Here is a 57,671-nt window from a genome sequence, read left to right as displayed (position 1 = left end):
GTATATGAATGAGCTTACCACTCCTAAGCCACGGCAAAACTAGAAATCCAGGCATGTGTCCAAATCCAACTCCAGCGAGAATAGCTTGAAATTCAGCTTCTAGATCATCTGTAATAAAACGGGGCTTTGATGGCGTAAAGCTTCGACTTTCGGTGAATGTCCATGGCCAGTAACGCCCTGTTTTATGATCGAATAGTGCTGTTAGAGGGTATTTATCAAGGTCAATAATTTTTTTGGGCATTCCAACCTTATCAATTAACTCTGGCGTACCCACAGAATAAAATTTCACTTTAGCCAATTCCCTTGCCACATATCGATTGTCCGGCAAAAATCCAAATCTGATCCCGATATCTATCCGCTCATCGATCACATCCGAGTGTGAATCTGTTAGCACACAATCCACGACAATATCTGGATAACGTATGGCAAATTCTGCTAGTGCAGGTACTACCACTTTACGCCCTAACACAGACGACACAGTAAGACGGACAGTCCCACGCATTTCATCTCGTTTTTCCTTGGTGTCTTTTACAAGCAAAGCATCGATCGATTCCACCGCAAGACGTGCTTGCTTTGCCAGACGCTCACCATCAGCAGTAATTTTAATTTGTCGAGTACTCCTGTAGAACAGAATCTCTCCGCGCTGCTCTTCTAGCTCTTTTATTGCCCGTGTCACTACCTGTGGGGAAATACCCAGCTGAGTTGCTGCCTCTTTAAAATTTCGAGACTCTGCTGCGACACAAAAGATACGCATCATTTCCAATTTGTTCTGCATGTCCAATCCTGTGTTATAGTAATTATTCCGTAAATAGGAATTCTGAAAGATAATATTATTCATTTATTATACCTAACAAGGCTGTAATACTTAACCCTCAAATATGATTGACAAATAGGTTGAAGGTTACTTGTATGAATAATATAGAAAATAAAGTTATTGTTATCACTGGTGCAAGTAGTGGTTTAGGTGAAGCTACTGCTCGCTTACTTGCTAAAAAAGGTGCAAAGGTTGTAATTGGTGCTAGACGTACTGAAAAATTAGAGGCTATTGTTCACGACATTCGTGCTGAAGGTGGTCAAGCTGAATTTATTGGTGTGGATGTAACCAAACCACATGAAGTGCAAGCACTTATTGAAAAGGCATTAAGCGCATTTGGTCAAATCGATGTATTGGTAAACAATGCTGGATTAATGTCTATTGCACCATTAAGTGAGCTAAAAGTTGATGAATGGGATCGTATGATCGACATTAATATTAAAGGTGTTCTTTATGGAATAGCAGCTACCCTACCTGTTTTCCAAAAACAAAACTTTGGACACTTTATTAATCTCTCATCTGTTGCAGGGGTAAAAGTATTTAGTCCAGGAGGTACGGTTTATAGCGGTACTAAGTTTGCTGTAAGAGCCATCTCTGAAGGCCTTCGTCATGAAGTTGGGGAAACAATTAGAACGACTACTATTGAGCCTGGTGCAATTGAGTCAGAACTAAAATTCGGTTCTTCTCATAAAGAGAGTTCAGAGTTTGTTACTGATTTCTACAAACAAGCCATACCAGCTGACTCAGTCGCTCGAGCAATTGCTTATGCAATTGAACAGCCTGCGGATGTAGATATTAATGAAATTGTTTTGCGCCCAACGAGCCAAGAGTTTTAATTATTGAGTAACATAAAATGGGAGCACTTCGCTCCCATTTTTACTAGGGCGTGTTGAACATTCGCAAATAGGCACTGCTGATCGCTAAAATTGTTCCAGACAAGGCACAAAGCGACGATAATGCAGATGCCTTAGCGAGATTTGTAACGCAGTATGGGGCAATTTTAGCATCAGCCCCAACGATAAAAGCAGGGGACAGGACTCTTTTTTGCCGCTTCATCGTTAAAAATAAGCGCTTAGAATGACTAAACTTATTATTTTTAACATCGAATCGCCTAAAAAATAGTCGCTGTCAGTGCCATGGTCGAATGTTCAACACGCCCTATATTTTTTTAAAGTTGAGGACAAATCTATGAAAGCCGTATCGTATGTTATAGACAACCATGATGATTTTAAAAATTCATTGGTAGATATTGAAAAAGCGAAGCCTACGCTTAAAGAGCGTGATGTACTGGTAAAAGTTCAGACAATCTCTGTGAATCCAGTTGATACCAAAGTGAGAAAAAATTCGTCTGAAGCAGACGATCGTATTTTAGGTTGGGATGCCGTTGGGGAAATTATTGAAGTTGGCTCAAAAGTTACCTCGTTTAAAGTAGGAGATTCTGTTTGGTATGCTGGCGATTTAACCCGAGATGGTAGTAATGCTGAGTTTCAAGCAGTCGATGAACGAATTATCAGTCTTAAACCAATTACAGTATCTAATGCAGAAGCAGCAGCATTGCCATTAACTGCAATAACGGCATGGGAAATGCTGTTTGATCGGCTTCAAATTTCAGAAACAGAAGTTGGCAGTATTCTAATTATTGGTGGTGCAGGCGGTGTAGGATCAATCGCTATTCAACTCCTAAAAGCAAAAACAAATCTGACCGTTATAGCAACAGCTTCACGTGAAGAAACGAAATCATGGGTGGAATCACTTGGTGCCGACCATGTCATTGATCATAGCAAAGATTTAAATGCACAAATCGAGACACTAGGCATTGAAAAACCAAAATACGTATTCTCTACCAATCATACAGAAACCTATATCAAGCAAATAGTTTCTCTGATTGCACCACAAGGCAAGCTTGGATTGATCGATGATCCACAAACATTTGATATTATGCCGTTTAAGACTAAATCTATTTCTATCCATTGGGAATTGATGTTCACCCGTTCAATGTATGAAACCGATGATATTGAAAAGCAAGGTGATCTGTTGCAACAGGTTGCCAAATTAGTTGACCAGCAAAAAATTAGAAGTACCCTCAACCAAAATCTAGGCAAAATTAACGCTGCAAACTTGGAGAAGGCGCATAAGTTGCTTGAATCAGGTAAGTCAAAAGGCAAAATTGTACTAGAAAACTTCTAGGGCGTGTCCCTAATTCAAGCGTTTATGACTAAATGGGCTAAAAATGGCTAAATCTTTGGCAAACGGTGTCAAATAGCTGACCAATATCTTGATATTACCTGCGTTATTTTCCTTGTTTGCCTGCGATTTATCTCATTTTTATCACCATTTTTAAAATAGGGACAAACCCTAAAACAAATTCAAGGTGAAATAATGACTATTTCAATAATTGCGAACTTTAAGGCAAAATCAGATCAAAAAGAGACGTTAGAAGCGCTTTTAAAAAGTGTAATAGAGCCTACGCTTCAAGAAGAAGGGTGCTTGAAATATGAGCTTTATATTAGCGAAAATGACTCGAGTGAATATTTCTTTTTAGAAGAATGGCGTAGCAGGGAGGATTTAGATATCCATATGGCCTCTGATTATATTCAAAGTTTATTTGGTAATATCCAATCGCTCATTGAATCAAGTGATATTGTAGAAATCAAAAAAATATAGCTGTATTCGGATATTATGATGAAGTATTCTTCAAATTAACATAGAGACTTAGCAAGCTAACATAAAAATGGGAGCTATAAGCTCCTATTTTTTGAGTGAAACGCCCCGACTATATCGGAGAGTGGATTGCCTGAGTCAGTCAGCTTTGTCTGACTCACTAAGACTATCATAGTATCGTCTCTCAAACTAAAAAGGCGACACATAACCAATTTTACTATGCAAACGGGTTTTGTTAAACCAATCGACCCATTCAAGGGTTGCCAGTTCAACACCGTTCCCACCAGTCTAGCTCTCTTTTAAATAATGTATTACCTCAGACTTATAAAGCCCATTGACTGTTTCAGCCAATGCGTTGTCATAAGAGTCGCCTTTGGTACCAACAGAGGCAATGACGCCAGAATCCGTCATCCTAGAAGTATAGCGAATGGATAAGTACTGAGTCCCGCGATCACTATGATGAATGATATCTTTGGGATGGTTTCTATCTGCTATTGCTTGGTTCAATGCCGCCATTACCATATCAGTATTCATACGATTAGAGACTTTCCAGCCCACAATAGCGCGGGCAAACACATCAATGATAAAAGCGGTATAGACCCAGCCGCACGTTGTTTTGATATAAGTAAAGTCAGCAACCCACAACTAGTTAAGACGATAAGTGCTAAAGTTGCGATTGACTAAGTCATCAGCGCGTTTTTGGTCGTCACGGCTGTTGGTGGTAATCTTGCCTTTGCCACGCCAGATGCCTTGTAGGCCATACTGCTTCATTAATCGCTCTACGGTACACCGAGCAACCTTTAACTCGTCAGCTTTCATCTGCTGCCAGACTTTACACGCACCGTAACGGCATTTGCTGTCCTGCCAAATACGTTTAGTCTCATTAAAGTAGAAATCGTCATGCTGACTACGCTGTGAACGTTTTTCAGGCGTTTCTCCTAGCTCTTTAGCCCGCTGATAGATAGGTTTGTCTGCGTCCACCGATACTACTGCTGACATATAAAAGGGAAACCAGCTCGATGCTGGCATAACGGACAAGCCATGCTGCGCCAATAGGATCTGAGATGGGGGTATTCATTATGAGTGGCTCAATCGATTATAGATAAGCTATTTTGCGTAAAAACAATTATGAATGCAATATAATGATTATTATCACGCCTTATTGCATTAAAACGATTTTTATATGACGTTGTGATGCCTTTAGATAAAGCCCAAAGGTCACGTTGAGTCGATATTTAAAACACCTCAGCTATTAACCTGCTTTAAGACACGATAAACGGTAGCTACGCCAACACCAACCGCCTTAGCGATCTCTTCTTTTGTCATATTGTTTTGACTGGCCAATGCTTTAATACGATTGTGTTTTGCGGTATTGGCTTTCTTACCAGTGGGTTTATAGCCACTGTTGGCCAATCCTTGTTTAATGCGCTCTCTACGCTTGTCATTATCAAGCTTTGCCATGGTCGCTAATAAATCGATCAGCATATCGTTAATCACTTTTAGGATCTCACCTGTCATACCGTCACTCATCGTATGAGTGGTTGGTAGATCAGCCACCACCAATCGTAAGCCTTTATCTTTAATACGCTGCTTTAGAATCGCAAAATCATCTTGAGATAGCCTGCTTAACCTATCCACGCTTTCAACCAATAAAATATCGCCTTGCTCGGCGTCCTTTAGCAATTTAGCTAATACTGGTCTATCAAGCTTTGTACCACTGAAGTGCTCAACGTAATCAACATAGCTATCACCATAGCGGCTACTGAAGGCAACCAAATCTATTAATGCTCTAGTAGCGTCTTGGTCCTTAGTGCTGACTCTCACATAAATACGAACGGACATAATGCCCCTCTATTACTTAGACTTAATAATTGATGTTCATTGATAATAGCAAGATATTACTATCATTTAAGATCAAAAAAAGTCAAATGATAGCTAGGTTATCGTTTAGAGGTTTTATGTTTTGGGTATAGTGCAATGGGAAGATAGAACTAAGACAATTAAAGAGCTGATTAAAGAACTCCAAAGTTTTGGGGATCAAAACTTGATTGTTATGATAACTAATGATGAAGGTGAAACATTTAACTCGGTAAAGTTGGTTAGCAAAGGGTTTGTAGCTAATAAAAATGATCCTGATAAATATAAGAAAGTTTATTTTGCTTTACACTTCTAAGCTTTAAGACCATCTAAGACAGTTAGTTAGTTTTTTTAATCCCTAAACCCATGAAAATCGGTTGGGGGATGATTTTTTTGCCGTGTGCAGAGAAAAGCAAGTCAAAGATTTTTTTACTAGCTGCTTTAGCGATAACCATTATTTAAGACAATCTCGTTAAAGCAGCTATGACCTAACCTTTAAATGTTAAAAGTAAAGGGTAAATTTGAAAAATTAAGGAGTTAAAATGACTTTACGACATTCTTCTTCACGCTTTTCGAAAATTTCATAACCTTTAGCAGCGTCAGACAAATTCATACGGTGAGTAATAATAGCTTCAGGTGATAAATCACCATTTTCAATATACTCTAATAATTGTGGTAAATACTTATGTACATGGGTTTGGCCCATTTTGAAAGTAAGCCCTTTATCAAAAGCGTCACCAAATAAGAAACCATGAATGGGTCCTGCATACACACCAGGAACACTAACGACCCCGCCACGACGCACAGCTGCCATACATTGACGTAAAGCTGCACCACTTGACCCTTCAATTTTCAAATTGGTCATTATTGTTTCTAGCATACTGCCTTTGGCTTCGAAGCCAATCGCATCAATAACACCGTCAACGCCGCGATGTCCTTTGGTCTGTTCAATGATGAATTCAGCAGCATCTACCTTATCGAAATTAACCGGAATAGCCCCGTACGTATCTTTGGCATACTGCAAACGGTAGTCATTATGATCTACCACGAAGATCTGCTCAGCGCCTAACATTTTGGCACAAGCGGCTGATAACAACCCCACAGGACCCGCACCATAAATAGCTACGGTTGAACCTTTAGTAATATTGGCATTTGTCACGGCCTGCCAAGCAGTTGGTAAAATATCTGATAAAAATAAAACCTTCTCATCTGACAGTGAGCCATTTACTTTGAACGGATTAAAATTACCTTTAGGAACCCGTACAAATTCTGCTTGTCCACCAGGAATCCCACCATATAAATGGCTAAAACCAAATAAAGCAGCCGGTGGCGGAATTATTTTTTTATTAATAGCAGCGCCTGGGCCTGTATTTGTAGTCTCACAAGCGGACATTAGGTCATGCTGACAGAAAAAGCAGTTACCACATGCAATAACAAAAGGAATAACAACTCTATCGCCTTTTTTAACAGCAGTGACTTCAGATCCTACTTCTTCAACCACACCCATAAACTCATGACCGAAGATATCACCTTCCTCGGTTGCAGGCATTTTGCCACGATATAAGTGTAAATCTGAGCCACAAATTGCAGTTGCAGTCACACGTAAAATAACATCATCTTTTTCTTGCAGTTTAGGTTCTGGGACATTGTCCACTCGCACATCTTTAGCACCGTGGTAAGTTAAAGCACGCATAATTTCTCCAGTTAAGTAAAGCTTGCAAAATCTCGATAAACTATAATCTGTGATAATACAAGATGAAAGTTATTAGAAACAGTGGTTTATGTTAACTAAGCTAAGTATTACTCAATTAGATTAGCACCTTGAAAAACAAGATTTATAATCAACGTGTGTTAAAAAGGTTGCGTGTTGTAAGTAAAAAATTGTAGTGGTCAACTAATTTAGGACACTAATAAAATTCAAACATACATCGCCATTCCTTATAACCCTAAGTCGAGAACGGATAATAATTATAAGCGTTGGGGCAACTTTTATGACCGCCAAGATCTTGTAGCGACATAATTAAATCGGCCCATGTTTAAGAGGTTATACTACCCCAAAGAGGATAATTAGTATGACGACCAAACGCCGCGCATATACCCGAGAATTCAAGTTATAGTAGAACCTCAATAAAATTGATACAGCATAGGAAACGCGCTCGATTAAATGCTACTTTTCTTGCTTGCTGTGACTGCGTCTCCAGAGGCTGCGAAAAATAACGTTGAATCTTATTGTATCGATTTTATAGTAATCTAACTATATGGTATAAGATCTAAGCCTATAGATATAAACTCGTTAAGTTAAAAACCCTGATACGTCGGATATTCAACGATTCAAAGCAATCGGCTGGCGCTCGTACCATTATCGCCATACTGTGGAATGAACATGGATTCAGTTGACGCGCTACCTAGCGTCTAAGTTTATAAAAGGCATGGGACTAATGAGCTGTCAGCTCAAGACGCATAAATAACAGCAGGCTGATCAAGAACACAAAACCCATGACAATATCTTAGATCGCAACTTTAGCCCAAAAGCGCCTAATCAAGTCTGGACAGGTGATGTAACCTATGTCCGTATCAAAGGCGGTTGGTGTTACTTGGCTGTCGTTCTAGACCTGTTTGCACGGCGCGTGGTGGGCTTTAGTGTCTCAGACTCTCCCAATAGCACTTTGACCGCCAAAGCGCTACAGATGGCGTATCAGACTAGACTCAAGCCTAATGGAGTGCTGTTTCACTCTGATCAAGGCACGCATTACACCAGCAAACAGTTCGCTGAGTCAGTCGCAAGTTGTCACGGTATGGTTCAAAGTATGAGCTGAAAAGGAAACTGTTGGGACAACGCCCCAACTGAACGCTTCTTTAGAAGCTTCAAGACGGAGTGGATGCTAAAGGGCGGCTACGAAGAGATTGCTGAAGCATCAAGTGCTATCATTAACTATATTTGGGGCTATTATCAAGCTGTGAGACCGCACAGCTTCAACAACTCTTTAACACCATTAGAGACAGAGAGACGCTACCTTAATCAAAACCTCTTATTAGTCCTAAATTAGTTGACTACTACAGTCTATATCCAAGAAATAGGTTTAGAACGGCTTAAAAATATAATTCCCTAGTATCGACTATATTTATAAACATTTTTTATCCCCTCGTTTTGTGTACTTGTAGGTATACTTTGCGAGCGTCATTCGAGGTTTTCCATGGTTAAACAACATCGACAAGCACTGGTGGTTGAAGGCGGCGGCATGCGTGGCGCATTTAGCAGTGGTGTCTTAGACGCCTTTTTACAACAACAATTCAATCCTTTTGATCTGTGTGTGGGCGTCTCTTCAGGTTCAACTAACGTTGCTAACTATTTGGCCGCACAACAAGGCCGCACCCTGCATATTTACTTGGATCATTCCCTTCGATCTGAATTTATTCATTATGGCCGTTTCCTTAGAGGCGGTGACTTACTGGATCTAAAGTGGATGTGGGATATAGTGGAGCAAGAATATCCACTGGATCAGGCACAGTTATTTGCCAATCATGCTGAATTTTACATGGTGTTAACACATGCTATTTCAGGACAAGCAACCTACATCAAAGCGGCTAAAGACAATATTTTGGATGGATTAAGGGCATCAAGCTCTATCCCAGTGCTGACCCGCCAAGCGGTCGAGATATTTGGTGAGCCTTATTTTGATGGTGGTGTGGCAGATGCTTTGCCCGTACAGTGGGCGGCTGGGCAAGAGAGTATTGATAAGCTCATGGTCATACGTACTCGCCCGCAAAACTACGCTAAAGCAAGCAGTAAAGGCGATCAGCTATTGGCTAAATATTATACTAAGCAACGATATGGTTTTGCCCAAAGCTTGTTGACGCGAACCCAACGCTACAACGACTCGGTACAATTTTTACAGACGCCATCATCACAGAAAATTTTAGAGATTTGTCCACCCGACTTAAAAAACATGGCGAGTCGATTGTCCAAAAATAAAGCCAAAATCCGTTATAGCTATGATGTGGGACTAGAAATTGGACACAAGGCGATTGAAGATTGGCATCAGCTTTAACCTTTTTATTTTGTAAAGAAGAGATATTAAATAGAAAACACGGGCTTCAAATATAAGAAATTGGCTTAAATAATCTTAGATAACCTTTGAATCAAAAAGGTTAGTAACTAAGCTAAAATAAGATAAGTAATGATATAATGACCCGATAATTGATACTCTATGAAAGGTTTATACGATGGCTCGTACCGCTAGCGCATTGCACATTTTAGTCAAACAAAAAGAGTTGGCAGAAGATATTATGGCCAAGCTCAAAAAAGGCGCAGCATTTGATGTGCTGGCCAAACGATACTCAACCTGTCCATCAGGCAAAAAAGGCGGTCATTTAGGTGAGTTCAAAAAAGGCCAAATGGTAGGACCTTTTGATAAAATCTGCTTCAACGGTGAGCTTTTCACCCCTCATTTGGTAAAAACCAAATTTGGCTGGCATGTGGTCAAAGTGCTTTACAGAACGTAAGCGTTAGACTGTAAAAACGCAAGTCGCCGCTTTAATGACAAGACGACTGAACCATTCAATTTAGGCTTTTTTCTTAGCAAAAAAGCTTTTTATCAGGTAAAACGGTGCTTTATGTATAACAATTCCTCGACTCGTCTCAATAAATACATCAGCGAAAGTGGGATTTGTTCCAGACGCGATGCTGACCGCTTTGTTGAACAAGGTAATGTATACATCAATGGCAAGCGTGCATCGGTGGGTGATCAAGTGGCTGCTGGAGACGTAGTAAAAGTCAACGGACAGCTGATTGAGCCACGCGAGCCTGATGATTTTATTTTTATTGCCTTAAATAAGCCAGTGGGCATTGTCAGCACCACGGAAAGCTCTGAAAAAAACAACATTGTCGATTTTGTGAGACACTCGGTACGTATCTTTCCGATTGGGCGTTTGGACAAAGACTCTCAAGGATTAATTTTTTTGACCAATAATGGTGATCTGGTCAATAAAGTATTGCGTGCTGGCAATAACCACGAAAAAGAGTATCTGGTCACAGTAAATAAGCCAATCACGGATAGCTTTATTGAGGGTATGGCGAGTGGCGTGCCAATGCTGGGCAAGATGACAAAAAAATGTCCCGTTACTAAGGTAGCACCCAACGTCTTTAACATCACACTCATTCAAGGTTTGAACCGTCAAATCCGCCGTATGTGTGAGCATTTTGGTTATGAGGTCGTCAAGCTTGAGCGTACGCGGATTATGAATGTAAGCCTTAAGGGGCTTCCTGTCGGCGACTGGCGAGACCTGACACCAACAGAGCTATCGACCCTACTAAAGGCAGTAGAAAAATCCTCGTCGCAAGACAATCATTCGGGCAAAAAATCGCGCAATGCACCACGAAAAAAACCGCGTACTGACGCTCAATCAAAGTCAAAACCCTCTGCAAAATTAGCAGGTACTGCAAAGGGGCGCAATAAGTACGCCAAGGATGATGCCAGAAAGCCAGCAGGTTCTAAAGGTAGAGATGGGCGTCCGTCCAGTCGTGGCAAAAACGCTGCAGGCAATGGTAAACCCACTACAAACGGCAGACGCCCCTCAAAAGGTCGAGGGTCTAAGCGATAATAATTGTCTAATTTCATCACATCGCTGTCATAGTGATCAAAACGATGAAGATACGACACTTTAAAAGAATTAGGGCGATATCCGTTGATAGATATCGCTCTTTTTTGCTTTGTTCAATCCAGTTTATGTGCACAAATCTATATACTACTGACCATCGTGTCAGGTGATAAAATCGCTGCAAGTTCCTCATCACTGAGCAGCTTTTCTTGTTTGACCAGCTCCGCCACGCCTGACCCACTCAGCAACGCATTTCCTGCGATACGACTGGCATTTTCATAACCGATATGTGGTACCAGTGCTGTCACGATACCGATACTGTTTTCGACATGCTGCGCACAGCGAGCTTTATTGGCGGTTATACCTTGAATACAGCGCTCATCGAGCATACGAATCGATTTTTCTAACAGGCGCGCATTGTTTAGTAGGTTATAAACAATCAGCGGCTCCATTGCATTGAGCTGCAGTTGCCCTGCTTCTGCTGCCATGGTAATCGTCATGTCCGTCCCCATTACCTGAAACGCAGCTTGGTTCATGGCCTCAGGAATCACAGGATTGACTTTACCCGGTATAATAGACGAGCCAGGTTGCATCGCTGGCAAGTTAATCTCGCCCAAGCCCGTACGCGGTCCACTCGACAGTAGACGTAAATCGTTGCTCAATTTAGACAGCTTAATAGCTAGGCGTTTGAGCGCACTCGAAAACGTAATAAACGCACCCATATCGGCACTGGCGGCGATCAAATCCTCAGAGAGCGTCACTGGCAGACCACTGATATCCGCGAGCTCACTAATCGCTAAGCGGGCATAACCTTTGGGCGCATTGATGCCCGTACCAATCGCCGTACCGCCCAAGTTCAACTCACATAACTGTAAACAAGCATCTTCGATTCGCGCCGTTTCACTGCCTAGATCACTGGCGAAAGCGTTAAACTCTTGCCCCAACGTCATCGGTACTGCGTCTTGCAATTGAGTACGACCCATTTTTAGAATGCTGCTAAATTCTTTACCTTTGATAGCTAAGCTGTTTTGTAGCTTGATAATGGCCTCTTGCAGTGGTTTTGCCGCAAATACCATCGCCAAACGTGCCGCGCTTGGATAGACATCATTGGTCGACTGAGAGCGATTGACGTCATTGTTAGGATGGAGATGACTATACTGACCATACTCAAACCCCATCTTTTTTAAGCCAATATTGGCAATCACTTCATTGGCATTCATGTTGGTTGACGTGCCCGCCCCGCCTTGGATGAGATCAACAATAAACTGCTCATGATGCTCGCCTTGTATCAGATCGCTACACGCATCAGTGATGGCGCTAAGCTTCTCTTCACTGAGTAGACCGTGTTGATAATTGGCTTTGGCAGCAGCCGCTTTCACCATTGCCAGTGCTTTGATCAAATCAGGAAAATGGCTAATTGGCATGCCAGTAATATCAAAATTTTGCGCGGCGCGTTGGGTTTGGATTCCGTATAGTGCGGTTGCAGGAACGGCTTGCTCACCCAATAAATCTTTTTCAATGCGAGTATGGGCTTTATTATCGATAAGGTTATCTGTATTTTCCATATTTTTATAACTTCTTAGACATAAGAGAGATTTAAGAAGTAGGCCGACAAAAATGACTCTGTTAAGTGTTTTGTCTTGGCGCTACTCAATATGAGCGCCATCGTAACCGAGAATTTAGTACAAGAAAAACGCAAATATTTCGCTCTCAGCCCCAAAAATTTTGCTGCTTAATAAAAAATATGACAGATTAGGTTGTTCTATAAAAAAGAATGAGCACTTTTACAGTAGTTCTTTTGGAAAAAATTTATATGGCAAGAAAAATTTTATGAGAAAGCTTATTGGTTGAAAAAGTGGATTAATCGCTAATTATACGTGCCGAAAGTAAAAACCTAGCTTCAGTGACAAAGGTTTATAAGACTCTTGACTCACTTACAGCCCCAACACCTGCTTTAGAGCATTGATTTGTGGCTGCTGACGATCGGTATAACGATATGCCAATACAACTTCGCGCACCAAACTGTTATCCCCTAAATGGTGAATTTGAACGGGCGGCGTACTTCTAATCCATAGCCCAGCATACGGAATCAAAGCCACCCCCAGCCCCGACTCCACCATGCGCACGATCGCATCCAGATCATTAATCTCCATGATCGTATTTACCTTGATGTCCTGTTGTTTAAAGAACTTGTTTATCTTTGCGCCTGCTGAGGACTGTAAGGTGTAATGGATAAAAGGATGCTGCTCAAGCGTTTGTCTGAGGCTATGAAAGGGCCATTTTTTAGGGCTGATGAGCACATAAGGCTCGGTCATAATGGACTGCGTGACAATATCTTTTGGCAAGGCAAATGCTGGCTGTATGGTAATTGCCGCATCTATCTCCCCAACTTCTAGTTTCTCAAATAACTCTACGGCACGCCCGGGGACAATTTCCGTCTGCATTAAGGGGGCAAGTAACGTAATCGCCTTTAGTGCCTCTGGCAAGATACCCACTTGTACGGAGTTTATCGAGCCAATCCTAAGCTGCCCGTAATAGCTTGCAATATCGGTATCTGAGGACAACTGCATTGTTGAATAAAGCGCCAAAATCTCTTTGGCGATCGGTAATACGCGCGTGCCTTGCGGGTTTAGGGTAATGGCACGAGCAGAACGGGTAAATAAAGATAACCCTAGATTGTCTTCCAAGGTTTTTATTTGTGCACTGACCGCAGACTGGGTCAAGTTGATGTGCCGAGCTGCTGCGGCAAAACTGTCTAACTCGCAAACAGCGACGAAGGTTTTAAGCTCTCTTATCATTGATATCACCACACTTATATATTACGTCTTATGCTTGAATACGCGCGTTACGTCTATTAAGCTCATTCATTTCAAAGATGACGGCTTTCTGTCCAAAGTAGCTCATTAAGCCTTCGCCGTGACTCTTAAGGTCTGCTGATTGACCTTTGTTTATTCCTCTGTTATATTTTAAGACGATACATAATGTATCATTTTATTTGACCTAAGTTTGATTTAAGTAAGCTGTTATCTCTACGTGATTACCCTATCACTATACTTTTCTCATCACTTTTTTTCATCGTTGGACTGGTGATATTGAGTTCATGCTAACGATAGCTATTATGAACAACCGTTTACTGTATTTTTTTCATTACTAGATATTTCTCAAGTACTGATCCGGCAGAAAGCACTGATACTTAAGGGCATTATCCTACCATTTAACTAAAAAATAATAAAAACAGTCCATAAAATTTTATTGGACAGTAAACCACCTAAATCCTATTTATAAGAGACGATCCGCTTCACAAAGTATAGTTCACCGCCTATTTTCCATGGAAGGAAATCAAAATCATGAGCATTTTTGCTATTTTGTTGTCTTTGTTCCTCTTAATGTATTTTGCCTATCGAGGCGTGAGCGTCTTAGTTTTGGCACCTCTACTCGCTATCTTGGCAGTGGTATTAAGTGGACAGAGCAGCCAAACGATGGGGATCTATACTGAAGTCTTTATGCAAGGTCTTGGCGGCTTTGCGGTCAAATACTTCCCCCTATTTATCTTGGGGGCTATTTTTGGCAAATTGATGGAAGATTCTGGTTACGCCTGTAGCGTCGCCCGCAATTCTTAACGCACTAGAAAATTACTGGTTGTTATAGTGATGTAATAATAGAAGGTCTAGGATGGTTAGCAGATGTCATTGCTAAAAAATTCGATTATAGTAGATATTCCTTATAATAACTGCTACTTACAGTAGCTACTAATAGTATTCATCCAAATAGACTGAGGGATTAAATCATGAAAACATTAGGATTATGTATTGCCGCAGGACTGGGCTTAAGCGCTTGTGCGAGCGGTGGAACGATGGGTAACACCAACTCAAACAATATCGTCACTCAGTATCCTGTTGAGACTGCCATGCTCAATATCTATACCAAACAACGTAGTGAAAATTTGGTTGCCACTATCGGCAATCAAACGGCCTCAGCAGATATTCAAGTCACGCCTAAAGGCTACATGGTTTTCAATAATAAAAAGGTACAAGGTACTGAGATCAACACGATCAATAAAGTGAACAATCAAATCACTGACCAGTCAGTCGCTATCAATTACTTCACCTTGAACCCTTTGGTATTTCACGGTTTTACAGACAGCACAGGCAAATACTCGGTCTCGAACCAAACAACCACTATCCCAAAAATGGCGACGGTGGGCGACTCAAACAAATTGATTACTGAAAATGTCTATAGCGATAGCAGCATGCGCAAAAAAATAGGAACCTATAACCAAAACTGGTCCCTGACGCGAGACAGCAATCAGACCGCATGGTTCTGTATCGAAACCTCAGACAACATGCTTGCTGGTGGCACCTCTGAAGGCAGTTCAAAAGAATGCTACAAAATCAATGCCAAAGGCGACATACTTGCGAGCAAAGTTACTATCGCATCGCCAGCTGGTAATGGCGGACAGACGATTACGTTTAATAGCAAGTAAGCAGTTCTATGTATCAACCATTTCTTTCATTGGTCGTTCATAGAGTCAGGTGATAAAAAGTATGAAAAAAGGAGCTGAATTATCAGCTCCTTTTTTATAGCTTATTGAGCATAACTTAACCACTGCCCTCGCTAATGGTGAAATAGCCAATGGTTAAATAATATTGACCTCATAACTAAATTTTTCTGCCAATCCATAAGGTTCTCTATATTCGATAGGGTCCCCTTCTATGTTTTTAGCAACGCGGCATACTTTTACCAAGTTTTCTTGTTCGGTATTGTCCAAATAAGGGTCTATATGATTGGAGATAAAAAACAGCATTTCTACGGCAGATGAGACAAACTGACCGCACTTTTTGTAATAAAAAGGATCCTGTGGGCTTTTTCATTGCCTTTATGAGCACGTTGGTGGATGGCCTAGGTCCCATTCTTAACCCTTTTTATATGAACGCAGGTCTAGAAAAAGAGAATCTTATTGCGACCAAAACGGCGAATTCTTTTTTGTCGGTATTGTACAAGTCGTCAGCTACGCCTTTTTTGGCATACTCACAGTCAAGATCTGTGTGTATGGTCTGGTATTAGGACTGGGTGCCGTTATTGGCAACGTCATTGGCAAGCACTTTTTGGCTGGCATCAGTATTAGTCAGTTTAGAATAATGCTGCTGATACTAATGGTGATTAGCGGTCTAATAATGATCATAAGAAATATTGATATATTGCTATAAAGAACTTCCAACTCTGTACCGTCAGTGTTCACAGTAAATTCGTCTAAAGAGTTAGGCGTATTAATTTTGAGCAATCAATTACCGCGACTTTTGCGCTAAGCTACTTAAACTTAAATGCTATATCAAAGATACGTTATCTGACCATGCGCCAGCCTCTAAACTTGGCAAAGAAACCCTTCAATCTTTCAGAAAAATTAAAAGTCTCAGCTTCTGGTACTTCTTCAACATGATGACGCGTTGCTAATATCGGCTGCTGTACCAGTTTTTCGTGATGCTCAAACGCGCGGTTCAGACTGATACTCATGATAGAGAAGTTGGTAGGACGTGGCAGACAGCGATATACCTGCCCTTTATTGATGAGATCAATCACCATGTGAGCGTCTTTAAATTCAGTCAACATCAGCACCATCAGATCGGGCTGGATATTTTTTAGAGCGTAGACAATAGGAGTAATATTTTCTTCGTTGAGCGTCGCATCCGTGATGGTGACACCAAACTTATTTTTTTGTAATAACTTCGCAGCCTGCTCGAGGTTGCTTGCCCAGCTCACTGTATAAGTACTTTTAAACTGATTTTTTATTTCTTGATAAATACTCTCATCATCATCTAATACCAGTATATTCCTTTTGCTACTAGCATTCATAAAACTCTGAGATTCATCACCTTGCTTCATATTTTGGGTAATATCTTGCGTTTGCTGAGCAATCTCTGTGGCTTTATTTACGATCTTTTTGAGCTCATCATTTTGCCAAGGCTTGGTGATATAACGGTAAATCTCTCCGTCATTGACCGAGTCAATCACCGCATTGAGATCCGCATAGCCTGTTAACAAGATACGAATGGTATTGGGTGACGCTTCTTTAATATCACGCAAGACTTCCGTCCCTTGCTTATCAGGCATACGTTGGTCACTGATGACCACTTGTACATCGTGCTCGCTGACATATTTCATAAGCTCAGTGGCATCCGTGGTGGTAAATACATCGTGCGACTGGCGAAAATGCATTTTTAGACTGCGTAAAATGCGCGGCTCATCATCGATAAAGGCAATTTTTGGTTTTTGCATGAGGCTCTCTTTAGGTGAGTGGTGAGAAGTCTCTCAACCTTCAAATAAGGCTTTGGAGGGTTTATTTTCATAAGTTTTCGACTGTATTGGCAGCATAATGGTAAAAGTTGTGCCCTCGCCGACGATTGAGCTCGCTGCAATACTGCCGCCATGCTGCTCAATAATTTGCGTGCTGATCGCCAGCCCTAAACCCGTTCCATCGCCTGCTTTTTTGGTGGTAAAAAACGGCTCAAAGATACGCTCTAAAGCCTGCTCGTTGATACCGATACCATTATCTGTGACCTGCACCACTACCTGCGACTGCGTCTCATCGACAGCTGATGTGATATGCAATTTGCCTTTTTGATCAGGCGCTATGGCTTGAGCGGCATTATTGAATAAATTTAATAGCACTTGATTGATTTGCGAAGGATTGCATTGAATCAGTGGCAGTGTCGCTAGGTTGGTCGTAATATCTAGGGTTTTGAGGTTATTGCGCGCCATGACCAGCGAGGTGGTGATACAGTCATTGATATCGACGTCTTTTACTTTTGATTCATCAATTCTAGAAAAGTCGCGCAAACTTACCACCAACTCAGCTATCTGATCGACCCCGTACAAGCTGTCTTTGATCAAATCGGCCAAGTCCTCACTGACTTCATCTTCTTTGATCTCTTCACAGCATTGTAGAGTTTGAGCCGTCAATTGTGCTACTTGCGCTCGGTCAGCACTGGAGTCTTTTAGCGCCTGCAATAGCTGGTCAGTATGGCTGATCAGCTCATCGAAACGCGTCAAGTTATCACCGACCAGTTCGATATTACTGCGTACATAGCCCAGTGGTGTGTTGACCTCGTGCGCCACGCCTGCCACCATTTGACCCAAGGTTGCCATTTTTTCAGAGCGCACTAATTGTACTTGTGAGGCTTTTAGCTCATCCATAGCTTGCTGTAGATCTTGGGTACGGGCAGCGACTTGTTTTTCTAGATGGACGTTGATTTCGGCAAGCGCGCCTTCGTTTTCGACCACACGATCAATCAGTTGGTTGGTCTGCTCACTTATGATCTGAATTTCGCTCACGCTTGAGCTGGGCAGCTTATGTGCGAGCAATTTTTGATATTGTTTTTGTTCAATCAAAGCACCCATCTCAGCCACCAAAAGCGACATACGTTGTAATGGACGAGTAAAATACTGACGGAACACCCATGCCGTTAATAATAAAATAGGGATAAAGCCGAGCAACATGGCTTGAATCAGCTGATTGGATAGAGCATTGGCGACACTGAGCAAGTCGCTATTGGGTTTTACAATCACCATTTTCCAGTAAGTAAATGGCATTCGAAAGACGAAGGCTGTGGCTGGCTGCTGTAAGACAAAATCATTGGGCACAGCGATGGTATCGACCAGATGGCTGTCGACTAAATTGAAAGTTTGATCGATATTTAACAAAAGCAACGCTGAGAGCAACTCAGACTCTTGCTCACTTATTTTGCCCAGATTGGTTGTGCTCAAAATACTACGCGCCGCCAAGGTAAAACGGCTTTCATCTTTGGCAGTGGCATCATCAATGAGCGTATCGTTAATGCGACCCAAACTGTCCGCGATAGGCGCAAAACTCGGATTGATAGCCGCCAACTGACTGGCGTTCATCATCTCACCTTGTGGATTGTTGGCGGTGGTTTGAGTGACGAGCGACTGCTCAGGAAAGGTCAAAAATCGATTGTCCAAATCAACCAAAAAGACATAGCCGCCTATTTTTTCTTGCCACCTCTTCATGGCAGCATCAAGATTGTCCAATAATAAGTTAAAACTCACCACGCCATCAAACGCTTGATTAGTACTGTTGTACAATGCTTTAGCACAAGTCATCATCGGCTGATTGCTGGTGGGATCGATGTATGCCCGACTCCAGACACAATGATCATGATTGGCGTACAACGCTGGAATATACCACCAGTCTCGATAATAAGCATTGGGCGTTTGACTTACTTGGTCATAGCGCGTCACTGACTGCATGCTGCCTGACTCATCGCGCGCCCATACAAACGACTGACGCTCTTGACCTTGGGCATACATATTTGGGTCAAACCACACCCCACCACCCACGATTCTTTGATCCATCTGTTGCATGAGATTGCCAAAGGTTTCTTGGTAAAGTGCATCCTCTTTAGGTAGACCGCCCGCCATCGTACTGCTTGCTTTTGCCAGCCCATCGACATGGTTGATACTCACCATGATGCTGTTGATGACTTCGTTGCCTGTTTCAATCACGGTCTCTGATGTCATTTCCATAATCCGCGGCTTGCCTTGGGTTTCAATGACCAAATACACCATGAGGATAATCAGCAAAAAAGCCAACGCTAAAATAATCAGCATACGGGTAGAGATACTACCAAGCCTGCCAGCAACGCTCATACACACACCTTTTATCTACGCATCAACTGCTATCAATGAATCGCTTAATGGATATCAATCTCTGTGACACACAGCAACTATTTATAATGGGCATAAGAATACGGCCGAGTTGTGAACATATGATGACAAAGAAGATACTGGTTAATAAAAGTTGGACTATTGAAAAAGGCTTGTAAAAACGGAGAATGAGAGAGGTTGAACGATAGGAGTTTTGAGGTATTTATAAAACAAAAAAATGCAGCGCACCGTTTGATGCCCTGCGTTTAACGACCCTTGGTTTGCTGACTTGCCAACCGACGTGCAAGCGCTACTAGCGTATAACGCTGTGCTAAAGGTATACCAAAAAAGCCAAATGATTCATGCTATTGGTGACAATGATGATGCGGCGCTGCACTTTGTCGTATCGGGTACGATTAGAGTCTGCAATGTGAGCACTAGCGGCAATGCCATGACCCTCGCTCACCTATCTAGTGGCGAATGGTTTGGTGAGATATCTATCATAGATGATAATCCTCGCACCCACGATGCATGGACGATTAATAAGGTTACGTTGATTTCTATCCCCAGAAAGGTGGTGATTCAAACGGCGCAACAGTATCCAATTTTATACAAGCACCTCGCGCTCATCACTTGTGCGCGTATTCGTAGAGCCTTTGATTGGATTGATGATGCCACCTCACTCAATATATCGGCGCGACTGGCGAGCATGCTCATGGGATTCATCGGTACTTATGGCAAGCAGATGGGTGACGATATCAAAATAGACTTACGCTTGTCGCAAGAAGAGCTTGGCTTTATGCTCGGTACCACCCGACAAACCATCAATAAAATCATTCAGTCTTGGCAAAAACAGGAATTCATAGATATGCACTATGGTTTTATTACCATAAAGAATCAGTCTGAGTTAAAAGCAATCATGAATCATGAATCCTGAATAATTTGAATATCTATGAAATTTTTCCGTAAAATTTTATATAAATCACTCAACACCTCGCAAACTAGCATCAGCATCAGCATCAGGATCAGCATCAAAGCTGCCACCTTAACATCTTCTTAACAGCACACTTGTTATGGTAAGGAATGACGTTTCCTACCATTCTGTTGAGAAGTATTTATATGTCAATATCTCAAACTGCCAAAATCGATGCGCCTAAAGCCAATAAAAAAAACAGCTATCTGAGTCAGCTCTACGATCATGAGGTAAATCTCAGTTATCTTATTATCATTGTTGCCTTATATTTGGTGGCGACTGCCAATATTGGCTTTTTTGAGCAGGTGCTAGATGTCTATCCATTTAGCAAAAACGTCGGCTTTATACTGTCTATTACTGGCTTGTTGTTTGGACTGATGTGGCTGGTATTACAACTGCTTTGCTATCGTCCGATTGCCAAACCAGTATTGATTGCGCTACTGATCACTGCTGCCATCTGCGGTTATTTTACCGATGCTTACGGGACGATATTTGACACCAACATGCTGATCAATAGTCTGGAGACCGATCAAGCAGAGGCGATGGGATTGTTTGCCCCTAGTATGGTCATTCGGGTGCTGCTACTGAGCGTGTTGCCAGCAGTTATCATTAGCAAAATTCGTCTAAAACGCTTTACTTGGCAACGCAGTATTCTACAAAAGACAGCTACCTTGATATTGTCTATCGCAGTTATCGCGGCGTGTCTTTTACCCTTTGGTGACCAGTACGCCAGCTTCTTTCGTCAGCATAAAGAGGTGCGCTCATATGCCAACCCAATCACGCCTATTTACTCTACCATCAAACTTGGCGAAAACTATGTCAATGAGCTGGGCCATCCTGATACTTTCACCCTACATGCGACAGATGCAAAGCGCGTCGCTCCTACCAGTAGCACTACAAACAGCAGCGCTGCAAAACCCAAGCTCATGGTGTTCGTCGTTGGCGAAACGGCTCGCGCTGATCACTTTGGTTTAAACGGCTATACACGCAATACCACGCCACTACTCTCAAAGCAATCAAACCTTTATAGCTTTAAAGATGCCGTCTCTTGTGGCACTTCGACTGCCTACTCAGTGCCCTGCATGTTCAGTTATGCAAATCGGGAAAATTATGATATCGATACCGCCAAGTACAATGAAAACGTACTCGATACGCTCAGCAAGCAAGGGGTCAATGTCGTGTGGCGAGACAACAACTCTAGCTCTAAAGGTGTGGCTGATCGTGTCACTTTTGAGGACTACAAAACGGCTGATACCAATCCGAACTGCGATGTTGAATGCCGAGATATTGGTATGCTTGATGGTTTTGATAAACTGGTTAAGTCAGGCAGCTCACCGAAAGAGACGCCTAAAGACATGCTTATTTTGTTACACCAAATGGGCAACCATGGCCCCGCTTATTACCAGCGCTACCCTAAAGAATTTGAAACGTACAAACCTGTCTGTATGACCAATGAGCTGTCAAAATGTGATACCCAGTCTTTGATCAATGGCTATGACAATGCGATTCTGTACACCGACTACTTTTTGAATAACGTGATCGATACCCTAAAAACTTACGAACAAAATTATGATGTAGTCATGGTTTATATGAGCGATCATGGCGAGAGTCTTGGTGAAAATAATATTTATTTGCATGGTCTGCCCTATAAGTTTGCCCCGGATACTCAAAAGCACGTGCCCGCAGTCATTTGGTCACCAGACAGCAATAACATCGATGCGGATAGTATCTCTAGTATGAGCAGTCAGCCCGTGTCACATGATTTTATTACGCCGACGTTGCTTAGCTTTTTTGGCATCACGACTGATGCGGTCAAAGGCGCGCCAACCTTTTTTAAAGTGAATAACTAAATCCATTTTTATATTGCTCCATCCTTTAAGCCATCACTATCTTTTAGGTAGCCACTATTTTTTAGGTTAACATCATGTATAAGATACTCGTTATTGAAGACAACCCCGATATCGTGGCCAATATTTATGCGTTTTTTGAGCCAAAAGGCTTTGAGCTGGACAACGCACATAATGGTTACAGTGGGCTAACGCTCGCCGCAAGCAATCATTATGATGTGATATTGCTCGATGTGATGCTACCAGGTATGGATGGCACCAAGCTGTGTAAGAAACTCAGAGAAGAATTGCATGACAAAACGCCTGTCCTCATGCTCACTGCTCGCGATACGATTTTGGATAAAGTGGCAGGCTTTGATAGCGGTGCTGATGATTATTTGGTCAAGCCATTTTCGTTGATTGAGCTAGAGTGCCGTATCAAAGCACTCATACGTCGTCATGAGGACGAACATTTTGTACACAGTATCGCTGTGGGCGCGCTATCGCTAAATAATAGTGAGCATACTATTATGCGCGAAGGAAAGTCGATTAAGCTCACCCCAACTGGATTTAAGATATTACATATCCTAATGAGTGCCGCACCGCGAGTCGTCAGCAAAACTGAACTTGAAGAAAAGGTTTGGGGTCTAGATATACCGAGCAGTGATGCGCTACGTACTCATATGCATAGCGTGCGGGCGCAGGTCGACAAGCCCTTTGACAAAACCATGATAGTGACAGTGCCTGGTGTGGGTTATCAAATTATCGATCCCAATAAATCAGAAGACGCGGTAGTATGACTGAGAGAGCAGCACCTCATACAGTCTACTATCACGCACTATATCAACCGCCTCCTTCGATTAAGTACCTCTTTACTATGTTTAATATAGACTCGATAGCCAATAAGTTTCGATTGTCATACTTTATATTCGCGCTGTTGCTATGCGGGGCTTTCGTCAATATTTTTCTGTACGCAGAGAGCAGAATAGAACAAGAGTTGGTTAAGGGTCGGCTGTTGCAGCAGCTTGATATCAGCCAAGAAAAGTACGGTGATCGCTCTATTTATACTGCCGACCCAGGCATCAAGATCTATCGCTACGATAGTGCCCCTACCAACCTGCAAATAACAGCAACGGCAACGGTGCAAGAGAAGTCTGTCACTATAGACGGTGAGTCTGGCAAAACCCACGGCAACCTTCATTTTTTCGCCTATCAACAAGACAATCAGACTTACATTTTGACGTACTTGGAAGGGGTTGAGATGGTGATGAGTCACTACCCTGTTTTAGAAATCTTTGAAAACTTAGAAGATATATTTGCGGATACACTAAAAGTGGCGGTCATTTTAAGTTTGCTTATCGCTGCCATATTCTCTCATTTGTCCTCCAAACAAATCATCAAGCCTTTACTCGATTTAAAAAAAGCCGTCGAAACGGATCATAGCAACCTAACGGAACTCACGCACTTGCCCTCTGAGGTGGGCGTATTGGCGCGAGCTATCGATGAAAAAAACCATAAACTTGAGCAGTATCTAAAGCGCGAGCAACTGTTTACTGGTGATGTCAGCCATGAGCTGCGCACGCCCTTAACCATCATCATGGGTGCCTTTGAAGTGCTGGCCTCGCAATTACCAGCAGACAGTCATCTGAACGAGTTTACCAATCGGATTGGCACTACCGCCCGTGAGACCTCTGAGATTATCACCGCCCTGCTCTTACTTTCGCGCGCCCCTGAAAAGCTAGATGCACCGCAAACTTCTATCAATAGCATTGCCTTAGCCGAGGTGCAGCGATTGACCTATTTGCTGCGCTATAAAACGGTCACGTGTCAAATAGTCGCTGAGCAAGAATATAGCGCCTATGTGCGTCCTGAGCTATTAAAAATGGCACTCGGCAATTTGATAAAAAATGCGTTTCAGTATACCGATGATGGCGAAGTCACCGTCACTATCGATGACGAAAAAATCATGGTAACTGATACTGGTCTTGGGATTCCTGAGGCGATGATGCCGCTGCTGTATGAGCGCTTTGAGCGCCTAACTCATGACTATCAAGACGAGGGTACAGGCACAGCCTTGTCACCAGAAAATGATATCAATCACAAGGTTGAAGGCTCAGGTTTGGGGCTAAGTATCGTACAACGCATCATGTCTCATATGGGCTGGCAGCTGACCCATCAAGCCAATCCGTCTGGCGGCAGCACTTTTATTATTTATTATAAATAACCGTACTTCGCTTACTATCACCACAATTTCTATTTAACCGTTGCCCACTGAACTGGCGGGCAATGCCATTTGTGCCATTTGTCCGAATCATTCTTTATTCTCATTCCTGCTTACGCTCTTAACGTTTTCTTAATCTCGCTCGTCTTATACTTAGGCTATATCGACTTTGCTTGACTGTTTTTTTGGTCACGCAAAACCGAAAGCGCATCTTGATATTAATAGATCATTAAGAATTCTATATGAATAAAATTACTCCTATTAATCTTGAAGACGAGTCAGCCAAGCATTGCTCTATCAAGCAGGCAGCACATCACAGTGCGCTCACGCCTGATAGCTTTGCAGAAAGCGCAAAAGGCAAAACGGGCTTTTACCGAATTATAAAAGCTGCTGGCTATTCAATGGACGGATTTAAGGCAGCATACAAATTTGAGGCGGCTTTTCGACAAGTCGTGTGGCTCAATGTTGTCCTGCTTGCCGCTGTCATTATGATGCCTTTTACGCTTGGTATAAAAATGATGCTAGTGCTCGCGTCTTTTTTATCTTTAATTGTTGAGCTGATTAACACGGGTATCGAAGCTTGCGTCGATCACACATCAACCGCCAAGCATCCACTCGCAAAAATCGCAAAAGATGTTGGCTCGGCGGCGCAGTTCGTGTCGTTATGTCTATTAACAATTTTATGGCTCATGGCGTTGTCTGTCTTTTTATAAAGACATCTATCACAGGCACTGATCAATAATCACGCTAGAAGCTATCCTATTTATTATACGTTCTTACTTACTATACATTGCCAGAGGTATCCATGACTTTAGAAAACCACTCAATGGCTTGGGACTGGCTAAAATTACTGTGTTTGACCATCCTCGCTACGTTGGTGTTTGAACATAGTCAGTTAGACATACGCATCAGTGAGCTTTTTTATAGCCATGGACACTGGCTACTAGAAAAAGGCGCGCAGCCTTATGCGTTTATCTTTTATGATTTGCCCAAAGCCCTACTGATCCTACTGGCGGTCTACCTCATAGCAGTGTTAATTATAAAATATCAACAACCTTTGCCCGACCTTGCCTCACAGCATCGCCGTAAATTCGATAAATTTCTGCTTCCTTTACCAATTCGGGAGATCGGCTATCTACTGCTGGTATTAGCGATTGTACCGGCTACCATTGCCACATTAAAAGGCGTCACCCATGTGAGCTGCCCGAATGACTTGGTAATTTTTGGCGGTGAGTTGCCTTATCTCAATCTGTGGCAAAACATGGTTGCCGCAACGCCTGCCAAATGTTTTCCTGCCGCTCACGCCAGCGCAGGATTCTCCTTATATGGATTGGCTTTTTTGCCAACACTCAAAAAGCACCGTTATCAAATACTAAAAATAGTCACGCTCTTAGGCTGGAGCATGGGGCTGTATAAAATGCTATTTGGCGATCATTTTTTTAGTCATACTTTGGTCTCGATGCTGCTATCACTGACGATAGCGTGTGCGCTTGCGACGCTATTCTTTAAAGATTCGATAAAGGCAAAAGCCAAAAGCGCCAGTAAAAAATATGCCGACACAGCCACTAGCTTGCTTGGTACTGAAACCTCAAGCACTTAGAATGATAGATATCACGTTGCGTTATTTTGCTAGACACGACTGGCGAATTGCAGGCATATTAGGATGAGCGATGAGGGATGATTTATCAGCACTATAAGGACGTTATGAAACCACTTTGTGCCGTTATGCCAGCATTGACATTGATATTTGGACTTAGCGTACTCTCTACCGCTGCGATGGCAGAGGCGGTCAGTTTGCCAATGGACACTTTGCCTAACAGAATAACCCTACCAAATGTCAGCCCCGCTAATAGTGCGCTTGCCAACCGCAGCGCTTACCGCTGACTGTATGACCTGCCACCGTGAAGACTATAGTGGCGGCGTGCCGATTGATACGGCGATTGGCAATATCTACTCGACCAATATCACACCATCGACGCGCTATGGTATTGGCAACTATAATGAGGCCGATTTTAAAAAAGCCTTACGCAAAGGTCGGGCGCCAAATCATCAGATTTATCCTGCGATGCCTTACCCGTCCTATCATGGCCTGACAGATGACGATGTCAGTGCATTATTTGCTTATTTTCAGACCGTACCTATCGTAGACAACCCCCCTGAAAAAAACCACACACCTGCCTTTCCCGTTGAATATCCGTAGCTTAATGCTGGCATGGAATGTCATCAACGTGCCCTCTACCGAAAACCGCGCAGGACTCAAAAAACGCTATGACGACTCTTGTGCAGGTTGCCATATGCAAAAAGGTGACGGTGCATACGGCGCTGGCTACTATCCGTCGCTGGCCAACAACAGTAAAATGCAATCGAAATACTATATTATTAGGGTGTTAATAAATGGTCTGCGCGGGATACCATCGTTCCATAGTATGATGAATGATGCACAAATAGCAGCCGTTACACAGTACGTACATAGCGATTTGAACAATTTCACTGACACGGTTACGACTGCTAATGTGGCGCAGCTACGCCATGATTTTCCACCAGGGTCAGACCCGAGCGATTAGAAGACGCTCGCTATCTTATAACGTACCCAAGCGCTTACATAGCGTTTTAGATACGCTTGGGCGGTACAGAATAGGTGCCGACGACATGAGCCACGACATCGTCTGAGCCTTCTGAATACAGAGAGACCTCGCCCACTATTAAGGCTCGCCCTACTTTGAGTAAGGTACATTCAGCGATAATACGTGCATCTGCTGATGGTTTACGCAAAAAATTGATAGTCAGACTCGTCGTCACTGTCAATGGCACGATACCGATTTTCCCGAGTATCGCAACATAGATGGCGACGTCAGCGACGGCCATCATGACAGGTCCTGACACTGTGCCACCAGGACGTAGCTCATCGATGCCAATCTCGTGTGATAAAGTCGCACCATTTTCACTGACTGCTTCGACGATGCATTTGGTTTGTGGAAACTCTAACGCCATAAAGGCGCTGATTTCTTCTTTGGTTGCAGACATAACGCTTCCTTGAATTGAATTAAATTAAACTTTCCTTGTTATTTATTACTTCACTGAATACATTCCTTTAATGTATTACTGGCGTACCTTCTGTACTAAAGGCAAATCCTTTATTACTAAAATTCCCAATCATGACCGCCTCAATCACTGGTCTGACGGTTTCATCGACACCTTCAACCTCGATAATGAAGTTAGCACCCGACCCGCCTTTATCTTCTTCTTTTTCGACGATGTAGTTGAGCGTGGCCATCGCTGATAGCTCGATGGGTTTGCTTAGATACGACTTTACCAATGCCCCATCCGTATCATAATAATCAATTTTATTAATATACAGTGATTTTTTCAGCGTGGTATTGCGCACACTCAGCGTTGCTGACAGTAGTACTTTGCGATTGTCTCTATCGGTATAGATATCAGAATAAATCGGTACATAAAAGGTTTCTTTGTAATTAAACTCGCTACGATCTACATCGGAGGTCACCTCTAACGCTTCAATCGGATCTTGTTGGTGCTCGGACATAAGAACATTTGGATCTTGCGCAGACGGATCACAGCCTGACAGCAAGACGATAACAGCGACCAATAGAACGGACATACTGCGCTTATTCATAAACTTCCCCTGTCCCTTTTCATGTCACTGCGATTGCAAGCCGTTATTTGATTTTCACACCCACGCTACGTAAGAACTGGTTGATGTATTTGTTTGCGCCATAAATGACCAATACATCACGGTCTTGCAATATTTGATCAGGCGTGGCCAGACCTTGCACGCTAGGTTTGGTCTGGGTACGACCAAAGCTGTCTTCATAATACTCATAGCGCAAGGTACTAAGCAATCGGATATTGAATTTTTGCTCCAACCGCAACTCCTCAACCGTCTTGCCGATCAACACATTTGGAATTTTAATCTCAACCATACTAAAGTTATCGCTTAACTCAAACGAATCAACAAAATGACTTAGTGACAGTCGTTTGGCCCAGCGATTGGCTGCTTCTTTTTCAGGGTAAATAATGTCATCGACACCAATGGCTTGTAAGACTTTTTTATGCAGCGGATTGATGCTACGGCTGATCAAACGTTTTGCTTTTAGCGTCTTGAATAACGCCGTTGCCATCACGTTGGCGCCTTGATCCTCTCCAATAGCGACAATGACGGTGTCGGTATCGACAATCGGTAATCCGCTCACGGTATACTCATCCGTGGCATCCATACAGAGCGTATGAGAGATGACCTCCTTATAGGCTTCTACTCGTTGCATGCTGCTGTCAATGGCAATCACTTCGTGACCTTGGCGGGTCAATGCTGCTCCCAGTGACGCCCCAAAATTCCCCAACCCTACGATGATATATTTCATAAATTTTATGACCTTTTTTAGTATCTTTTACTCTAAGTTTCCCTGTTTTTGCACATAAAACCGTCTATTTATCATAAGTTAGTTAATCGTGATTTCCTCAGTCGGATAGCGATAATTGCGTTGGCGCATGTTTTTGAGTAGCGCAATAAATATCGTCAGCATACTGACCCGTCCAACAAACATGATGACCGACACCACCACTTTACTAAAATCCGATAAGTCTGCTGTCAGGTTTAAACTTAGCCCAACCGTGCTATAAGCTGAGAAACATTCAAATACCACTTTGATCAAATCAAGCTCTGGCTGATCATAACTAATCAGCGTCACACCCGTACCGATGACCAATAATGACAACCATATAATAGAGAACGCGCGGCGGACTGAAATATCCGCAATCTGACGCTTGAAGACTTCTATCTTTGTTTGTCCGCGTGCTAAGCTCAGTGTATTTAATAGCGCAATCGCAAAGGTACTGGTCTTGATACCTCCACCCGTTGAGTTGGGCGACGCCCCAATCCACATCAAAAATATCGTTAGCATGACCGTTGGAAAAGTCAGTTCACCCATATCAATGACATTGAATCCTGCGGTTCGCGGCGTGGCAGCCGTAAAAAACCCTGTGATAAGCTTACCGAAAAAGCTGGTATGGTCAGCGAGTACATTGTTGTATTCAAATACCATCACCCCAACCAGACCAGTCAACAATAACGCCCCAGTCGTAATCAAGGTAATACGGCTGTTGATATTCAGCAACCAAGGCTGATAAATATGGTGCCGGTCATTGCGATATATCAGTCGCTCAGCGCGATGACGCAAATACCGCAGCACATTGACCACAATGGTGAAGCCCATACCGCCAAAGATAAAGGTCATCGCAATGATAAGCTGCAATGGATAATTAAAACGTAGCGAATCGTCATACATGCCAGCACTAAAGGTCGAAAACCCAGCATTACAAAAAGCGGATATCGCATGAAAGACCGAAAAAAACAATTGCTCAGACCAGTTCATATCAGGCATATCATAAATGCTGATATAAATGAGTGCCGCCGCCACCGCCTCAACGGCGAATGTCACGTATAAAATAGACTTAAGTGTCGACACCACATTGCCCATGCCGCGCATATAAGACATCTCGCTAATACTCGCTTGCGTCTCGTAGCTGACGCCGCCCTTAAAGAAGTAACTAAAGTAAGTCACAAACGTCAAAATACCCAAGCCACCAATCTGTATCAGTCCCATAATAATGACTTGGCCAAACGTCGTAAAATAGGTTGCCGTATCCACCACAATAAGCCCTGTCACACAAACCGCACTGGTCGCGGTAAAGAGCGCATCAATAAAGGATAAAGGCTGCGTTGTCGCATTGGGCATCATTAGGAGCAAAGCACCAACCAGCACAACGGCTAAGAAACTTAAAATAAAAAACTGTGCAGGATGCAAAAAGGTGCGATTGAGATTGAAATTATGATCAGAGAGTTCACGGATAAAGGTGACAAACACGGCGATTTTTATCGCGACAAAACCATCAACGGCGGCGTCCAAGCCAGAACGCACCAAATCAGTGAAATGCGCGGTAAGTAAAATGACAATCGCGATACTGGTAAAAGCATCAAAAATAGCAACTTTATTGAGCGTTCGCGGTTTTTTTGTGTAGAGATAACGGCCAACCGTCACCACAAAGCTGAGCAAAATAACGACCAAGTAAAAAATATGAAACACTTGTTGGAGCCAAATGGGCAACGTAAAGCCACTATCCAATAAGGCAATAGCTACCGCGATGACACTAATCAGAATCGTAACATTATTCAATAATCGATAACGTGCGGCTGCATTCATAGCTTGAACCCATGACAACAATAACCACGATACTTATACTCCTTTTTTGCCCTATTCACAAAAACTGATTTGAGAGAATCGTAACTAGTTATTGAATCAATATAGATCCTAAGAGTCATTCAGATGAGATATCAAATACTTGCAAGATCATACAATACTGACTGACGTACTGACTCTTTTTCCCACTTGCTAAGCTGTCTCTCATTCTTCTTTTGTTATTATTATCGCCATTTTTACGCCGCCCCATGTCACCAGCCCCACGCCGATAGTTATCAAAGATGCCCCCAAAAACAACCCCTCAGGTGGACGCTCTCCCTGCAAAAATATCGCAATCGGTACACCAACGACAGCCCCAACCGCCCCTAGTAAACTGAGCAATACAGGCCCCCCTGTTTTTTGCAAAAGAAATAATAAGAAAAACTGACCAGCAAACACCCACGCTTGTACGACTATCAATCCTAGCAGCAGCCAAGCATCCAAAGATATCGCGACAGAAAAATCAGAGAACGCACTAAACAAACCTAACAACAGCGACGCCGCAACTAGCATGCCGGGTGCAAGCGCACTAGATGAAGCATTGTCAGGCCAGCGTAATGTCCGATAGATATTACCAATGGCGAGTAGCACTGGCCCGCACAGCGCGATTAAAATCCAGAAGACACTAGATTCTGGCGCAGAAAGCTTATGAATAGCCAACACCCCTGCGCCAAGAAGCGCCGCCACTACGCCAAGCGCACGAATGAGATAAAAACGCTCCATACGTAGCAGCAGTGCGCCAAGATACGTTAGCAGTGGGGGTAAGCAAATAATGAGGGCAACAAACCCTGCCCCAACATGAGGAATGGCCGAAAAGAGCAGTAAATTGGCAGCCGCCACGCTAACAAAGGCGGCGACAAAATAATACTCGATACTACGGGCACTAATAGGCGGTATCTCTTGTTTGATAAGAGCAACGATTAGTAAAATAATGGCCGCGCCAGTGATCGACCAAAACAAAAACGCGAGTGGTGTTAGACCGATATTGACAGCATATTTTGCCAAGTTGGTCGAGATACCAGTAAGCGCACCCCCTGCTAATAGGCAAGCAACAGGCACTAGCCACGTGTTTTTGTGAGTATTTTTATTGAGTAAGTCATTCATCCATTATCCTATTGGACAAGGTCGATCATTCAGTCACCAGTTTCGCAAGCAGCTCATCTATCTCAACCTTAAATTCTTTGTCTTCGATTTTGTTGGCTGCAACTTTGGCATTTTGTAGATGTTGGCGCTTAAAATGACTAAACTTATTATTTTTAACATGGAATCGCCTAAAAAATAGTCGCTGTCAGTGCCATGGTCGAATGTTCAACACGCCCTAGTATTGATCATTTTTTTCTCTATTTTTCGTGAGATAACAAAAAAATTGTGTCTCAATTTATGATTTGGCAGTTAAATTTTTAGTACAGGCAAGCTTAGCACGGTTAGCGATAACGTTGAGCGTTTTCAGACGGTGGCAAAGAGATGTTTTGACTTTATATTGCTGTCCAATCATTGCTCTTGCCAGTGCAACCATAAACGCATATCTAATTCGAGCTGATGATAATCAGGTTCCATATGACAACACAGTTGATAAAACGCCTTGTTATGATCATGTTCTTTAAAATGCGCCAGCTCATGTACCACAATCATCCGTAAAAACTCTGGTGGTGCGTCTTTGAATAGACTGGCAACCGTGATACTGTTATGAGATTTAAGCTTGCTGCCTTGCACGCGAGACTGGGTAGTATGGATACCTAGCGCATGCTTTAGTACCTTTAACTTACTGCTATAGCTGACGCTTGATAGCGGGCCAATCTTGCGCATGTATTGGTTTTTTATCTCATTGACATAGTGATAAAGCGCCTTATCACTTTGCACTTGGTGCTGGGTGGGATATTTTTTATCCAAGTACTCACCCATCCGACCGTCGCTTATCATTTGCGCCGCTTGCGTTTGAATCTGCTCTGAGTAATGCGCTATGTATTTTAATCTGCTCACAACGATATCCTTTGTCTATGTGTTAAAAGCGGTCCGCTTGTTTGATGGATTTTACCTTATATTGGCTATATGTTATCTCAAGCTTGTTTTACTTCCCATTTACCTTATTTGCCACAAAAAAACCCCATAAGCGGTAGTCAACTTACGGGGTCATTGCTTATAGCACTTTCTTATAAAGACGGTCACTTATCGGCTATCGTACATATAGATTGATAGCGCGATATAGCGCGATAGTCTAGGCCATTAACGCTCTAGATGCAGATACTGCAAATGACGCTCGTACTGATTTAGGATATCGACCAATACCTGCTCTTTGGTATAACCGACCAAGTCATACTCTTGCGAGCCTTCACTTAAGAACACCTCAGCACGATAATAATGCTCCGCCTGCTTGTTTGATGTATTCAATGTAAAGTTAGGACGTTCAGCTTTGATCAAGTTAACTTCATAAACAAAGTCATCTTCATCACCATGACCGACGCGCAGTTTTAGACCGTCGACCTGAGCACTGTCTTGGCCCATGCCTGCATCGATATCTTCACCGATACTGGCAAGATTATGCGCATCTAAAGAGGTTTTGAGACCGCCTGCTTTGAACTCTTTTTCGACCTCAGTCATCGCTGGCATCACCACTGTTTTTAAGAACTTTTCGACCTGCGCATGTCCTGGGAAGCTCACAATACGCTGCAAACGTGCTCTCCAGCTCTTACCGCTGTCGAGCACATTGGCAGTACCAATCGTGCTGGCTTTGCGCTTATTGCCCTCTTCTTTTAGTGACTTCCACATGGACATCATGTAGAGCACTAGAATCAAAGAGAACGGCAAACCTGCAATCACAGAGACCGATTGTAATGAGGCAAAACCGCCCGCAAACAATAATCCTAGTGTGATAAGACCTGTTGCCGCCGCCCAAAACAAACGCAACCAAACCGGTGCATCCGTGTCATTAGTCATGCCTTTTGAGCTTAGGTTGGCAAGTACCAACGCGCCTGAGTCCGCAGAGGTGACAAAGAACACCAGACCGATGATTACACCTGCAAATGACAGCACTTCGCTATAAGGGAAATATTCAAATAGCGCAAACATGCCCATCGCGGCATCATTGACGGCAGTTTCACCAAGCGCCGTTGCGCCATTGGCGACCAGATCTATCGCAGTGTTACCAAAGATAGAGAACCATGCAAAAATAAAGCCCAATGGAATGAACATTACGCCAAAGACAAATTCACGTAGCGTACGACCACGGCTGATACGCGCGATAAACAGACCAACAAACGGTGCCCAAGCAACCCACCATGCCCAGAAAAATATCGTCCAACCTGATTTCCAGTCGGCACCGGCAGTACCGTCATAGGCATAAACATCAAAGGTTTTATAGATAATGGTTTGGAAATATTGACCAATATTTTGCGTAAAGGTGTTTAATAAATATACGGTATTACCCATCACGAGGATGGCAAGCAATAGCAATATTGACGACAACATATTGAATTCAGACAGACGACGTACGCCTTTTTCAACACCTGTCATCGCAGAGACAGCGGCAGCGACGACCACACCGACAATGATCAGCGCCTGAACCATCTTACTAGATTCAATACCAAAGACATGGGTCAAGCCAGCATTGGCTTGTAGCACCCCAATACCTAGGCTCGTCGCAATACCCATCAACGTACAGACAACACCGAAAGTATCAATCCCATCACCTAGCCAGCCTTTGATCAAGCGTTCACCAAATATTGGCGTAAGCGGTGAGCGTAGCGCAAGTGGCATGTTTTTGCGGTAAGCAAAGTAAGCCAGTGCCATACCAATCAGCGCATAAATACCCCAGCCATGCAGACCCCAATGCAAAAAAGTCTGAGCAAGCGCTTGACGCATGGCCTCGGCGCTCGCAGGCTCTAGGCCCGTATGCGGCGTTAAATAATGCATCAATGGCTCTGATGCCCCAAAAAATAGCAGATCAATACCGATACCCGCTGAAAACAGCATGGCTGCCCACGCTAAAAACGGAAACTGCGCTTTTTCGTGGTCTTGACCCAGCTTAATATCGCCATATTTAGAAAAACCGACAAACAAAGCAAAAATACTATAAGCAGCAACCACCAACATATAGTACCAGCCAAACTTATCTGATACCCACGCCATACTTGAACTCAGTAAGGTCTCACTATAATCTGGAAAAGCAATGGTCCAGATGATCAATAAAATAGAAATAATAGCCGAACCTAAAAACACAGTTTTGTTTAGGCTCAACGGTTTCGTCACCTCTTTTGATGGCGAACTGTACATAAAAGACCTCAAATAAGTAAATTAAACAGTGTCCGATATTGCTTTGTCCGGCATAGTATTATGACTTTTGACCACATAACGTATACTTAACCGCATGACGCACAAAGCAGTACCAATGAATAAAACCGAATAAAATGATAAATAGCACCCATATATGACATACATTGCGCTCATATATTGACGCTGATAAAAAAGGCCTTTACGTTGAAAGGCCATTATTTTGGAGTTATCTGATATCGTTCTTTATTTAGCAGCATATTTTATGCTGACTTATTATTTACACTGTTGAGAGATAATCGCGCATTGGCTCAGCGCGTAGCGGCGCTCCATTGGCCACATAATAATCTGCCGTAGAGCGCGGCAATTGTACGCCTTTCATTTTATCAACGATTTTTTCGGCCAGCATGATGGTGGTGGCATTGAGATTACCACTAATGATATTTGGCATGATAGAGGCATCGACGACTCGCAAGCCATCAATACCATGTACCAGCCCTTGACCGTTGACGACCGAATCATTATCTTCGCCCATCGCACAGGTACATGAGGGATGGTAAGCCGTCTCACCGTGCTCGCGCACATAGTCATCTAGCTGCTGATCGGTCACCAAGTCTTCGGTGGGTGAGATGGCAGCACCGCGATAAGGGTCCAGCGCAGGTTGATGCATAATCTCACGCGTGATACGCATCGCCGCGCGGAACTCCTGCCAATCTTGCTCATGTGACATATAGTTAAATAAAATACTTGGATGCGCACTGGGGTCTTTTGAGGTCAGCTTGACGCGACCACGACTTGGCGAACGCAATGAACCGACATGGGCTTGAAAACTGTGCGAATCACTGGCACTACGACCATCATAACGCACGGCAAGCGGTAAGAAATGATACTGAATATTTGGGTGAGTGAATGTCTCGTCCGTACGGATAAAACCCCCGCCTTCAAACTGGTTAGAAGCACCAAGGCCTGTACCATTGAACAACCACTCCGCACCAATGGCAGGTTTATTCCACCACTTATTGGCAGGCGCAATCGACACTGGTAGCTTACATTCGTACTGCATATACAGCTCTAAATGATCCTGTAAGTTATTGCCCACACCCGGTAAATCTAGTATTTCTGTCACGCCAGCGTCTTTTAGCCACTGACCAGGGCCAATACCAGAGCGCTGCAATAATTGCGGCGAAGCGATAGCACCTGATGAGACGATCACTTCACGAGCGGCATAGAATTTTTTGCTTTGACCTTGATGCTCAACTTTAACGCCGATCGCGCGCTTACCATCGAATAAAATCACATCGGTCAAGGCACCGGTCAAAATCGTGATATTGTCACGCGGCTTGGCGCGATCTAGATAGCCTCGAGCCGTAGATGCGCGGCGACCATTAGGCGTCACGAAACGATCCATCGGACCAAAACCTTCTTGCTGATAGCCGTTCAAATCTTCGGTACGCGGATAGCCTGCCTGCACGCCCGCTTCAATCATCGCTTCAAACAGTGGATTCACCCCTGGTTTTGAGGTGGTCATCTCGACAGGACCACCGACGCCATGATAGTCATTTTCGCCAACATCGCGGTTTTCTGACTTTTTAAAATACGGAAGGCAATCCAAATACGTCCAGTCTTCCAAACCTTTTATCTTTGCCCAGTCGTCAAAATCGAGCGCATTGCCACGTATATAGCACATACCGTTGATAAGCGATGAACCGCCCAGCCCTTTACCGCGACCACAGTCCATGACACGGTTGTTCATATATGGCTCAGGATCTGTCTTGTAGCCCCAGTTATAGGTCGTTCCTTGCAGCGGCATTGCGAGCGCCGCTGGCATTTGGGTACGAAAATCCAATCGATAATCTGGACGACCTGCCTCTAGTAATAACACGTTGATATCGGCGTCTTCGGTCAGACGCGTGGCCAGCACATTACCTGCTGACCCTGCACCAACAATAATATAATCGTACTCAGGGGTGGTTGATGTCATAACATGCTCCATAATATGGAAAAATATAAATCACTTGGTAGCAGCAAGGTCAAATGCACAGCGTTATCAGGCCCAAACTGCGCTCACTTTCTCAATACCACTCGTTAAAAGACCGATTCAAACGCACCCAACTCTACTTGGATAGATTTGGTCTGAGTATAATGCTCAAGCGCCTCGATACCATTTTCACGGCCAACGCCTGAGTGCTTGTAGCCACCCACTGGCATCTGTGCCGCTGACTCACCCCACGTGTTCAACCAGCAAATACCCGCTTCGATCTGAGCAATGACGCGATGCGCACGCTTTAAATCAGTCGTCACCACTCCAGCTGCTAAGCCATAATCGGTGTCATTGGCGCGGCGGATGACTTCTTCTTCGCTCTCATAAGTCAATATTGACATGACTGGACCAAAGATTTCCTCACGGACGATGGTCATATCATCGCTACAATCTGTAAATACGGTCGGCTCAACAAAAGCACCATTAGCCAATGCGTCTGTTGTGACGCGTGCGCCGCCCGTTAGCAGACGCGCGCCACTCTCTTTCCCTTGCTCGATATAGCCAAGTACGCGCTCCATATGCGGGAAGCTGACCAATGGACCCATGTTGATGTTCTCGTCCATTGGATCACCCAGTTTGATACGATTAACACGCGTTAAGATGGCTTGCTCAAACTTGGCTTGTAGCGCTTTTGGGACAAATACTCTCGTGCCGTTGGTACATACCTGACCGGTACTATAAAAATTCGCCATCATAGCGATATCAGCCGCGGTATCGATATCAGCATCATCAAATATGATCAATGGTGACTTACCGCCAAGCTCTAAGGTCACATCTTTTAGCGATGAGCTTGCCGCGCTCGACATGACCTTTTTACCCGTCGGCACACCACCAGTGAATGATACCTTGGCGATATCTGGATGATTGGTCAGTGCTTGGCCTACTTCGTAGTTGCCTTGCACGACATTGAACACACCATCTGGTAGTCCCGCTTCTGTCAGGATTTCTGCCAGTTTTAAGGCGGTCAACGGCGTGACTTCTGATGGTTTAAAGATCATCGCATTACCAGCAGCCAATGCAGGCGCGGCTTTCCACATCGCAATCTGAATCGGATAGTTCCATGCGCCAATACCTGCGACCACACCCAGCGGCTCGCGGCGAGTATAGACAAAGCTCGTGTCACGCAGTGGAATCTGACGACCTTCAATCATGGGCGCAAGTCCTGCATAGTACTCAACCACATCAGCACCCGTGACGATATCGACATACTTTGTCTCAGAGTAGGCTTTGCCCGTGTCTTTGGTCTCAAGTAATGCGAGCACATCGTTGCGCGAGCGTAATATCTCAACAGCTTTTGAGAGAATACGACCACGCTCAACGGTGGTCATCGCCGCCCAGATTTTTTGACCTTTATGAGCCGCTTTGACCGCATCATCAATCTGCTCATTGGTGGTTTGCTGAATGGTTGCCAGCACTTCACCTGTCGCTGGATTGATGTCTTCAAAAGTGGCGAGCGTGTCATCGACCGCTAAGTAGCGACCATTAATATAGGCAGTTTGCACTTGTTCTAAATCGATAATGTCTGTCAAATTGTTGATATCTGTCATAAATACTCCTTGAGAGGATTGATAAAAGCGGCAACAAAACGCCGTTTTACCAAATCATATCGTCATTGTTAAAATTCTAAAGTTGGATGGTTAGCAATCCGGATATTTATTGACCCGAACGATTGTCAAAGTCAGGTTGCGTCATTTTTATCAATCGATCATGTAGCGATTTTTTATCTGATATGTTGATACCTGAAAAGTCGGAGAGCCAAATTCCATCAGCGACCAGACGAGCCATACATAGGGTTTCAGTATCGTCAGTGGCGGCATGTTTTTCTAACTGCGTGTTGGCCCATTTGGCCCACAGCTCACGTAGTTCACTATCACCTAGCATCAATACATATAAGGTGGCTTGGTTGTCGTATTCTTCTTGCGCTTTTTCGCCCAGACTGATGGTGGCATCGATATAAGCACGGGTAAAAGCGCCATGACTCACAGGATCTTTTGCCATAGCGGCCTCGACTTCTGCCTCAAATTTCGCCATGGCATCATCGAACACTTCAAGCACAAGGGCATTTTTTGTTGCAAAATGATGCATCACACCGCCCTTTGTCACGCCTGCCGCATCAGCGACTGCCTGAAACGTCACTTTAGATAGCCCTTGCTCAAGCGTGATCCGTGCTGCTTGATCGAGCAGAGCACGGCGAACCACTTCCGGCTGTTTTTTACGCTTATAAGGATTTTCTATTTCTACACTCATATCAATGCACCACAGAATTAGACAATAAATTCATTACAACGACACCGCCAACGATCATGGCAATGCCAACCACTGCTGCCGTATCAAGGGTCTGCTTAAATAGCACCAAACCTGCAAGCGATGTGAGCACAATGCCCAACCCGCCCCATAACGCATAAGCAATGCCTAGCGGTATCACCTTGAGTGTCTGTGCCAATAAATAAAATGAGAGTGCATACAGCGCCCCCATCATCAGCGTCGGCCCTAAACGGGTAAACTGCTCTGATTTCACCAAAAATGTCGTCCCTACCACCTCACATATAATGGCAATGGTTAGGCAACCGTAGGCAATCGTCGTAGAACTCATCTTTTGCGCACCGCCTTTATTTAAGCAACTGCTAATAAAACATAGCAAAGAAACCACATGGTCGGTATTTTATAGAGTTCTGTTACCAATGTGAAGGGCTGTCCTGCAACTTTATTGTGTCAAAGCATGTCGTAATGGCTTTTATTTCAAGATAGAACTGTTTTTATTACCTGCTGTGTCTTACGATCTAAATACTCGCGTGCGCTTTTTGCGCATTCTTCTACGTAACGTCTTTTATTTTTATAAGTGTACGTATCATTGTGAGCAAATCGGCCTATTTACGCCCCTATTGAACGAGCAGAGGCGCTGAAACGTCCTATCTGATAAGGGATAAACGCCTATTTATAATAATTGCGATAATATTTATAATTTATCTCAGAATAAGGTTGACAGCCTTTAACGACTTGGCTAAAATGTGCCCCACATAACGCGAACAAGCCAAGTAATGACTGTTTTATAAAGCTTGAAACACTTGCAGTTATGACAGCTTATTCTCCAATAGCTCAGTTGGTAGAGCAACGGACTGTTAATCCGTGTGTCCCTGGTTCGAGCCCAGGTTGGAGAGCCATATACGAAAAACCTTCATCACTATTTGATGAAGGTTTTTTTATTGTTGCCGTTTTCATATTGACTGATCATAATATTCGCATGGCAGCGGTGTTCTTTTTGGCATTTTTGTTGTATGGTAAGATTAGTTTTGATTGGGTTCGTTTTTGTTTGAGTGTTTTACCCCTACTCACTAAAAATAATGGTTTATTATGATACCTGCACGTGTAAAAAATAAATTCTCTGATCATCCGCAAAAAATCATGCGCCCGATCAGTATTCGGTTGTCTGAAGAAATGATTGCCCTATTAGAAACAACCTCCTCAGAATTGGGTTTTAAGCGCATTCAAGGGCTTATCCGTCTTTATATTCGTCAAGGACTCGATCGTGACCATCAAGATTATACGCTCGCTCATGACGAAGTATTTATTGAGACGTTACGTAAGCGCGGTGTGAGCCAGCGCATCATCGATGAGGCAATCGTTGTGACCCATAACAACAATATCTCTCACTCTTTATCTGAATTGCAAGACAGCGATCAATAATATCCTTCATCAGTCGTATTAATCATAACGATCTGGCTGAGATTGACTGAGACTCTAAAACGTTGTCACTATTTTTATCAAAAAGACCAAGTCTGCTCACGCAAGCTTGGTCTTTTTTGTGGCTATGATAAAGGTGAGATTGCAATTTATAGATCAGCCTTGCTCTCTGAACTCTTTTTTGCCTCATACCGACACGCATTTACTCTTTGACCTTATCGTACGTTTGCGACTGTGGTTAGCGATAACTAAACAAAACCTGTTCCCAAACACGGTATATTAAGAAAATAGTCGCAATGATTGGAGTGCATCCTCAATTTCAATATGAGGATGAAAATGTATAAGGAGAGGTACGATGATGGGGTTACAGCAGCATTTTTATAAAACGTTGTGTCTGACTATGGCAGTCGCCATGCTAGCGATAGCACCGGGTTGCTCGTCGCCGCAAACGAATCCAGACCAAAAAACCATACCGACTGACTCTGATCAATGGCAAAAAAAACTGGGACAGACTTTTGAGCAATTACCTGCCGACGATCAGCAGCTACTCAGTCGATATATGCTACGCATGAAGCTTAGCGATGCGTATGAATCGGGCGCCATGCCGCGCACCACTATCAAGCAGGCCCTCATACAACAGCGTGAGTACGAGCGGCTGCATCCTAATAATCCAACAGGCAAGAAAAGTCCTATTGTGACAGGTCAAACAGCAAATGCGACGGCACAGACGTATTCTGTCGCTCTCTTACCGATTAAGACCAGTGATAGCGATAGCTTAAACCAAGTCAAAATGCAGTTTATGCTATCCAACCATGGAGACGTTGCAATACAAAGTTTTAAAGGCACACTAACGATGAAAGACGCCAACCTGAAACAAGGCAAAGACTTCAATGTTCCTCTCATACAATTTGATCCAGCCATCGAGCCAGAACAATCTGGCAAGATCATCATCGAGAGTAGTATTGAAGACATCAATGTCATGCGCGCCATTAAAAACACGAAGGATATGACGATCGAGATTAAAGAAGGCACACTTATATTGGCAGATGATCAAAGCATTGAGTTTGGCAATTCATTAGCTAAACAGTAGGACTGCGCATCATTTGATCTTTTATGAGATTTATAGAGCCTGTCGTCCAGTATTCATAAAATACACCATAAAAAAAGCCCCAATCAGTAATGATTGGGGCTTTTTAGCATTTGGCGGAGACGGAGAGATTCGAACTCTCGAAGGGCTATGAACCCTTGCCGGTTTTCAAGACCGGTGCATTCAACCGCTCTGCCACGTCTCCATTGGTGCATCATTATATAGATATACTTTTATAATGCAAGCCCCTAATCTAAAAAAATTCAATTAATTTGCAAATACCTTTGAACCACTGGTTTATCGCTTGCTTGAGGCCAGATGCAGGCACATATCGAGCAGCCTGTTGGCATAACCCCATTCATTATCGTACCACGCAAAAACCTTGTACTGCTCGCCTACTTGCATGAGCTGCTGACCATCTATGATAAGCGACTCAGTTTGATGAATAAAATCACTAGAGACCAACGGCTCATCCGTATAAGCCATGATGTCACATAAATGCGTCTGACTGGCAGATTGAAGGGCGTCACGGATAATATCAACGCTGACCTCTGGCGTATCAAATACAAAGGTCACATCAATCGCTGCCACATCGATGGTGGGCACCCGTATTGAATGTCCATTTATTTTGCCCGCCATCGCTGGCAATACCCGCTCCGTCGCAGCAATACTACTCGAGGTCGTTGGGATAATATTGTAGCCAGAAGCACGCGCCCGTCTGGGATCTCGATGCGCTTGATCGAGCACCGTCTGATCGGCGGTAACCGCATGAATCTCTGTCATCATAGCGGACTTGACGCCGAACGCTTTATCCAATGTGTCAATCAGCGGCACCAGTGCCTGCGTGGTACAAGAAACGCTGGAGATAATCGGTAAATCCAGCATGAGCGCATCTGTATTGACCCCCATAACGATACAAGCATCCACATCATCGAATGGCGCAGCACCGATGATCACCTGCTGTGCGCCTGCATGGATGTGCAGCATCGCTTGCTCATACGAGCGAAAGTGACCGGTGCACTCTAGTACCACATCGACCCCTAGCGACTGCCAAGGTAGGTTTTGTGGATTGGGTTCTGAAAGCATATTGATACAATAAGTCAAAGTGTTTTTGGTGAGACAGAGCTGAGTTTTATGCTCGTTATCGGCCCCGCTCTCGATAATATCAGCACTGACCCCCAAGCGGCTTAAGCGACCATGCGTGCTATCAAATTTTAATAAATGCAACAAAATATCTGCTGGTGCCAAGTCATTAATTGCGACGACATGGATTGCACGTCCTAATACTTCAAAGCGCTCTAGCAAGGCGCGCAGTACATTGCGCCCGATACGACCAAAACCATTAATAGCCACTCTCAATGGCTGTGAGTGCTCACCAGTGGTACGATAGGTCGCCGCTATCGGGTCAGAGGTCAATTGATAAGTGGCGCTAGAAAAATCAGGCATAAAAGATATCACTATAAAGGGATATAAAGAATGGGCGTTGTCGCTTTAGACACGCTCTAACAGTTGGTTCAATATTTTTTGTTCAAAAAACCGACAATGCCGTAAAATCTATCTTGTCATAACAAACTATCTTGTCATAACAAACTATGGCGTGATAAAAATCAATGCCAAACGAATGGTGTTGTAGTCAATGCTTTGCTTGAGATGATCGAATATCGGACGCAGTTTGATACTGCCATCATCATTGAAGTCGTTTGGGTTATTGGCAACTTTGATGGCGACATAAGCGTTGCCAACCGCTGTCATGATCTCATCCTCTGGACGCAGATGATCGCAGGCAAGGCTTGGATCTTGTGATTTTAGCTCGCCGATGTGGCGCATGATGGTGGACTGTGATAGTTGACGCGCTTGTGAAATTTCCGCAATAGTCAAGCTCTCTTCTAATAGCACTCTGGTTGCAAGCAAAGTGCTCTCTGATTTGTCAGAGACTTGATTGCCTAATTTCTGTTTTTTATCGATTTGCGCTTGTTGCTGTTCGCGGCGCTTTTTTTGCAGCGCGGCATAGGCGTCAATCACGGATTGACTGAGCGTACCACCTGACTTTAAAACAAACTTCTCATGCGCCTGCTGCATACTTTCTTCATCCAGCATCGCATAGTTGGCATCAGCCTCTTCAGACAGGACCAAAAACCGCTTGTCTGCGCCGCGTGCCAGTGGATCAAGTTGCAAGCTCATGTCATTCATACCCAGTAGCTGCAATCCTGCCAGCGATTTGAGACGTGATAAGGCCACATAACCTTGTCCCAACTCAAAGGTACGCGATAAATCAATCTCAGCGGCATCGAGGGTCATGCCTTGCGACTTATGAATGGTGATCGCCCATGCCAGACACAGTGGCACTTGTAAGTAACTTGCCAGCACCTCACCCGTCTCATCTTCGATGATCCACTCCTCAGGCTCAGCGATGACTTCTCGTCCTGAATTAAGCCGCACGACAGGCATTTTCTGGGTCGTTGGTTTCTTCGACTTTGGCTTTTCTTTGTCTTTTTTAGCAGCGGACTTCTTAGCTTTTGCCGTTTTTTCGCCAGCAGCTTCCTCATCAATGTCATCGCTGCTATCGTATTCGATTAACGCGTCACTACTTTCCTTATCCTCTATTTTGACCGCAGCAAAACCAATCAGCTCACCCATCGTCCCGTTGGACACCCCAAGCTCGGCATTGTTTTTGATAAACATGACCTTGGCGCCCACCTTGAGAACCAACTCGTCTTGAGTACGTACGGTCTTTTTTAAGGTTTCAACCAGCTTACTATCGCCCGTGGTAGTGGCTTCAAAACGCATCATCTCACCGTCTAACAGTGCCAGCTCCTTGTCATTAATCTTATTGACATTGAGATTGTGCGTGTACAGGCGAGTACGCTTGATATCGACGCTTTGATCGTAAGTATTCTCTAAAGCGGCAATCGCCTCAAAGGTCACTTCCTGACGACGGATTTGGTTGAGAATATCATCTAAGTCTAAACCGCCATTTGCCGCTTCGCTAACCTGTCGATGCTGCTCTGACAGATAGCAAATATGAAATTTGGCATCGAGCCACGCCTCAGACATAAAGGCGAACTTTTCACGATTGCTCTCGCCTTTACTACCTATTGGTGGCAACTGAAAAAAATCTCCTGCGACCACGACTTGGATGCCGCCAAAGGCTTTGTCGTTTTTGCGAATATACTTGAGCACTTGATTGACCAAATTGAGCTGCTTGGCATGTAGCATCGATATCTCATCGATGACCAGTACTGCCGTATCTTTTAATCTGTCTGCCAAAAACTGCTTACGAGATAAATTGGTCAAATCACGATCAGACAGCTCATCTTTGATACCAATACCCGACCAACTATGAATCGTCGTGCCGTTCATGTGGGTGGCAGCGATACCGGTACTGGCTGTGACTGCAACCGGTACACGGCGAGCGCGCAGATAATCAATGTATTGATTGAGGGTATAAGTCTTACCTGAACCTGCTGAGCCAGTCAAAAAGACGTTTTGACCTGTTTTTAGAATATCAAGAGCAGAAGATTGACGCATAGACCCAAACCAACCAATATTATGAAAAGAAATAGTATAAAAAAGAAAGCCGCTCTGGTTAATTAATTGACCAGAGCAAGCCAAAGTAGATGCTCACAATTATAACAGCTGCATCCGCTTTGCGAACCACTTTAACCGTCCTATATCGTATAACTGAAAGTTTTGTGATACAAATTATATCATTATAAAAAGTCATTATCGTTCTGTACAAAAGTTCAGTACGATAGAATAATAAATTGGTTAGGAAGATCAAGGATTTATTTTTCAATGGCTATCTCTAAATAGTCATATTTTAAATAACCAACATACACACCAAGGAGTGGTTAATGTTATACGCTTATCCCAACACTGAAAACAGTCCGGTCCAATTCCGCGAAAAATACGATAACTTTATTAATGGTGAGTGGACCCCTCCTATCGATGGAGAGTATTTTGATAACACAAGCCCCATCGATGGTAAAACTATTTGCCAAGTCGCCCGCTCAAAAGAAGCCGATATTGAAAAAGCCCTAGACGCGGCGCATGCTGCCAAAGATGCTTGGGGCAAGACCAGTGTTACTGAACGTGCCAACTTGTTACTCAAAATTGCTGACAGCATGGAAGCCAATCTAGAAGCGATTGCGATTGCCGAATGTTACGAAAACGGCAAGCCTGTTCGTGAGACACTCGCAGCCGACATCCCTCTAGCCATTGATCACTTCCGTTATTTTGCCAGCGCCATTCGCGCACAAGAAGGCGGTATCAGTCAGATTGACGAAAACACTGTGGCTTATCATTTTCATGAGCCACTTGGTGTCGTCGGTCAAATCATTCCTTGGAACTTTCCTATCCTAATGGCCGTATGGAAGCTAGCACCTGCCCTTGCTGCTGGTAACTGTATCGTTCTAAAGCCAGCCGAACAAACGCCAGTTTCTATTCTGTTTATGTTAGAGACCATCGGCATCGCTGATATCTTGCCAAAAGGCGTGCTAAACGTCGTCAATGGCTTTGGTGTCGAAGCGGGTAAACCACTTGCCTCAAATCCTCGTATCAATAAAGTTGCCTTTACAGGTGAGACTACCACTGGCCGCCTCATTATGCAGTACGCGAGCGAAAACATCATTCCAGTGACGTTAGAGCTTGGTGGCAAAAGCCCTAACATCTTCTTTGCCGATGTTATGGATGAGGACGATGACTTCTTGGACAAAGCTGTCGAAGGTCTAGTGATGTTTGCACTGAACCAAGGTGAAATCTGCACCTGTCCATCGCGGGCACTCGTTCATGAGAGCATCTATGATGAGTTCATCAAACGCTGTATCGCCCGTGTCGAAGCCATCAAGATGGGTAACCCATTAGATACCGACACCATGATTGGCGCGCAAGCCAGCTCAGATCAATTAGAGAAAATTTTATCTTATCTTGATATCGGTAAAAAAGAAGGCGCAAAAGTGCTCGTCGGCGGAGAGCAAGCTAAGCACGATGGCGACTTGACAGACGGTTACTACGTCAAACCAACTATCTTTGAAGGCACCAACGATATGCGCGTGTTCCAAGAAGAGATCTTTGGACCTGTCCTTGCCGTGACTACTTTTAAAGACGATGACGAAGCAATGCAGATTGCCAATGACACCTTGTATGGTTTAGGCGCGGGCGTATGGACGCGTAGTGTACACAAAGCTTACCGCTTCGGACGTGGTATTCAAGCTGGACGCGTATGGACCAACTGCTATCACATCTACCCTGCGCATTCTGCATTCGGCGGTTACAAACAATCTGGTATCGGACGTGAAAACCATTTAATGATGCTCGACCATTATCAGCAAACCAAAAACATGCTGGTGTCGTACAGCCCTAAAAAAATGGGCTTCTTCTAAACCATCATTTCTAATTATGGAGCGGGTTATCACAAGTGTTACATAGCCCGCTCGCTACAACGATCTAAATAAAAAAACTGAAACGAATTTTTATATCCTCTAATGCGCTTAGGCGCACAGCAGGAAAAATTTGTAGCAGTCTTGCGTTCAAAATACGGTGTTTGCATATTTTGAATGCAATATCGCAACAACTTTTTATATCAACATTTATCAATCACCCATAAAAGAGAACTTATCATGACTAACAAAATGAAAGCCGCTGTATTACATGAGTTCGGTCAAGACTTAAAAATCGAAGAAGTCGACATTCCAACCGTAGGTGCTGGTCAGATTTTAGTAAAAATGGAGGCCTCAGGCGTCTGTCATACTGATTTACATGCGGTTGAGGGGGACTGGCCTGTTAAGCCAAACCCGCCATTTATCCCAGGCCATGAAGGTGTTGGCGTGATCACGGCGGTCGGTGACAACGTCCATCACGTCAAAGAAGGCGACCGAGTCGGTGTGCCCTGGCTATACTCTGCTTGTGGTCACTGTACGCATTGCTTGGGTGGCTGGGAAACCTTATGTAAAAAGCAAGAAAACTCTGGTTACTCAGTGAACGGTAGCTTTGCAGAATACGTCCTTGCAGAGGCCAACTATGTTGGCATTATTCCTGAGAGTGTCGACTCCATCGAGATTGCCCCTGTTTTATGTGCAGGCGTCACGGTATATAAAGGTCTTAAAATGACCGACACCAAGCCAGGCGACTGGGTTGTTATTTCAGGTATCGGCGGCCTTGGTCACATGGCTGTACAATATGCCATTGCCATGGGGCTCAATGTTGCTGCTGTTGATATTGATGACGAAAAACTTGAGTTCGCGAAAAAGCTGGGGGCAACAGTGACGGTAAATGCCAAAAATACAGACCCAGGCGAGTTGCTACAAGAAAAAATCGGTGGCGCTCATGGCGTGTTAGTCACTGCAGTATCATCAAAAGCTTTTGATCAAGCCTTAACCATGTTACGTCGCGGTGGTACTTTAGTATGTAACGGGCTCCCCACTGGCGACTTCCCGGTGTCAATCTTTGATACTGTACTCAATGGTATCACCATACGCGGCTCTATCGTTGGCACACGTCTTGACTTACAAGAGTCGCTAGATATGGCAGCGGCTGGCAAAGTCAAAGCGACCGTCAAAGCTGAGCCGTTAGAGAACATCAATGATATTTTTGAGCGGATGCGTAATGGCAAAATCGAAGGTCGTATCGTCATCGACTATAATCAATAACGGATAGTAAAATGACAGTGTTATAAGCTTATTACATAGTTATTCCAACTGTCAATTATCAGCCGAAGGTCGTATCTTTTTAGTCATATGCCAGTTGTGATGTGTCTGAAGATGATGCGACCTTTTTGATTTGACTGTGGCATACTGATACTAGAGAGCAATTATATAAACCATGGATGGGCCATAAGAAGGAGTACGATATGAAACTGGCAGCAACAGAGTCGTGTAAGGCGTTGATTGAGCTACTAAAGTCCAAGCATGGAAAGCTGATGTTTCATCAGTCAGGTGGCTGCTGTGATGGTAGCTCGCCGATGTGCTATCCATTAGGAGAGTTTAAGGTAGGCGGTCAGGATGTGCTGGTTGGTGAGCTTGTTGGCTGTCCATTTTATATGGGACGCGCACAATACAATCTATGGCAGCATACCGATTTGACCATTGATGTCGTCAATGGTCGCGGTGCGAGTTTTTCGTTAGAAATCCCTGAAGGCAAACGCTTTATCGTACGCTCAGAAATCTGTACGATATAAGGACGTTTGACGCAAAACTAGGTAGCATTAATCTTAAATAATGTACCCCATATGACAGTCTTAGCTTGTCCTATGATATTGGGGAAAAACTGGCTGATTTAATAAAAACAAATCATAGCAGCACCTAATAACCACAGCATCTAATAGCTACCGCACCAAATAGTCAGCAGCTGCTCAATAATCCACTGATTTTTAAAAATCATTGTCATTTATACGCTTGTCTATCATCACAACAATAAAAATATTTGTATCCGAAAAGTAACTAATTTATTAATATACATGTATACTAATAACTTTTTATTATGAATTTTACTGTCGAAATTCGTAAAAGTTACCTTTTTTGGTTGTATTAGCTCTCTAAAATAATAGAAATCGTCTTTTTTATTAAATTATTTCAAAGATTTCTTGCATTATCGCTATTTATGAGAGTATATTCAAACGACTCATTTATAACGATATGTTCTACATTATATAAATTAAATCTTTCTCAACTTTATATATGTATCTTTTTGTAAATAATATATCTTCAAAATAAATATACCAAAAGCAGTTGAAAGTTTGCTAATTCCTCAGACAGGCATAGCAATTTATAAGCAACTACCTATCATTACATGCGACGTAATAATGCAAAAATCACTCTTTAAACTTACGCTGTTGGCCACGCTTATCTTGGGTGTAAGCGCCTGTAGTGGCGACAATAAAACCACTGACGAGTCTGCTGCCAGCTCAGATGCAAAAGCCGCTAAAACCCTACTTTATTGTTCAGAAGGCAGCCCAGCTGGTTTCGATCCCGCACAGTACACCGCCGGCACCGATTTTGATGCGAGTGCTTATCCTATCTATAACGGTTTGGTACAGTTTAAAAGAGATGGGACTGAAATTCAGCCAGGACTCGCTGAAAGCTGGGATATTAGCGAAGATGGTAAGACCTATACCTTTAATCTTCGAAAAGGCGTCAAGTTCGGTAAAACCGATTATTTCACACCAAGTCGCGATTTCAACGCAGACGATCTGATTTTTACATTAAAACGTCTCACCAACCCAGACTTTGAATTTAACAAAGCTTACCCTGCAGAATTCCCCTATTCAGTTGGCATGGGATTACCTGATATCATCTCAAATATCGAAAAGGTCGACGACTATACTGTCAAAGTCACGCTTAACGAAGTCAATGCCCCATTTTTACAAAACCTAGCGATGCCATTTGCTTATATCAACTCTGCTGAATATGCAGATCAGTTGATGGCCTCTGGTAATGAGCCTGATATCAATAACAAACCTGTTGGTACTGGGCCTTTCGTCTTTACGTCCTATCAAAAAGACGCGCAAATCCGTTATACCAAAAACCCAGACTATTGGGACAAAGACAACATCTACATCGACAACCTTGTGTTTGTTATTACTAAAGATTCAGCTGTTCGCGCCCAAAAGGTACAAGCGGGTGAATGTCATGTGTCCGCTTATCCAAAGCCTGCCGAAATTGAATCGGTCAAAAAATCTGGTAAAGCCACCGTTCTTGATCAACCAGGTTTCAACGTCGGTTATGTGGGCTACAACGTTGAAAAGCCAAAGCTAAGTGATCTTAAAGTACGTCAAGCATTGGATATGGCGATCAATAAAGACGCGATCATCAATGCTGTCTATCAAAGCGAAGGTCTCAAGGCAACCAACCCAATGCCGCCTACGCAGTGGGGTTATGACGACTCTTTAAAAGATGCACCTTATGATGTTGAAAAAGCAAAAGCGCTGATTAAAGAAGCTGGCGCGGACAATATGAACATCGACTTATGGTACATGCCTGTTCAACGTCCATATAACCCTAATGCCAAACTCATGGCTGAAATGCTCCAAGCAGATTGGGCAAAGATTGGCGTCAATGCCAAACTGGTTACTTATGAGTGGGGCGAATACCTAAAACGCGCGGCAAAAGGCGAGCCTGATGTGATCTTGGCAGGTTGGACGGGTGATAATGGTGATCCGGATAACTGGTTGGGCTCATTACTGTCTTGTGACGCGGTCGGTGGTAATAACTACTCACGTTGGTGTAATAAAGACTTTGATAATTTAGTCATGAAAGGACGTCAGGTCACCAATCAAGATGAGCGTGTGGATGACTATGTACAAGCTCAGCAGATCTTCAAAGAGCAGCTTCCTTGGACGACTATGGCGCATTCGGTAGTCACCGTGTTCACTGCACCAAACGTTGTGGATTTCAAAATCAGTCCACTTGGTGCTGTACGCTTCGATGGCGTGAACGTTGAATAGCCTTAGCTAATTACGTCCGGTACGACATGCACTATTATTTGATTTGTATTCGGCTGGCTCAGAATCTCTGTTCCAGCCGTATTTATATGAGTTGATTGCTTTTTGACTCACATACTTTTCATTTGAACACCTTTCACTTGAGTACTTTTGATTTAAGTGCTTGGTCATTTAAGGCATGGTCACGGACGACCTCATTCATTGCTACTACTCCACTCATTGAATCACAACTATTGAGCAGCCCATGCTACTTTATATTCTGCGCCGTATCGCCATTCTTATTCCTGTCTATCTTGGCCTCACGCTATCGACTTTTACTCTGATCCGTCTCGTACCAGGCGATGCAGTCGAGATCATGATGGGTGAGCGTATGGTGGATCCAGAGCTACATGCTCGTGCCCTAGAAAGACTGGGATTAGACAAACCCCTTATCGTTCAATACTGGGATTACTTGACGGGTATATTGACGGGTGACTTTGGTCAATCCTTTCGTACTCGCTCTCCTGTGTTACAAGACTTTTTTGCGCACTTCGTTCCAACGTTAGAGTTGGCGCTATGTGCGATTGTCATTGCTAGTGTGATTGGTGTGAGCTTGGGTATCTTTGCCGCGCTACGCCGTGGTACTTGGATTGACTATACTCTGATGTCAGGGGCGCTGGCAGGATACTCGATGCCGATCTACTTACTAGGCCCTATTCTGACAGGTATATTCGCTCACTATCTTGGCCTTTTACCCGTTGCTGGTGTGATCTCTGTCGCACAGTTCTTGGATGTCCATCCCCTGTACGGCTCATGGTTGCTTGGCTCTCTCACCTCAGGGGAACCAGGCGCTTTTTGGAATGTGGTCAAACACTTTATCTTGCCATCAATCGCACTATCGACCATTCCACTCGCGATGATCGCGCGGATGACACGCTCTGCGATGCTGGAAGTTTTGGATGAAGACTATGTGCGTACGGCTCGCGCCAAGGGCTTATCGCCACGCCGCGTGATCATGGTACACGTGATGCGTAACGCGCTAATCACTGTCGTCACTGTGGTTGGCTTACAAATGGCAACCTTGCTTGCAGGCGCGATTATTACCGAGACTATCTTTAGCTGGCCAGGTGTTGGTAATTGGCTTCTCGATGGCTTTTTTACTCGTGATTACCCCATTGTGCAAAACGGTATTTTGTTGGTCGCCACTGCCTTGATTTTGGTCAGTTTATTTATTGATATTTTGTATGGTCTGATCAACCCGCGTATTCGACATACCTCTTAATGTTGCAATGTCACACAATGTCACATTGATAAATACTTATATTATAAATAGTGATGATTGGCGCTGAAGTGATGTTTTAGCAATGCTTAGTACTTTTTTATGGACAAAATTCTAAAAAATGTCACTGCGCTAGCCACTATAGGAACTGCTCATGAAGCCTTCTGTTCTCCCCTCTGATGTCAATCTGATGGCTGCCACACCGCCATCGTCTTGGCAACTATTTTTATCGACCTTTTGCCGAAACAAGGGCGCGGTGTTGGGTTTTATTATTCTCATGCTAATGGTTATTGTTGCCATACTCGCGCCCGCAATTGCCCCCCATGACCCTTACGAGTTGTTTACGGGCCAAGAGCAATTGCCGCCAGCCTTTTTAAGTGGTGGTGATGCGATGTTTTGGCTAGGCACGGATGATGCTGGACGAGATACCTTGTCTCGGGTGATGTATGGCGCGCGTTACTCTTTATTTATCGGTCTGAGCGCGACAACCCTTGCGATGCTAGTCGGTATTTCACTAGGACTTAGTGCCGCATTTTGGCCCAAAGTTTGGGGCAAAGCGGTCATGTTGGTCAATGATATTTTGATGTCATACCCAAGCTTACTACTAGCGATCATCATTGCCGCTATCTTAGGGCCATCTATGACCAATACGATTATTACGATTGCACTGGTCTGTACGCCGCCTTTTATTCGTCTGACTCGCGCCACCGCGATGGTGGAGTTGCAACGTGAGTACTTTATCGCTTCGCAGGTGATGGGTGCTGGTGTGCTGCGTTTATTATTTATCACGATTCTACCCAACTGCATGGCACCGCTCATCGTACAAGCAACGATGATTTTTTCCTCTGCTATTTTAGAAGCGGGTGCGATTGGTTTCTTAGGCTTTGGGGTACAGCCACCTGATGCTGAATGGGGCGCGATGCTCGGTACGGCTCGTCAATACATTCAAAGTAACGTTTGGCTCGCTATTTGGCCAGGTGTCGCTATCTTCTTGGCTGCATTGTCGATTAACTTGACGGGTGATGGCCTGCGTGACGCGCTCGATCCCAAATTAAAGCAGGTGACCTAAGATGACTGATACTTTAATTAAAACGCCTACCGCTCATACTTCTATGAATGGTGCATCAACAACAGACGCGCCGCTGTTATTGGACATCGAAAATCTGTCGGTCACTTTTGGTCAAGGAAAGCGTGCCTTTCGTGCTGTCGATGATGTGTCTTTAAAAATCACACAAGGTGAAGTCATCGCTGTCGTTGGTGAATCCGGCTCAGGTAAGTCGGTCACTATGATGGCGCTAATGGGACTATTGCCGCCGTCTGCCACCGTCCGTGCCAAGCGAGTGATGTTTGATAATAAAGATATGATCAGTATGCCTGCCAAAGAAAAACGCGGCATCATTGGCAAAGACATCTCCATGATCTTTCAAAACGCGATGTCTTGCCTCAATCCAAGCTTTACCGTTGAGATGCAGTTAGGTGAAGTGCTGCGTAAGCATTTGGGCTTACGCGGTGCAGCAGTACAGGCACGCATATTAGAGCTGTTAGAGTTGGTCGAAATGCCTGACGCCAAAAACCGACTCAAAGTGTATCCACATCAGCTCTCAGGCGGTATGAGCCAGCGCGTTATGATTGCGATGGCGCTTGCGTGTGAACCAAAACTGCTCATCGCAGACGAGCCAACGACCGCACTTGATGTCACCGTACAAGCGCAGATCATGGATTTGCTCGGTCGATTGCAACGCGAAAAACAGATGGCAATGGTACTGATTACCCATGATTTGGGCCTTGTTGCACAAAACTCGCGTGATGTCGCGGTCATGTATGCTGGACAAGTGGTTGAAACCAGTACCGTGCCAGAGGTTTTTCAACATCCTGCACATCCTTACACAGAGGCGCTTTTACAAGCCATTCCTGAGCTGGCTATCGGACAAGATCGATTGAACAGCTTGCCTGGGGTCGTACCAAGCCAATATGATCGCCCAAGCGGTTGCTTATTGTCTCCTCGCTGCCCATACAAAGAGCCTGCTTGTGACGTGCCGCCGCCTATTTTGGACACACCAAATGGCAAAGTGCGCTGCATTCATGCCGATCCTACTGCTCGCACCCCCATCTCTCACGCTGCTATTTTGGAGTCACAAATATGAATAATAAAGTGGTTTTAAAAGCAGACAATTTACACAAGCATTACCCAGTATCGCAAGGATTGGGTAAACCAAAAGCGCACGTCAAAGCCTTGAACGGTATCTCATTCGAGCTTGAAGCAGGTAAGACACTGGCAGTCGTCGGTGAATCCGGCTGCGGCAAATCTACCCTTGCCCGCCAGCTGACACTCATCGAGCAGCCGACGCAGGGCGAGCTTTTTATCAACGACGAAGCCACCACTGGCTATAGTAGAAAGGCGCTCAAAGACTTACGTACCGAAATTCAAATGGTCTTCCAAAACCCTTATGGTAGCTTGAATCCGCGTCATACTATCGCCTACCAACTGACAGAGCCTTTGGATATTCATACCAACCTGTCTAAAGAAGAAAAGCGTGACAAAATCAATGAGATGATGAGAAATGTCGGCCTACGTCCTGAACATGCTGGGCGTTTTCCACATATGTTTTCAGGGGGTCAGCGCCAGCGGATTGCCCTCGCCCGTGCGATGATGCTCAATCCTAAAATCGTCGTCGCTGATGAGCCGACCTCTGCACTTGATGTGTCGATTCAAGCGCAAGTCTTAAATCTGTTTATGGATTTGCAGGATGAGTATCGTACTGCCTACGTCTTTATCTCGCACAACTTGTCAGTCGTACGTCATGTCGCTGACGACGTGATGGTGATGTATTTAGGTCAAGCCGTCGAGCACGGGCCCAAAGAAGCCATTTATAATGCGCCAAAGCATCCTTATACCATCGCATTACTGGCGGCTGCACCCACAGTAAATGGCCAAAAGAAAGATTTGACGCTACAAGGTGAGCTACCAAGCCCGCTTAATCCGCCAAGCGGGTGTGCTCTACATAAACGCTGCCCATATGCGACCTCGCAGTGCAGCGAAATTGAGCCACAACTGCGCGAATGGGATGGTCGATTGGTGGCTTGTCTGCGCTTGGAAGAGATATACGGGTAATGTGACTAGTAGTTAATCAATATTTACTACGCCGCGGCATTTAGGAAATTGGATACAACCAAAAAAGGTCTGACCTTGATTCTGGCCTTTTTTTGCTACTCTCTTAATCATCTCGCCGTTGCATCTTGGGCAGGTTGGCGCTTGATCGATATTAGCGTCATGAGCTGTTGCTTTAAGTATCTCAGGTTTATTCACTTTTGGCTCAGATTCTACAATCTCAAATGGCGTCAGAAACACTTTATTGGCCATGTCATGCGGTTTGATTATTTGCTGAGCATTTAGACTATCAATTGGTGGTGCGGTAGATTCAATCTCAGTTTGACCAGACCATCGATGCACTTCTCTACTCTTTAGGATAGTTCTATCAACGGTTTCTTTTATTATAGACTTAGGTGTGGGGTTATCAATATTCTTACTTGGGTTGCTATGCTTGTCTTTTAGATAGGCTTTATGCTGCCGATTGGCACGCCATGAATTGCTAAATTTATTGCTCTCGATCTGCTCGACGATAGATGTGACCTCATCTTCAGTGAGTAGCTTATCTTGTTTTTTCTTTACATACGACACCATACCACTGGTCAATACATGTTCGGGTAGCTCATCGTGGGTTTTTAACTCGCACTCACCGATAAAAGCAATCATCGAATGGAAGTAGCTCAGCTCCAACCCTAATAAATCTGCGAGCGTCTTAATGTGCAAGTAGTTCTGGCGCAATGGATTTTGGAATTTGAATTTACTTCCATTTTGGAAAACTTGTGTCCACTGCTTTTGCTTCTCGCTACCGTATATCCAACCTTTATAGTTTTTGGTTTTAATCACAAAGATGCCGTATACAGAAACGATGACGTGATCGATTTGTGTACTGCCGCCATTGGCTAATGGCAAAGTGACATTGTTTAGCCGATGATAAACGTCTTTTTCAAGCTTGAGCCACATGGCGACGTTGATGACGGTTTCACCGAGGAAACCTTTAAAGGTGGATTTTAGGGACATAGTTTTTTACTCTAATTTTTATTTTGTGCTATACCCATAAGAGCTGTACTACAAATTTTCTGTAGATTCTCAATAAACAATTCCGTATCCAAAAAATAATTCGGATATGCTTTCTCTATATCTTTTACATTACTCATTGATATTAGAACGATATCAACTTTAGGTTCATCACGTAGTGTAATTTCTCTCCTTTGATAATGGCTTTCAGCCATATCTTTCATCTCTTTATTAAAACCTGTAATATTCACTTGGGGATTTTCGTCTCTAAGGTTTAGTTCAACTAAAAAATATTCACAGTCTCCAGTAACTTTATTATTGGTTCCGATATACTGAGATGAGATTGCTACTCCTTGTAACTTCTGGAAGATATTCAATTTTTCTTCTAATATTTTTAATTCTTTAGCAAGCTCTATGACCGAAAAACCCCTTAACTCTTCCGAAACTGGCTGTTTCTCATAATGCGCGAATAAGGCGCTACATAATTTGAAAAAATCTTTAAACTCAGTGTCGCCCTCTCCTGTTTTAAATGATGATTTCTCAATAAGACCAAGTGTTTCAACTGCGGTTGCCCAAGAATGCTGTAACTTAGTTCTAATTTGAAGCTCTGAACCGCCCCGGTATTGTCGGAGACTTAACATTCTGAGAGAATACGACAATGAAAAGACAAACCTACACTCCTGAGATTAAAGAACGCGCCGTCCGTATGCTGATCGAAGCAGCAAACGACTATCCCTCCACATGGGCAGCCATTCAAGCCATTGCCCCTAAGATTGGCTGCACGCCTGAAACCCTGCGCTCATGGCACAAGAAGCATATAGATCAAACTATCCCTGCATCGGTACAAGCTCAAAGCCAAGAGCAACGTATTAAAGATCTTGAACGTGAGAACAAAGAACTCAAACAGGCCAATGAGATCATACGTAAGGCAGCCG

General features: G+C 43.7%; 52 protein-coding genes, 2 tRNA genes and 4 pseudogenes (1 of these 58 running past the window's edge). 32 read left to right on the top strand and 26 right to left on the bottom strand.

The window, feature by feature from the left end; genetic code table 11:
* Positions 1–775, bottom strand: partial view of a LysR family transcriptional regulator gene (locus BLR43_RS02715; RefSeq protein WP_025651770.1) — the 5' portion only. It extends 125 nt beyond the left edge of the window; the window shows 775 of its 900 coding nt (coding positions 1–775); its start codon is at positions 773–775; its stop codon lies beyond the left edge, outside the window.
* Between the two features lie 134 nt (positions 776–909).
* Between BLR43_RS02715 and BLR43_RS02710 the strand changes: the two genes are divergently transcribed.
* The 3 genes from BLR43_RS02710 to BLR43_RS02700 all read left to right on the top strand — a co-directional run bounded on the left by BLR43_RS02710 (position 910) and on the right by BLR43_RS02700 (position 3,478).
* Positions 910–1,650, top strand: a complete 741-nt coding sequence (locus BLR43_RS02710; protein WP_093068595.1) for an SDR family oxidoreductase — start codon at positions 910–912, stop codon at positions 1,648–1,650.
* A gap of 352 nt (positions 1,651–2,002) precedes the next feature.
* Positions 2,003–3,001 carry a zinc-binding alcohol dehydrogenase family protein gene (locus BLR43_RS02705; protein WP_093068592.1) on the top strand — a complete coding sequence of 333 codons (999 nt, stop codon included), beginning with the start codon at positions 2,003–2,005 and terminating at the stop codon, positions 2,999–3,001.
* 192 nt (positions 3,002–3,193) lie between these two features.
* Entirely contained in the window at positions 3,194–3,478 is a 285-nt protein-coding gene (locus BLR43_RS02700; RefSeq protein ID WP_093068590.1) for a putative quinol monooxygenase, read from the top strand.
* 186 nt (positions 3,479–3,664) lie between these two features.
* On the opposite strand, the pseudogene BLR43_RS13800 reads toward BLR43_RS02700, so the two are convergent.
* The 3 genes and pseudogenes from BLR43_RS13800 to BLR43_RS02685 all read right to left on the bottom strand — a co-directional run.
* Positions 3,665–4,435 (bottom strand): annotated as a pseudogene (locus tag BLR43_RS13800) (IS3 family transposase); the annotation flags it as partial.
* Positions 4,422–4,553, bottom strand: coding sequence for a hypothetical protein (locus BLR43_RS13905; RefSeq protein WP_265088259.1), 132 nt, complete (start codon positions 4,551–4,553; stop codon positions 4,422–4,424). The gene BLR43_RS13905 and the pseudogene BLR43_RS13800, both read right to left, overlap by 14 nt.
* A gap of 167 nt (positions 4,554–4,720) precedes the next feature.
* Entirely contained in the window at positions 4,721–5,317 is a 597-nt protein-coding gene (locus tag BLR43_RS02685) for a recombinase family protein (RefSeq protein ID WP_093068583.1), read from the bottom strand.
* Positions 5,318–5,447: 130 nt separating this feature from the next.
* Between BLR43_RS02685 and BLR43_RS02680 the strand changes: the two genes are divergently transcribed.
* Positions 5,448–5,648, top strand: a complete 201-nt coding sequence (locus tag BLR43_RS02680) for a hypothetical protein (RefSeq protein ID WP_093068807.1) — start codon at positions 5,448–5,450, stop codon at positions 5,646–5,648.
* A gap of 213 nt (positions 5,649–5,861) precedes the next feature.
* Here BLR43_RS02680 and BLR43_RS02675 read toward each other — a convergent pair whose 3' ends face one another.
* Complete coding sequence (locus BLR43_RS02675; protein ID WP_093068581.1) at positions 5,862–7,025, bottom strand: zinc-dependent alcohol dehydrogenase; 1,164 nt, start codon at positions 7,023–7,025, stop codon at positions 5,862–5,864.
* Positions 7,026–7,836: 811 nt separating this feature from the next.
* Here BLR43_RS02675 and BLR43_RS02670 point away from each other — a divergent pair.
* From BLR43_RS02670 to rluF, 5 genes and pseudogenes are all read left to right on the top strand, one after another.
* Positions 7,837–8,148, top strand: coding sequence for a DDE-type integrase/transposase/recombinase (locus BLR43_RS02670; RefSeq protein ID WP_093068579.1), 312 nt, complete (start codon positions 7,837–7,839; stop codon positions 8,146–8,148).
* A gap of 15 nt (positions 8,149–8,163) precedes the next feature.
* Positions 8,164–8,379, top strand: a pseudogene (locus tag BLR43_RS13990) (integrase core domain-containing protein); the annotation flags it as partial.
* 147 nt (positions 8,380–8,526) lie between these two features.
* Positions 8,527–9,381 carry a patatin-like phospholipase family protein gene (locus BLR43_RS02660; protein WP_093068575.1) on the top strand — a complete coding sequence of 285 codons (855 nt, stop codon included), beginning with the start codon at positions 8,527–8,529 and terminating at the stop codon, positions 9,379–9,381.
* Positions 9,382–9,556: 175 nt separating this feature from the next.
* Complete coding sequence (locus BLR43_RS02655) at positions 9,557–9,835, top strand: peptidylprolyl isomerase (protein WP_093068572.1); 279 nt, start codon at positions 9,557–9,559, stop codon at positions 9,833–9,835.
* Between the two features lie 111 nt (positions 9,836–9,946).
* Entirely contained in the window at positions 9,947–10,933 is a 987-nt protein-coding gene (gene rluF, locus BLR43_RS02650) for a 23S rRNA pseudouridine(2604) synthase RluF (RefSeq protein WP_093068570.1), read from the top strand.
* A gap of 137 nt (positions 10,934–11,070) precedes the next feature.
* Here rluF and BLR43_RS02645 read toward each other — a convergent pair whose 3' ends face one another.
* Positions 11,071–12,474, bottom strand: a complete 1,404-nt coding sequence (locus tag BLR43_RS02645) for an aspartate ammonia-lyase (protein WP_244265479.1) — start codon at positions 12,472–12,474, stop codon at positions 11,071–11,073.
* Between the two features lie 390 nt (positions 12,475–12,864).
* Positions 12,865–13,728 (bottom strand): LysR substrate-binding domain-containing protein, encoded by an 864-nt coding sequence (locus BLR43_RS02640; protein ID WP_093068566.1) that lies wholly within the window; start codon positions 13,726–13,728, stop codon positions 12,865–12,867.
* Between the two features lie 549 nt (positions 13,729–14,277).
* Between BLR43_RS02640 and BLR43_RS02635 the strand changes: the two are divergent.
* Positions 14,278–14,538, top strand: a pseudogene (locus BLR43_RS02635) (GntP family permease); the annotation flags it as partial.
* A 179-nt stretch (positions 14,539–14,717) separates the two neighbouring features.
* Positions 14,718–15,413 carry a hypothetical protein gene (locus BLR43_RS02630; protein WP_093068564.1) on the top strand — a complete coding sequence of 232 codons (696 nt, stop codon included), beginning with the start codon at positions 14,718–14,720 and terminating at the stop codon, positions 15,411–15,413.
* 153 nt (positions 15,414–15,566) lie between these two features.
* On the opposite strand, the gene BLR43_RS13900 is transcribed toward BLR43_RS02630, so the two are convergent.
* The 3 genes from BLR43_RS13900 to BLR43_RS02610 form a co-directional block, all read right to left on the bottom strand.
* On the bottom strand, positions 15,567–15,698 hold the full coding sequence (locus tag BLR43_RS13900) for a hypothetical protein (RefSeq protein WP_265088258.1): 132 nt from the start codon (positions 15,696–15,698) through the stop codon (positions 15,567–15,569).
* A 572-nt stretch (positions 15,699–16,270) separates the two neighbouring features.
* On the bottom strand, positions 16,271–17,203 hold the full coding sequence (locus BLR43_RS02615) for a response regulator (protein WP_093068561.1): 933 nt from the start codon (positions 17,201–17,203) through the stop codon (positions 16,271–16,273).
* A gap of 33 nt (positions 17,204–17,236) precedes the next feature.
* Positions 17,237–19,594 carry a sensor histidine kinase gene (locus tag BLR43_RS02610; protein WP_093068558.1) on the bottom strand — a complete coding sequence of 786 codons (2,358 nt, stop codon included), beginning with the start codon at positions 19,592–19,594 and terminating at the stop codon, positions 17,237–17,239.
* A 286-nt stretch (positions 19,595–19,880) separates the two neighbouring features.
* Here BLR43_RS02610 and BLR43_RS02605 point away from each other — a divergent pair, with 286 nt between their 5' ends.
* The 9 genes and pseudogenes from BLR43_RS02605 to BLR43_RS02570 all read left to right on the top strand — a co-directional run.
* The gene (locus BLR43_RS02605; protein WP_093068554.1) at positions 19,881–20,528 is read left to right on the top strand and encodes a Crp/Fnr family transcriptional regulator; all 648 of its coding nucleotides are present in this window, start codon (positions 19,881–19,883) and stop codon (positions 20,526–20,528) included.
* A 182-nt stretch (positions 20,529–20,710) separates the two neighbouring features.
* Positions 20,711–22,414: a phosphoethanolamine transferase gene (locus BLR43_RS02600; RefSeq protein WP_227674144.1), complete on the top strand. Its 1,704-nt coding sequence runs from the start codon at positions 20,711–20,713 to the stop codon at positions 22,412–22,414.
* A gap of 74 nt (positions 22,415–22,488) precedes the next feature.
* The gene (locus tag BLR43_RS02595) at positions 22,489–23,190 is read left to right on the top strand and encodes a response regulator transcription factor (protein WP_093068547.1); all 702 of its coding nucleotides are present in this window, start codon (positions 22,489–22,491) and stop codon (positions 23,188–23,190) included.
* A 77-nt stretch (positions 23,191–23,267) separates the two neighbouring features.
* Positions 23,268–24,614: a sensor histidine kinase gene (locus BLR43_RS02590; protein ID WP_093068804.1), complete on the top strand. Its 1,347-nt coding sequence runs from the start codon at positions 23,268–23,270 to the stop codon at positions 24,612–24,614.
* A gap of 239 nt (positions 24,615–24,853) precedes the next feature.
* Entirely contained in the window at positions 24,854–25,324 is a 471-nt protein-coding gene (locus tag BLR43_RS02585; protein WP_093068543.1) for a diacylglycerol kinase, read from the top strand.
* A 92-nt stretch (positions 25,325–25,416) separates the two neighbouring features.
* Positions 25,417–26,211 (top strand): PAP2 family lipid A phosphatase, encoded by a 795-nt coding sequence (locus BLR43_RS02580; RefSeq protein WP_093068540.1) that lies wholly within the window; start codon positions 25,417–25,419, stop codon positions 26,209–26,211.
* 104 nt (positions 26,212–26,315) lie between these two features.
* Positions 26,316–26,495, top strand: coding sequence for a hypothetical protein (locus tag BLR43_RS13795; protein ID WP_143007406.1), 180 nt, complete (start codon positions 26,316–26,318; stop codon positions 26,493–26,495).
* 4 nt (positions 26,496–26,499) lie between these two features.
* Entirely contained in the window at positions 26,500–26,811 is a 312-nt protein-coding gene (locus BLR43_RS13790; protein ID WP_143007405.1) for a c-type cytochrome, read from the top strand.
* Positions 26,812–26,869: 58 nt separating this feature from the next.
* Positions 26,870–27,175 (top strand): annotated as a pseudogene (locus tag BLR43_RS02570) (c-type cytochrome); the annotation flags it as partial.
* A gap of 46 nt (positions 27,176–27,221) precedes the next feature.
* On the opposite strand, the gene BLR43_RS02565 reads toward BLR43_RS02570, so the two are convergent.
* The 11 genes from BLR43_RS02565 to BLR43_RS02510 form a co-directional block, all read right to left on the bottom strand.
* Positions 27,222–27,635 (bottom strand): PaaI family thioesterase, encoded by a 414-nt coding sequence (locus BLR43_RS02565; RefSeq protein WP_058023760.1) that lies wholly within the window; start codon positions 27,633–27,635, stop codon positions 27,222–27,224.
* A gap of 67 nt (positions 27,636–27,702) precedes the next feature.
* Positions 27,703–28,245, bottom strand: a complete 543-nt coding sequence (locus tag BLR43_RS02560) for a DUF3124 domain-containing protein (protein ID WP_093068534.1) — start codon at positions 28,243–28,245, stop codon at positions 27,703–27,705.
* A 43-nt stretch (positions 28,246–28,288) separates the two neighbouring features.
* Positions 28,289–28,990, bottom strand: a complete 702-nt coding sequence (locus BLR43_RS02555) for a potassium channel family protein (protein WP_093068529.1) — start codon at positions 28,988–28,990, stop codon at positions 28,289–28,291.
* A gap of 78 nt (positions 28,991–29,068) precedes the next feature.
* Positions 29,069–30,829: a TrkH family potassium uptake protein gene (locus BLR43_RS02550; protein WP_093068526.1), complete on the bottom strand. Its 1,761-nt coding sequence runs from the start codon at positions 30,827–30,829 to the stop codon at positions 29,069–29,071.
* Between the two features lie 201 nt (positions 30,830–31,030).
* Entirely contained in the window at positions 31,031–31,969 is a 939-nt protein-coding gene (locus BLR43_RS02545; protein ID WP_093068523.1) for a DMT family transporter, read from the bottom strand.
* 387 nt (positions 31,970–32,356) lie between these two features.
* Positions 32,357–32,845 carry a M48 family metallopeptidase gene (locus BLR43_RS02535; RefSeq protein ID WP_093068520.1) on the bottom strand — a complete coding sequence of 163 codons (489 nt, stop codon included), beginning with the start codon at positions 32,843–32,845 and terminating at the stop codon, positions 32,357–32,359.
* Between the two features lie 243 nt (positions 32,846–33,088).
* Positions 33,089–35,134: a choline BCCT transporter BetT gene (gene betT, locus BLR43_RS02530; protein WP_093068516.1), complete on the bottom strand. Its 2,046-nt coding sequence runs from the start codon at positions 35,132–35,134 to the stop codon at positions 33,089–33,091.
* 277 nt (positions 35,135–35,411) lie between these two features.
* Positions 35,412–37,112, bottom strand: a complete 1,701-nt coding sequence (gene betA, locus BLR43_RS02525) for a choline dehydrogenase (protein ID WP_093068512.1) — start codon at positions 37,110–37,112, stop codon at positions 35,412–35,414.
* Positions 37,113–37,216: 104 nt separating this feature from the next.
* Positions 37,217–38,719, bottom strand: a complete 1,503-nt coding sequence (gene betB / locus BLR43_RS02520; protein ID WP_093068509.1) for a betaine-aldehyde dehydrogenase — start codon at positions 38,717–38,719, stop codon at positions 37,217–37,219.
* 106 nt (positions 38,720–38,825) lie between these two features.
* Positions 38,826–39,419: a TetR/AcrR family transcriptional regulator gene (locus BLR43_RS02515; RefSeq protein ID WP_058023770.1), complete on the bottom strand. Its 594-nt coding sequence runs from the start codon at positions 39,417–39,419 to the stop codon at positions 38,826–38,828.
* Between the two features lies 1 nt (position 39,420).
* Positions 39,421–39,765 carry a DMT family transporter gene (locus BLR43_RS02510; RefSeq protein ID WP_071002053.1) on the bottom strand — a complete coding sequence of 115 codons (345 nt, stop codon included), beginning with the start codon at positions 39,763–39,765 and terminating at the stop codon, positions 39,421–39,423.
* Positions 39,766–40,257: 492 nt separating this feature from the next.
* Here BLR43_RS02510 and BLR43_RS02505 point away from each other — a divergent pair.
* From BLR43_RS02505 to BLR43_RS02495, 3 genes are all read left to right on the top strand, one after another.
* Positions 40,258–40,333, top strand: a tRNA-Asn gene (locus BLR43_RS02505).
* Between the two features lie 190 nt (positions 40,334–40,523).
* Positions 40,524–40,856 carry a CopG family transcriptional regulator gene (locus BLR43_RS02500; RefSeq protein WP_071002054.1) on the top strand — a complete coding sequence of 111 codons (333 nt, stop codon included), beginning with the start codon at positions 40,524–40,526 and terminating at the stop codon, positions 40,854–40,856.
* Between the two features lie 352 nt (positions 40,857–41,208).
* Positions 41,209–41,943, top strand: a complete 735-nt coding sequence (locus BLR43_RS02495) for a hypothetical protein (protein ID WP_227674142.1) — start codon at positions 41,209–41,211, stop codon at positions 41,941–41,943.
* Between the two features lie 111 nt (positions 41,944–42,054).
* On the opposite strand, the gene BLR43_RS02490 is transcribed toward BLR43_RS02495, so the two are convergent.
* From BLR43_RS02490 to BLR43_RS02480, 3 genes are all read right to left on the bottom strand, one after another.
* Positions 42,055–42,145: transfer RNA gene (locus BLR43_RS02490), tRNA-Ser, on the bottom strand.
* 92 nt (positions 42,146–42,237) lie between these two features.
* Entirely contained in the window at positions 42,238–43,386 is a 1,149-nt protein-coding gene (locus BLR43_RS02485; RefSeq protein ID WP_093068506.1) for a type I glyceraldehyde-3-phosphate dehydrogenase, read from the bottom strand.
* 144 nt (positions 43,387–43,530) lie between these two features.
* Positions 43,531–45,468, bottom strand: coding sequence for an AAA family ATPase (locus BLR43_RS02480; protein ID WP_093068501.1), 1,938 nt, complete (start codon positions 45,466–45,468; stop codon positions 43,531–43,533).
* A gap of 326 nt (positions 45,469–45,794) precedes the next feature.
* On the opposite strand from BLR43_RS02480, the gene exaC reads away from it, so the two are divergent.
* From exaC to BLR43_RS02440, 8 genes are all read left to right on the top strand, one after another.
* On the top strand, positions 45,795–47,321 hold the full coding sequence (gene exaC / locus BLR43_RS02475; protein ID WP_093068497.1) for an acetaldehyde dehydrogenase ExaC: 1,527 nt from the start codon (positions 45,795–45,797) through the stop codon (positions 47,319–47,321).
* Between the two features lie 237 nt (positions 47,322–47,558).
* Positions 47,559–48,587 (top strand): alcohol dehydrogenase AdhP, encoded by a 1,029-nt coding sequence (adhP, locus tag BLR43_RS02470; protein ID WP_093068494.1) that lies wholly within the window; start codon positions 47,559–47,561, stop codon positions 48,585–48,587.
* 200 nt (positions 48,588–48,787) lie between these two features.
* Complete coding sequence (locus BLR43_RS02465) at positions 48,788–49,114, top strand: DUF779 domain-containing protein (RefSeq protein WP_058023776.1); 327 nt, start codon at positions 48,788–48,790, stop codon at positions 49,112–49,114.
* Between the two features lie 624 nt (positions 49,115–49,738).
* Entirely contained in the window at positions 49,739–51,379 is a 1,641-nt protein-coding gene (locus BLR43_RS02460) for an ABC transporter substrate-binding protein (protein WP_093068491.1), read from the top strand.
* A gap of 241 nt (positions 51,380–51,620) precedes the next feature.
* Entirely contained in the window at positions 51,621–52,637 is a 1,017-nt protein-coding gene (locus BLR43_RS02455; protein WP_058023778.1) for an ABC transporter permease, read from the top strand.
* Between the two features lie 151 nt (positions 52,638–52,788).
* The gene (locus BLR43_RS02450; RefSeq protein WP_058023779.1) at positions 52,789–53,703 is read left to right on the top strand and encodes an ABC transporter permease; all 915 of its coding nucleotides are present in this window, start codon (positions 52,789–52,791) and stop codon (positions 53,701–53,703) included.
* 1 nt (position 53,704) lies between these two features.
* Positions 53,705–54,778 carry an ABC transporter ATP-binding protein gene (locus BLR43_RS02445; protein WP_093068487.1) on the top strand — a complete coding sequence of 358 codons (1,074 nt, stop codon included), beginning with the start codon at positions 53,705–53,707 and terminating at the stop codon, positions 54,776–54,778.
* Complete coding sequence (locus BLR43_RS02440; RefSeq protein ID WP_093068484.1) at positions 54,775–55,746, top strand: peptide ABC transporter ATP-binding protein; 972 nt, start codon at positions 54,775–54,777, stop codon at positions 55,744–55,746. The genes BLR43_RS02445 and BLR43_RS02440 overlap by 4 nt, the downstream gene beginning before the upstream one ends.
* Before the next feature lie 12 nt (positions 55,747–55,758).
* On the opposite strand, the gene BLR43_RS02435 is transcribed toward BLR43_RS02440, so the two are convergent.
* A complete protein-coding gene (locus BLR43_RS02435; protein ID WP_093068480.1) occupies positions 55,759–56,739 on the bottom strand; it encodes an NERD domain-containing protein in 981 nt (326 codons plus the stop codon).
* 11 nt (positions 56,740–56,750) lie between these two features.
* Positions 56,751–57,377: a hypothetical protein gene (locus BLR43_RS02430; protein ID WP_093068476.1), complete on the bottom strand. Its 627-nt coding sequence runs from the start codon at positions 57,375–57,377 to the stop codon at positions 56,751–56,753.
* A 17-nt stretch (positions 57,378–57,394) separates the two neighbouring features.
* Between BLR43_RS02430 and BLR43_RS02425 the strand changes: the two genes are divergently transcribed.
* On the top strand, positions 57,395–57,671 hold a 277-nt coding region (locus BLR43_RS02425; protein WP_143007404.1), incomplete at its 3' end, for a transposase.

This window comes from Psychrobacter pacificensis, from assembly GCF_900101915.1.
Taxonomy (GTDB): Bacteria; Pseudomonadota; Gammaproteobacteria; order Pseudomonadales; family Moraxellaceae; genus Psychrobacter; species Psychrobacter pacificensis.
The sequence above is the reverse complement of the archived record's forward strand: the minus strand, read 5'-3'. Positions and strand labels throughout refer to the sequence as shown.

Coding starts and splice junctions, on each gene's coding strand:
- BLR43_RS02700 (WP_093068590.1), top strand. CDS start 3,194: ATGACTATTTCAATAATTGCGAACTTTAAGGCAAAATCAGATCAAAAA.
- BLR43_RS02630 (WP_093068564.1), top strand. CDS start 14,718: ATGAAAACATTAGGATTATGTATTGCCGCAGGACTGGGCTTAAGCGCT.
- BLR43_RS02610 (WP_093068558.1), bottom strand. CDS start 19,594: ATGAGCGTTGCTGGCAGGCTTGGTAGTATCTCTACCCGTATGCTGATT.
- BLR43_RS02485 (WP_093068506.1), bottom strand. CDS start 43,386: ATGCCTGATTTTTCTAGCGCCACTTATCAATTGACCTCTGACCCGATA.
- BLR43_RS02480 (WP_093068501.1), bottom strand. CDS start 45,468: ATGCGTCAATCTTCTGCTCTTGATATTCTAAAAACAGGTCAAAACGTC.
- BLR43_RS02640 (WP_093068566.1), bottom strand. CDS start 13,728: ATGATAAGAGAGCTTAAAACCTTCGTCGCTGTTTGCGAGTTAGACAGT.
- BLR43_RS02710 (WP_093068595.1), top strand. CDS start 910: ATGAATAATATAGAAAATAAAGTTATTGTTATCACTGGTGCAAGTAGT.
- BLR43_RS02445 (WP_093068487.1), top strand. CDS start 53,705: ATGACTGATACTTTAATTAAAACGCCTACCGCTCATACTTCTATGAAT.
- betB (WP_093068509.1), bottom strand. CDS start 38,719: ATGACAGATATCAACAATTTGACAGACATTATCGATTTAGAACAAGTG.
- BLR43_RS02590 (WP_093068804.1), top strand. CDS start 23,268: ATGTTTAATATAGACTCGATAGCCAATAAGTTTCGATTGTCATACTTT.
- BLR43_RS02465 (WP_058023776.1), top strand. CDS start 48,788: ATGAAACTGGCAGCAACAGAGTCGTGTAAGGCGTTGATTGAGCTACTA.
- BLR43_RS02555 (WP_093068529.1), bottom strand. CDS start 28,990: ATGAAATATATCATCGTAGGGTTGGGGAATTTTGGGGCGTCACTGGGA.
- BLR43_RS02600 (WP_227674144.1), top strand. CDS start 20,711: ATGTCAATATCTCAAACTGCCAAAATCGATGCGCCTAAAGCCAATAAA.
- BLR43_RS02510 (WP_071002053.1), bottom strand. CDS start 39,765: ATGAGTTCTACGACGATTGCCTACGGTTGCCTAACCATTGCCATTATA.
- BLR43_RS02545 (WP_093068523.1), bottom strand. CDS start 31,969: ATGAATGACTTACTCAATAAAAATACTCACAAAAACACGTGGCTAGTG.
- exaC (WP_093068497.1), top strand. CDS start 45,795: ATGTTATACGCTTATCCCAACACTGAAAACAGTCCGGTCCAATTCCGC.
- BLR43_RS02565 (WP_058023760.1), bottom strand. CDS start 27,635: ATGTCTGCAACCAAAGAAGAAATCAGCGCCTTTATGGCGTTAGAGTTT.
- betA (WP_093068512.1), bottom strand. CDS start 37,112: ATGACATCAACCACCCCTGAGTACGATTATATTATTGTTGGTGCAGGG.
- BLR43_RS02595 (WP_093068547.1), top strand. CDS start 22,489: ATGTATAAGATACTCGTTATTGAAGACAACCCCGATATCGTGGCCAAT.
- BLR43_RS02435 (WP_093068480.1), bottom strand. CDS start 56,739: ATGTCCCTAAAATCCACCTTTAAAGGTTTCCTCGGTGAAACCGTCATC.
- BLR43_RS02550 (WP_093068526.1), bottom strand. CDS start 30,829: ATGAATGCAGCCGCACGTTATCGATTATTGAATAATGTTACGATTCTG.
- BLR43_RS02450 (WP_058023779.1), top strand. CDS start 52,789: ATGAAGCCTTCTGTTCTCCCCTCTGATGTCAATCTGATGGCTGCCACA.
- adhP (WP_093068494.1), top strand. CDS start 47,559: ATGACTAACAAAATGAAAGCCGCTGTATTACATGAGTTCGGTCAAGAC.
- BLR43_RS13795 (WP_143007406.1), top strand. CDS start 26,316: ATGAAACCACTTTGTGCCGTTATGCCAGCATTGACATTGATATTTGGA.
- BLR43_RS02560 (WP_093068534.1), bottom strand. CDS start 28,245: ATGAATAAGCGCAGTATGTCCGTTCTATTGGTCGCTGTTATCGTCTTG.
- BLR43_RS02430 (WP_093068476.1), bottom strand. CDS start 57,377: ATGTTAAGTCTCCGACAATACCGGGGCGGTTCAGAGCTTCAAATTAGA.
- betT (WP_093068516.1), bottom strand. CDS start 35,134: ATGTACAGTTCGCCATCAAAAGAGGTGACGAAACCGTTGAGCCTAAAC.
- BLR43_RS02460 (WP_093068491.1), top strand. CDS start 49,739: ATGCAAAAATCACTCTTTAAACTTACGCTGTTGGCCACGCTTATCTTG.
- BLR43_RS02495 (WP_227674142.1), top strand. CDS start 41,209: ATGATGGGGTTACAGCAGCATTTTTATAAAACGTTGTGTCTGACTATG.
- BLR43_RS02655 (WP_093068572.1), top strand. CDS start 9,557: ATGGCTCGTACCGCTAGCGCATTGCACATTTTAGTCAAACAAAAAGAG.
- BLR43_RS02705 (WP_093068592.1), top strand. CDS start 2,003: ATGAAAGCCGTATCGTATGTTATAGACAACCATGATGATTTTAAAAAT.
- BLR43_RS02500 (WP_071002054.1), top strand. CDS start 40,524: ATGATACCTGCACGTGTAAAAAATAAATTCTCTGATCATCCGCAAAAA.
- BLR43_RS02580 (WP_093068540.1), top strand. CDS start 25,417: ATGACTTTAGAAAACCACTCAATGGCTTGGGACTGGCTAAAATTACTG.
- BLR43_RS02455 (WP_058023778.1), top strand. CDS start 51,621: ATGCTACTTTATATTCTGCGCCGTATCGCCATTCTTATTCCTGTCTAT.
- BLR43_RS02440 (WP_093068484.1), top strand. CDS start 54,775: ATGAATAATAAAGTGGTTTTAAAAGCAGACAATTTACACAAGCATTAC.
- BLR43_RS02685 (WP_093068583.1), bottom strand. CDS start 5,317: ATGTCCGTTCGTATTTATGTGAGAGTCAGCACTAAGGACCAAGACGCT.
- BLR43_RS13790 (WP_143007405.1), top strand. CDS start 26,500: ATGACCTGCCACCGTGAAGACTATAGTGGCGGCGTGCCGATTGATACG.
- BLR43_RS02515 (WP_058023770.1), bottom strand. CDS start 39,419: ATGAGTGTAGAAATAGAAAATCCTTATAAGCGTAAAAAACAGCCGGAA.
- rluF (WP_093068570.1), top strand. CDS start 9,947: ATGTATAACAATTCCTCGACTCGTCTCAATAAATACATCAGCGAAAGT.
- BLR43_RS02615 (WP_093068561.1), bottom strand. CDS start 17,203: ATGCAAAAACCAAAAATTGCCTTTATCGATGATGAGCCGCGCATTTTA.
- BLR43_RS02660 (WP_093068575.1), top strand. CDS start 8,527: ATGGTTAAACAACATCGACAAGCACTGGTGGTTGAAGGCGGCGGCATG.
- BLR43_RS02675 (WP_093068581.1), bottom strand. CDS start 7,025: ATGCGTGCTTTAACTTACCACGGTGCTAAAGATGTGCGAGTGGACAAT.
- BLR43_RS02585 (WP_093068543.1), top strand. CDS start 24,854: ATGAATAAAATTACTCCTATTAATCTTGAAGACGAGTCAGCCAAGCAT.
- BLR43_RS13905 (WP_265088259.1), bottom strand. CDS start 4,553: ATGAATACCCCCATCTCAGATCCTATTGGCGCAGCATGGCTTGTCCGT.